The sequence below is a fragment of the Mesorhizobium sp. M0037 genome (genome assembly GCF_040323635.1).
In the GTDB taxonomy this organism is placed as follows: Bacteria; Pseudomonadota; Alphaproteobacteria; order Rhizobiales; family Rhizobiaceae; genus Mesorhizobium.
Genome location: NZ_JAMYVB010000003.1, coordinates 167,191 through 223,329, shown reverse-complemented (window position 1 = coordinate 223,329; position 56,139 = coordinate 167,191). Strand labels below are relative to the sequence as shown.

Genomic DNA, 56,139 nt, shown 5'->3' with positions numbered 1-56,139 from the left:
CCGGCGCGCGTCTTGTGTTTCTGGTCTGCGGGACTCATTCCACCATGCCTGTCACATCCGGCGTCTGCCATGCAAGATGCTGGCCGCCGTCAAGCGCGATCATCTGGCCGGTCACCGAGCGCGCATCCCAGAGATAGCGAATGGTGGCGCCGAATTCGGCCAATTGCGGGCCGCGCTTCAGAATCAGGCCATCGACCTGCTTCTGGAAATCATCACCTTCCTGGCGCGCATTCTTCAGCGTTGGACCGGGACCGATGGCGTTGACGCGGATGCGCGGACCGAGCGCCTGTGCCAGCATTTCGGTCTGCGTCCACAAGGCCGACTTCGACAGCGCATAAGAGAAATAGCGCGGCGTCGGCCGCCAGACGCGCTGGTCGATGATGTTGACGATCAGCCCCTCCTGCCCTGGCGGCAAGGCGCGGGCGAAGTTTTGCGCCAACAGCGCCGGCGTCTTCACATGGATGGCGAAGTGAAGGTCCCATGCCGCCCAGTCGAAGTCCTCGACGCTATCGTCGACGAACAGCGACGCATTGTTGACAAGTAGCGTGACCGGGCCGAGCGCTGCCGCGGCGCGGCCGACGAGATCGCCAACCGCATCCATGTCGGTCAGATCGGCGGCTACCACGCCGGCGCGGGCGCCTCCGTCCCTGATGCTCGCAGCCAGCGCGTCGGCCTCGGCGGTCGAGCGGTTGGCGTGGATGGCGACGGCAAAACCGTGCGCGGCCAGATCCTCGACGATCGCCTTGCCGATCCGCTTCCCCCCGCCCGTCACCAGCGCCGTTCCGGCGGCTTCGATCATCTGTCAATCCTCAATCTGCGCCTCAATTCGGCTAGCGGCACATTGTGACGCGTCCAGGGGTTAAATGCCGTTTCCACCTGGGGCAGGAATGTGGCGAAACGGCTTTTTCGCCGCCGGCACCGCCCCGGATTCGGGTCGGCAGGACCGCAATATAGGACGCTGAACCCGTTGCACCAAGCCGAGTGCAGTGCAGCATCGCCTGCGTACTGACATTTCGCTGTTGCGAAGATGCAACGTCAAGCTTCGGCCTCATTCGTGCCGGGGAATGACCCATTTTCAGGTTCGCTGCCGCCGCATTTTGACACGACATTCGGAACCGTTGAGTGCCAGATCCGTTTCACCCCCCGGACGGGTTGATGGCGCTCAGGACAAACCAGCCTACGTGTCTTGTGGCTTAAGGAGTAAACAACAATGCAAACCAATCTCAAATTCGCGCCGCTCGCGGTTGCGCTCGGGCTCTTCGCCCTCAGCGGTACCGCTTTTGCTGCCGATGTCGTCTCGGAAGAGCCCCCGGCGCCGGCCCCGATTGCCGAGCTCCCCGTCGCTTCCTGGGCCGGCCCGTATGCCGGTCTCAGCGCCGGCTACGGCTTCAGCGGTCATGCCAAAGTCCAGGACGGCGGCCCCGACATCAAGACCAAGGGCTTTGTCGGCGGCGTTTTCGGCGGCTACCAGTGGCAGCAGGAAAACTTCGTGTACGGTGCTGAAGCCGATCTCGGCTACAATGGCGTCAAGGGTGACAGCGGCGGCGTCAATTCCAAGGGCGGCTTCGAAGGCTCGCTGCGCGCCCGTCTGGGTTACGCCGTGACCCCGGAAATCCTGCTCTACGGCACCGGCGGCGGCGCCCTGAAGAACCAGAAGGTCTCGGTCCCCGGCGACAGCGACAGCAACACCATGCTCGGCTGGACGGCCGGCGTCGGCACCGACATCAAGATCACCGACAATGTGTTCGGCCGTGTCGAGTACCGCTACACCGACTTCGGTTCCAAGAGCTTCGACAGTGTCGGCACCAAGGTCAAAGAGAGCGACAACCGCGTCACCTTCGGCGTCGGTATGAAGTTCTAACTGTCGTTCAAGCCACGACACGAGAAAGCCGGGCCTCGCGCCCGGCTTTTTTTGTTTCGCCCGTCAAGCCGGCACAGCCACCTTCAGCCCCGGAAACTTCTCATCGAAACGCGCTGCCCAGCGGGTCAGGCGACCGCGGCCCTTTTCCCATTTGCCGGCGAAGCGCAGAGAGAGGTAGCCGAGGCAGGCACGCAACGCCAGCTGGCCAAGCGTGATCTTCTTCGGCAGCTTCGGCGGATTGGCGTTGAGGAAATCGAGTGCGGCGGTGATCTTGGTCCACTGGCGATCGAGCCAGGGTTGATAGACCATCTCCTCCGGACGCGTGCGCCGCTCATAGACCATCGACAGCGCGCAGTCGCATATGCCGTCGGCCAGCGCCTCCAGCACTTCGGCCTCGAGGCGCTTGTCGGCATTGCGCGGCAACAACAGGCTCTTCGAAGCGCGGTTGAGATGCTGAGTGATCGCGCGGCTGTCATGGATCGAGCGGCCGTCGTCGAGCACCAGCACCGGAATCTTGCCGAGAGGATTGGCTGACATCAGTTCAGCAGGCTTGTCCTCGGTCTTGACCGGCACGAGCTCGACGGCAATGCCGGCATGGAGTGCTGCCATGCGCACCTTGGAACTGTAGGGGGATGAGGACGCGTAGAGCAGCTTCGGCATGATCGGTTCCCTGTTTTCGGACGGCCAGTGCATGTCGCTCAAAAATGCGATTCCGGTCTTGAGAACGACGCGCGTAAAACAAAGGTCTAGAGCGTGTCGCCTGAACCCCATCGAATGCGACCGCCTTAGTGTTGGCCGATCTTCCCTGAGGGAGCAACTGCCAGAAGGGCAAAACCAGGCGGCCAATCCGCCGACAATGAAATCGCCATGCATGTCTCACAGAAGTGGCGTCAATTTCGAGAGAACGACATGCATCAAACAAGACCTAAATCACAACAAAAAAGCTCCCGGGAATCTGCCAGTCGGCAAAGTTCCCGGGAGCTTTGAGATGGACCGCTGTTACTTCTTCTTGGCGGCTGGCTTTTTGGCCGGTGCAGCCTTCTTCACAGCGGCCGTCGACTTGGCGGCGGCGGCCTTCATCGGAGCCTTGGCGGCGGGTTTTGCCGCTGCCTTGGCTGCCGGCTTCTTGGCGGCGGGCTTGGCTGCTGCCTTCGCAGCAGGCTTCGCCACAGCCTTGGCGGCCGGCTTCTTGGCGGCGGGTTTCGCTGCTGCCTTGGCGGCGGGTTTTGCTACTGCCTTAGCTGCCGGCTTTGCCGCTGCCTTGGCAGCCGGCTTTGCCGCTGCCTTCGGTGCTGCCTTCTTTACTGCTGCAGGTTTCGCGGCTGCTTTCGGTGCCGCTTTCTTTGCCGGCGCTTTCGCCGCCGGCGCCTTCGTCGTGGTCTTTGCCATGCGATGCCCCTTGCGTTTGTGCCGATGGCCGTGAGTGACCCGGCGAGCTAATGCATATCTGACTCGTGCGTATCTAGCCAGCGAAGCATTACATAGAATTTTGCAGATTAAGTTTCGGTTACGCTGAGAGCATGGTCGCAATGATCGGCACAGAAATCGGCAAAGAATCTTCCCGCTTCGCAGCGAACTATTGCGAGAGAAATCTCTGATATCGCGACTCACACGATCTTCTCGTCAAGCTCACATTCTCTTGCAACGCCGTCGATCTCACGCGGTCATCGGCGGCCTATCGGATGGCAACAATCATCGCACCGCAGAGGCTGATCTTGCTTCATCCCCACGGTTGCAGGAACAGCACTAAACTAAACGCGAGCTTTTTACTCGTATATCGAAAGTGGTTGGATGGAAGCCAGGAAAGACAGCACTTGAAGGGACAGCCTGTTGTGTCGGACGTTTCCCAGACGAGAAGGGAGATCGCCAGCTTCGGCGCAAGAGATGCCTAACGGAAATGGGAAACGAAGATCGGGGAATCCTCCTTCCCAGGAAGCCGCGATCCCTTGGAAGCCAAGGGGTGCAGGCCCCTAAGCGCCAACCCGCTCGCGCACCTGTGGCCGGCGCGAAGGCTCGGCGTGGTGGAGGTGGGCGGCAAACGTATCCCACGGCGGCGCAATGCCGATCTGCATCAGGATCCGCCCGATCTCGCCGCGGTGATAGCCGCCATGCGTGACGACATGTGTCAGCATTTCCTGGCGTGACATCATCGCCCTGTCGCCGTCGGTGAAGGTGAAAGGCACAGGCTCTGACATGAGCTTTGGCGAGACGGCTTCGATATGGTCGAGATACCAACGATCCATCGCAGCGACACCAGCGCTCAATTCGGACGCATAGCCATGACGCGTGCCGGAAAGATGCGCGGCGAATATCTTCGATACGACAAGGTTGTGGTTGATGAGACGGGTCGCCGTGTGGCGCTGATCGACATGCTCCTGCTGGTCGAGGCCCGCAAGCTTCTGCAGCAATTCACCATTCGCCCAGGCTTGATAAACGAAGAGGCTGCGGAGCAAATCCAGCGCGTCCATGGTTTGTATCCTTTGCAAGAAATGTGAGTATATTATCTATATTCTTGGCTGCTGGAGCAGACATGTCTACTCGCATTGCAAAGCCGCGCTCACGCATGCGCAAGCAGCCGCGCCAGGCGCGTTCGAGAGCGACGGTCGAGGCGATCATCGAAGCCGGTGCTCATGTTCTAAGCGCGCTCGGCTGGGCCGGCTTCACCACCAACAAGGTGGCCGATGCGGCCGGCGTCAGCATCGGCTCGCTCTATCAATATTTTCCCGACAAGCTGTCGCTGGTCGAAGCAATTCGCCGGCGACATTTCGATCAGGTGCTGTCGGTGATCGCCGAATCAACAGAAGGCGACAAGCCGATCAAACGATTCGCGCAGGAGCTGGTGCGCGGCATGATCGATGCGCACAGCATCCATCCGACGCTGCATCAGGTGCTGCTCGACGAGGCGCCGGGCGATCGCGGCTCACGCGCCGCCCATGCCTCGTTCCAATCGCGCTATCTCGATCACTACACGACGGCGGTGGCGCAATATCGCAGGCGCAGAAAGGACAATGAGGCCGTGGCCCGTGTGCTGTCCTCGGCGGTCGAGGGCGTCATCCACAATGCCGCGCGGCGAGACACGCTCGACGCGCCGGAGCTGCAGAAGCAGTTGGTCGAACTGATCTGCGCTTACGTGTCTGGTGGGAAGGCGGTGTGAGGCAGCGGCAGCAGTTCGGAGATTGGCGAAACCGGAGCGACATCAGATCTCCCCCTTGCGGGAGATGGCAGGTTCAACGGCGGTTCTTATCCGACCTTAGCGCAGGACGCGGCAGCGGCCGTTGTAGACCATCCAGCGGTCGAAGCCCGAGACGCAGAATTCGACATTGTCGCCGATCGAGGCAAAACCCTGGCCTTCCTCGATCAAGTACCAGATGGTGCGGGCGCGGCCATCGGAAAGGCTGACGGTGGCGCCGCAATAGCGGCGGCCGATCGGCCATTCTTCGCTGGCCGGGAGATAGCGATGCTGGTGGATGCGCTGGAAATCTGTGATCGAAACATCCGGCAGATGCGGCACGTGATGCACCTGGTAGGAGAAGCGGCTGGAGATCTTGCTTAGCACCCAAGCCTCGCCGCAAACGCCGCTGTCCTCGTCGGAATAGACGGAAAGGTCGGCGGCCTGTGCTGGCTGGCCGAGGGGTGCGGCCAGCGGCGTGCAAAGCGAAATCAGGGCAGCAAGAGCGGATTTGGCAAAGCGAGTCATGGCAGCCTCTCAAAGGTCGACTGCGCCCACTTTGCGGATTCGGCGGCGCGCGGTCAAGCGGTCGCGCTGCCGATGGTTTCCCGCTCCGCAACCGGTTTTTCCGGTGCGAAGCTGCGAAACCACGTCCTGACCTTTGAAAAAGCTCGCCTTGCCCATTAGGAAAAGCGGCCTGCCCATGGCCGGCGGGCCGCCGAAACCCGGTTCAGCCTTGCTTGGCGGCGCCCTGCGGTATGGCGGCCGGGTCCATCCACATCGCTTCCCAGACGTGGCCGTCAGGATCGGCCAGGCTGCGATTGTACATGAAGCCATAATCCTGCTGGGCGTTGATGTCGGCGGCGCCGCCATTTTTAGCCGCCGCCTCGTTCATCGCATCGACCGCCGCGCGGCTGTCGCAGGACACGGCAAGCATGACCTCGCTCGAGGTGGCCGGTGGGATGGGGCGATCGGTGAACTGACGCCATTTGGCATGGGTGAGCAGCATGACGTTCATCGTTTCGCTCAGCACAATGCAGGCTGCGGTGTCGTCGGTGAAGTGCGGGTTGTTGTCGAAACCGAGAGCTTTGTAGAAGGCCATCGACGCAGCGAGGTCGGCGACGGGCAAGTTGACGAAGATCATACGGGGCATAGGGTCTCCTTGACAGTACACAGTTGAAACCGGACCGGCGTTGCGCCGGACCATCCTCCGATGCCTTCTCTCAAGGCACCGGTTTTGCTTTGCCGCGCAGCCTCTCGGTCTGCGCCTTGTGCATCGCTTCGACCTCTTCGATGAAGCCGAGCAAAACCTGCATCTCGGCCACCGAGTATTTCTCCAGCAATGCGTCGCCCGCCTCGGGGATCGGATGGTAGCAGCGCCGGACGAGTTCCTCGGTCTTCTTGCCCGCCGCGACCATGACCTTGCGCCTGTCATTGGGGTCCGGCTGGCGGCTGACGAAGCCGCGCTTTTCCAGCCGGTCAATCAACGTCGTAACCGCCGCCGGCGTGAGATTTGTCTCCCTCGCTACGACGTTTGCCGGCCGCGGGCCGTGACTGATCGCGCCGAGACAGCGGCGCTCGGCAGCGCTCAGCACATAGATTTCGGCAACGGTCCCATCGAACGTTTCAACGGCATCCTGCCAGCGCGACATCGCGAAGCCTATCGCGTTGACCAGTTCCTTTTTTTTCGATCTTGGCTTCGATTCGAAATCTAATAATTAGACATCTATCTATCTGATTCTGGGATTAGCGTCAACGCCAAGCCGATTAGATGTGCATCTCCATGGTTTCGGTTCGTTGAACACAGCTGAGCATTCGCGGATGGCGCCATCGTCAAAACTTCTAGCGACTTTGTGTCTTTGCCGCGGGCGTCGCCCGCTGCGAAGCGTCGCTACTCCCCGGCCAGCCATTCCAGCGACCAGTGCGCCGGCTTTTCGACCGCCAGCAATCTGTGCAGGACCGGCAGCACGATGCGCAGTTCGCGCTCCAGCGTGAAGGGCGGGTTGACCACCACCATGCCGCTGCCGTCGAGGCTTGGTTCACGCGATGCCGGCCGGATCTCGAACTCGATGTCGAGCAGTTTTGGAACGCCGGATTGCTTGAGCGCCTTGCGGAAGGCGATGATCGCTTTGCGGTCCTTGATCGGATACCACAGCGCGTAGATGCCACCCGGCCAGCGCCTGTGCGCTTTCTGCATTCCGTCGACCAGGCGGTCGAATTCGCCGGCTTCTTCGAACGGCGGATCGATCAGCACCAGGCCGCGCTTTTCCTTTGGCGGCAGATGCGCGCCAAGCGCCAGCCAGCCGTCGAGTTCGATCACCCTTGTCTGGAAATCGCCGGCAAACAGCGTCTTCAGCCTGGCAGCATCTGCGTCGTGCAATTCGATCGCCGACAACCGGTCCTGCTTTCGCATGAGGTACCTGGCGATCAATGGCGAGCCCGGATATTTCTTCACCCCGCCATCGGGATTGAGCGAACGCACCGCTTCAAGATAGGGGGCAAGCAGCGCAGCCGCCGATTTTTCGATCGGGGCGTGGATGAGGCGGCCGATGCCGCCTTGCCATTCGCCGGTCTTTTGCGCTTCCGCCGACGAAAGATCGTAGCGGCCAATGCCGGCATGAGTGTCGACGACACGGAACGCCTTGTCCTTCTGCTTCAGATAGTCGAGCAGAAGGCTGAGCACGACATGCTTGACGACGTCGGCGAAATTGCCGGCGTGATAGGCGTGACGGTAGTTCATGACGCGCTCATGTCGAGGAGCCTCTGCCCCAACGCGGCGGTGGCGGCTTCGAGTTCGGGTTCTCCGGCCGGCGACCGCCGAAAGCCAGAGCAAGCAGGAAGCCGATCAGGCCGACTGCCATCAGCCCATAGCCGACCGGCCGTGCGCGTTGATCGATCTCACCGGCGCCGGAGCGCAGTATCAGATCCACCGCGCGTATCGGGATATCGTCGGCGTCGCCCGGGCCGGCGGTGAAGAAATAGGCGCCGGGACTGACGGTTTCTATCACGCCGGCCTCGTCGCGAAAGATCTTGTCGGGCAGTTGCGGGCTGACCTGGCGCGGATTGTCGGCGTGGTTGAATTGCAGCGTCGAGGCAAGCACCGTGCGGCCGGCTGTGGCGGCGGTCAGCGTCAGCACAGTGCGCTGCTGCGAGACAATGCGCTCGGCCTTTGCCGTCAGGTCGACCAACACTCTGACCGGCGCGTCGCCAGCTTTCAGCGTCACCGTTACAGGCCTAAACCGTCCCTGGTCGTAGACGCGCCAGGCGCCGATCTCGTGGCCGGAAAAATTGCTCACCGCCCAGGGATAGACGAAGCCAATGGCGGCGCCGGCAAGCAGTATCAGGACAAACAGAAAGCGCATTGAGGAGATCCGGGTGTTCGACAGATTGCCAATAACGCCCCGAAGGCCAAAAAGCGATGGCTGACGCAGCGGAGCCACCTTTGTGGAGTCCGTTGGCGGCACGCAAGCCATGTGGCACTTATGGCGAATGAAGCCTTCCGCAGAAGCATCGACTCGTCTTTTCCAACCGATGCCGGTGGCTCATGCCCAATAGCACCGTGCTGATCACCGGTGCCCGCGCGCCGGTGGCGCTGCACCTGGCGCGGCTGTTGCATGGCGCCGGGCGCCGGGTGATCCTGGCCGACAGCCCGGCCCGGCCGATCGCCGCAGCGAGCACGGCCTGCGCCGCCTACCATCGCCTGCCGCCGCCGCGCTTTGCCGCCGGCGCCTATGCCAAGGCGGTGGAAGCGCTTGTCCGTGCGGAGGGCATCGAACTCGTTATCCCGACCTGCGAGGAAGTCTTTTATCTCGGTCGTTTCTGGCAGCACCGCGCCATGCCGGCCCGCCTCTTCGCACCCGAGATGGCGATGCTCGCCCGCGTTCACGACAAGCATGCCTTCATCCGGCTGGCGCAGAGCCTTGGGCTCGACGTGCCGGAAACGATACTGCTGCAAAGCGAGGCCGATCTCGACGGCGTTCGTGGCCAATCGCGCGAATTGGTGTTCAAACCTGTGTGGTCACGTTTTGCCCGTGACGTACTGCTGCGGCCATCGCCGGACGAACTCGACGCCGTCCGCCCCTCGCCCGCCGCTCCTTGGGTGGCGCAGCGCTACATCGCAGGTGAAGAGATCAGCGCCTATGCGGTGGCGGTCGAGGGTGAACTCAAAGCGCTGGCGCTCTACAGTTCGCTCTATCGCGCCGGCATGGGCGCCGGCATCTGTTTCGAGCCAGTCGGGGATGCGGCTGCCCGGCGCTTCGTCGAAACCTTCGTCGCCGGCGCCGGCTGGACCGGCCAGATCTCCTTCGACCTGATGCGCGAGAATAACGGCACGGTGCTGCCACTGGAGTGCAATCCGCGCGCCGTGAGCGGCCTGCACTTCTTTCGCGATCCGCGGCGCTTCGCCGACGCGGTCCTGGAGGATGGCGCCGAGGTGAAGCCCGACGTGACGGCGCCGCAGACGGTGAGGCTTGCGATGTGGATCTACGGGATGCCGGCGGCACTGCGCTCCGGTGGTCTCGGCAGCTTTCGCCAGGCGATGCACGATGCCGATGAGCTGCTCGACTGGCCGGGCGACCCCGCGCCGAAGCGGGCGCAGTGGCGCACGCTGGCCGAGATCGCCGGCACAGCACTGCGCCAGCGCATCAGCCTTCAGGCTGCGTCGACGCGCGATATCGAGTGGAATGGGCCGGAGCAGGACTGAATAGAGCGCTTTCCTACAGCTCGATCTGGTACACCCTCGGCTCTGCCGCCGCCGGTGGCATCTTGCCGTCGATGATCGCCGCTATGTCGCGGCGCAGGAAATCCAGCGGGCCGATCGCCGGCTGAACCTGCGGCGATATACGGGCGTTGTCGCTGGCCGATTTCAGCACACGGCGATCCTGCTGCAGGGCAAAGGCAAAGAGCGGCCGGAAAGCAAGCGCCTTGAGTTCGCCGAACAGGCCCTGTCGCGGGCCGATCAGCCAGCCGACGCCTTCGACGGTCCGTTCGTCCGCCTGACGCAAATGGAAAGTGGTCGCCAGCGCCAAGCCGCCCTTGCCCCAATATTCGAGTTCGACGATGCCGGGATGGCGGTAGCGGCCGATGGTCCTGGCGCGCTCGCCTTCCAGCAGCCGGCTGACCAGCCCCTGTTGGCGGTCCTCGCCGGTGTAGCAGCTTTCGACCCAGCCCTTGCCGCCGGTCACCTCGACGCGCACGAGATGGCGCTTTGCGGTCAGGCCGCGCAGCACACCCTTGTGGGTGAAGTGGGTGTGAGTGGCGTCGAGAATGTTCTCGGCGGCGTCGAGCACCGTCGATCGCGCCGAGCTTCGCACCCGCTTCACGACGACATCCTTGCCTTGCATGCAATGGAGATAGGGCTCGCCCTCAGGCGTGCCTGCCGAGACGAAGACGACGCCGTCGCGCTCGATCGCGCTGTAGCGGCGGACACGGTAATGCGGGACGTCGCCGACATGGCCGGGAATGGCGGTGCAGCGCCCTTCCCCATTGTAGCGCCAGCCATGATAGGGACATTCGATCTCGCCGCTGATGACCTTGCCGGTCGAGAGTTCGACCAGGCGGTGAGCGCAGCGGTCGAAGAGGGCTGCAATCCCCTGCGCCGAGCGGAACAGCACCAGCGGCGCGCCGTCGAACAGGATGCGCTTCGGCTTGGCTTTGATGTCGGCAGACCGCATCACCGCCTGCCAATAGTCTTTGTCTTTTTGCTGCCGGGCTTCGCTCAAAGTTCAAATCTCCTGAGCAGGGGAACGCCGATCTTCGCGAGCACAAATTCCATGATACGCACTGCAGCGCGCTGGCGGCGCCGAAGATGGCCGGCATAGACGGCGTTGTACTCCACCGTTGCCACGGCGCCACGCAAGCGTTTGAAGGCGGCGGCACCGGCGCTCATGTTGAAGAACAGGCCGTGCGCCATCGCATGGTCCTGCGCAATCGCCATCATCATGCGGTAGAGCCCTTCGCTCACTGGAAGACTTGTGTCGTAGCCAACGATTGGCTGCGTCAATGTCCTGCCGTTCTGAGACAAAGCGGCGACGGCGACCAGTTCACCGCCGGGACGACGCAGGCCTGCCAGTTGCAGGATGCCGCGACGGTGCGTCTCGCCGATATAGCGGGCGGTGTAGTGCGGGTTGAGTGGCGTATATTTGTCGAGATAGAGCATCCGGTAGAGCGCTTCGGCGCGCGCATAGTCGGCCTCGGTGAAGTCGCCATTGCCGACCCGCTCGAACGGCGTCGTGCGCAGCCGCTTGCGGTCGCGCTTCATGTCGTTGGTCATGGCCGAACCGCGCCCGGCGAAGATGTAGATTTGCCGCGCCGCCAGCATTCGAAAACCCTCCGCCTTCAGCGCTGCGATTGTCGAGGGATCGGCGATCTCGTTCAGGGAGCGGATGAGAACAGCGCGATCGGGAAAACGCGCCGTGAGATCGTCGCGGATCGCAGCGACCGCGTTGCGATCGAGCAGCGGCACCGGATTGGTCGAATAGAGCCAGTTGTTGACCTGAACCTGATGGTCGAGGCCGCTCATCCTGACCAGCGGCGCGCACAGGCCAATCAACATGCGGATCGCTCTTTGCAGCATGGGCGACGAGACGAAATTGCGGGTCTCGTCGATGGCGTAGTCGATATAGGCGCTGGACGGGCAGCAGACATAGCAGTTCGGCGCTTCGCTTCTGTCGTTCAGCGTCAGTGGAAAGAAGCGGCCAGCGATCTCGAGGGCCTCGACGGCGACCGTCAGATTTCGCACGAGGTCGCGCACCGGCACCTCGTTGAATAGCTGAACGAAGGCTTCGACCTCACGCGGGTTGTTTTCAACCTGGTCCAGTTGAGCGACTGGCAATGCGGCAGGCCGATTCACGTCCTCCTCCCCAGTCGGCATTCTACACGGCGCAGTTTACGGCTGGTCTCCAGCGGCAGGCTCTTGCGCAGGAGGCTGACTCTCACCGTCGCCTGGCGCGCGGCCAGTAGCGTTCGCACGGCTGCATGCGCGGCAGTGGCGGCTTCGTCGGCGAGCTCGGGCGCAAGGCTAAGTTCGATGACGTCGGCAGCGGTCTGGACCAGGCGGAAATCGTCGATGCGCCGGTCGGCCTTGAGCACCGCATTGCGTAGTATGTCGGGCGTGACGAGGAGCTGCCCGTGCGGCGAGGCGAGCCGGAAAGCGTCGTCCATGCGGCCGACGATCTCGTCCAGCGTGCGCAGCGGCGAGCCGCAGCGGCATGGCTTTTCGGACAGCCGCAGCAGATCGTTCATCCGGTAGCGCGCCATGATCTGGGTCCGGCGGCGAAAGGCGGTGATCAGCGGCATGACCAGGCCGTCGCCGGCCGGTTCGAACTCGAAGAACACCGAATCCTCGGCCAGATGCAGCCCGCCCTGGCGGCAGGTGACGGCGAACAGCCCTTCCGTCGCCATGTAGATCTGGTCGAGCTGACGACCAAAGAATGCCTCGATGACCGGCCGATCAACCGGGTCGAGCGTTTCGGCGGCGCTGAAAACACGCTGCGGCTTCAGTCGAAAGCCCTCGGCCGCGAAGTGCCGCAGTATCTTCGGTGGCGCGATGATCACCGTCGGCGCGAAACCTTCGAGGGCGGCGCGCCAGCTCTCCGGCCCGCGCATCAGGTCGAAGAAGCCGAGGTCGATGCGCCGCGATTTGCGCGCGCTGTCGTAGAGCCCGGTGTTTTGCGGCAGGATCACCGCCGCGCGCTGCCGGCGCCAGACGAGATCGGGCACGGTCTTGGCCAGGATCGTGCCCAGCCAGCGGTATTTTTCCGCTTCGGAAATGACGAACAGACCGCGATTGCCCGACGTGCCGGTGCTGGCGCCGACAGTCAACTCGCCGATCCGGCCATCGACTGCCTGCGCCTTCCAGGCCTCGGCCGCCGAGACGCCATGAATGTTGAAGCGGTCGAAATTGCCCATCACCGTCGCCTTGTCGGTCACCGGCAGGTCGCCGAGAAGACGTGGCGCCTTGCCGTAGAACGGCGCACGCGGCAGGTCGCGGCCGAGAAAGCGGCGCAAGGCATGACCTTGCCAGCGTTCGAAATTCTCGCGGCTCTTGCGCGAGAGCCATTGCGTCAGCGCAAACGAGCGGATCGCTTCGGCCGGCCCGTTCATGCGCCCTCTCCGGCAAGATCATACGCCGTCAACGCCGGATCATGGCAAAGCACGACCTCGCCCCCGGTCGCCATAAACCGGCGCAGCGTTGCGCTGGTCGGCTCAAGCGCAGTGGCGTCCTCGGCCAGCAGAGTAGCCGGCAGACCGGGCGTCCGGTTTTCCACCAATGCTCTGATCAGCCATTCGGCATCGACGGCGTAGAGCAGCGGCCGCTCCAGATTGGGGAACAAAAGGCCGAACTGGCCATCGGCATGGCCGGGCAGATCGACTGCGACGACGCTGCCGTCGCCGAACAGATCGGCGCCGCCTGGCACGCCGCCGCGAGGTTCGATCCGCCGCTTCGACGACAGCCCGTCGAGCCGGACCTCGAAGTCAGACGGGAACAGTTCCTTGAAGACGCCATGGCGCAGATTCTGCCGGGAAGTCTTGGCCTTCGCCCGCGCCCAGGCGGTGTCATTGGCGATAAGCCGAGCGTTGGGAAACAGCGACAGGCCCGACATGTGGTCGGCATGGAAATGCGTGACAATGACGGTGCGCACGTCCTGCGGCGAGAGGCCGAAGCGCACCAGTACCGCGAGCGGCTGCTCGGCTTCGTTGAGCTGGGGCCGGAGGATCGCACTGTAAAGACGCAACGCCGTGCTGCGCTCGCTGCCTTGTGTCACATGCGGCGTGTAGCCGGTATCGATCAGTACGGGGCCGGCCTGCGGATGCATGATCAGGCCGTAGCGGACACGTAGCCTGACCTTCGCCCAGCTGCCGCCGCGCAGGATCAGGCGCTCGACTGCGCCGACAGAGGCGCTGTTGGCGAAGACGATCTTCACGCAGCCTCCCTGCTTTCCGTCGCCTTGCCGAATGTGCGATCGAGCCCTTCCTCGAACGACACTTTCGGCGCCCAGCCGAGGATGCGGCCTGCCTTGGAAAGATCGAGGCTCTGCGCATAGGCGAACAGGCCAAGACCGTAGCGCGTCACCGGCGGTTCCGGGCGGCCGGGCAATATATTCGCTACCGTCTCCGCTATCCCGGCCGCCAGCATGGCGGGCCAGAGCGGCATTCTGCGCCAGCGCGGCTGCACGCCGGCGCGGGCGCAGGCCGCCTCGGCAATGCGGCGCACCGGCACCACTTCGCCGCCGGAGATGTTGAATATCTGTCCCTCGGCAGCGCTGCCAGCGGAGAGCGCGGCAAGCACCGCATCGACGACATCCTCAATATAAGTGAGATCGATGCGCGCCTTGCCGTCGCGAAACAGCGGCAGCGGGCGCTGCCGCGCCACCTGCAGCAGACGCGGCAGCAGCGTGCGGTCGCCGGGACCGTAGAGGCCGCGCGGCCGCAGCACCACCGGGCTGATCTCAGGCGCCGCCAGCACGATCTCCTCGGCCTGCCGCTTGGTGCGGGCATAGTGGTTGACCGGAGGGGGCAAGGCCGCATTCTCGGAAACTCCGAGCTGGTCGCGATAGGCGAAACAGACCGTCGGGCTGGAGATATGGACGAAGCGGCGCACGCCTTGCCCGCGCGCGAAATCGCTGAGGTTGCGGGTAGCTGTGACATTTGCCGTCTGGAAATCCGCCAACCTGCCGAAGGGCGCGGAAAGTGCCGCGCAGTGGATGATCGCATCGACGCCGTCGAGAGCGCGCGCGGCAGCTGCATCGAATGGTTGAGACAAATCGAGCCGAACGACCCGATGACCAGCGGCTTCGAGCGCCGCGCAGCGTTTGGCGTCCCTGCCAAGACCCAGCGCCGGTGTACCCAGTGCCGCCAGCCGCGCCATGATATGCGCGCCGAGGAAGCCGCTGGCGCCGGTGACGAGGACGCGTCCCACGGTCATGCTTCCAGCGCCATGCCGCCGAACGACACGCCGGCCGAGGTGCCGAGGAACAGCACCTTGGCGCCCGGCACAATGCGTTGTTCGCGGCGCGCGACGTCGAGCGCAAACGGGATGGAAGCGGCGATCTGATTGCCGTAGCGCGCCGCGATGTCGACGAGCTTTTCCCTGGCGAAGCCGGTCTGACGCGCCATGTGGGCGAGCGCCAAAGGGCTCGCCTGATGCGGCACGACGAGGTCAACATCGTCGTGCCGCCAGCCGGCGCGATCGAGCAACTCCGCTACAAAGCCGTTGAAATGGCGTGACGTGACGCGAAACAGTTCCTTACCCTCCATGTGGAACAGGCTGTGGCGGGCAAATTCCTCAGGCTCACGATGAAAGTCGAACCGGGTGCCGCCGGAGCCGATGCTGCAGGCCTCATAGGCGGAAGGGTAGGTGCGCATCAGGTTGGCCGCGACTCGACCCTCGGCAGGGGCTGCCTGCTGCAGCACGGCGGCCGCCGCGCCATCGCCGAAGAGGGCAGCAATTTCCGGCTGGTCCTGCCACGGCAGGGCGCGCGAGGCGATTTCAGACGAGAACACCAGCGCCGTCCGGCATTGCCCGGCCTCGATCAGGCGCGACGCGGTCTCGAAGGCTGTGAGGAAGCCGAGGCAGGTGCTGTTGACGTCGAAGGCGGCCGCCGACCCATCGGCAAGGCCGAGGCGCTGCATGACCAGCGGAGCCGTCGATGGCAACGGCTGATAAGGCACGCCGCAACCGCCGATGACAAGATCGACACTGCCTGCCTCAAGTTCGGCATCGGCAAGCGCCAGACGGGCTGCGGCACAAGCAAGGTCGACCTGCGATTCGGCCTCGCAGACATAGCGTTCGATGATGCCGGTCGCGGCCTCGAAATGTCCATCGCCAAACCCCAGCCGCGCATCGAGGGCGCGCGACGTCACGCATCGAGCCGGCACGGCCCGCCCCGTTCCGATGATCCTGATCCGCATTCTCAGCCCGCCGCTTGAGTTGCGCTTTTCGCAATCCTTAGATCGGATCGTTCGGCGATAACAGCGTCGTTTTCAAGACGCGCCGGCAAAGCGCTTACGCCTTGCGTTCCCAGCGCCGGTCGGGCGTCTGCTGCCAGTAGGTGACCGCGTGGCCCGCTTCTTTCAACACCTTCCAATGCGTCCGCGCGCTTTCGACCTGGGCCGCGTCATGGCCGTCGAACAGGAACACGGCGCGTTCGTAGCCGGCGAGATCGGCGGGTGCGGCGCCATCGACGAGGAAGCGTATCTGCGCCTGGTTGGGGTTGGCGTCGCTCGTGGTGAGCAGGATTGGCTGTTCGGCCGGATGGGCTTCACGGTCGGTCGCGTGCGCGAGGAACGAATCGTCCCTGAATGTCCACAGATGCAGGTCGAGCGCATCGCGCCGCTCCTCGGTCCCGGTCTGCACCACGGCGCGCCAGCCGCGATCGACGCTGCGCTCCAGCAGGCCGGGAAGCGCATCCTCCAGCGTCGATTCGGTCAGGTGGTAGAACAGGACATCGGCCATTCCCTGCCTTATCCCTCGTAATTGTCGCGCACCAGCCGGTCGAGCAGCCTGACGCCGAAACCCGAGCCCCAGGACTGGTTGATCTCGCTCGGCGGAGAGCCCATCGCGGTGCCGGCGATGTCGAGATGCGCCCACGGCGTTTCCTTGACGAAGCGCTGCAGGAACTGCGCGGCGATGATGGCGCCGCCATAGCGGCCGCCGATGTTCTTCATGTCGGCGTTCTTGGAATCGATCAGCTTGTCGTATTCGGGCCCAAGCGGCATGCGCCACAGCCGCTCCTGACTCGCCTGGCCGGCCGCCGTCAACCTGTCCGAAAGTTCGTCATTGTTGGAGAACAGGCCGGCATAATGCTGGCCGAGCGCGACCATGATGGCGCCGGTCAGCGTCGCCAGATTGACCATGAATTTCGGCTGGAAGCGGTCGTTGCAATACCACAGCGCGTCGGCCAGAACGAGGCGTCCTTCGGCATCGGTGTTGAGCACCTCGATGGTCTGACCCGACATCGAGGTGACGATGTCGCCGGGGCGCTGGGCGTGGCCGTCGACGGCATTTTCCACCAGCCCGACGATGCCGACGACATTGGCCTTGGCCTTTCGCGCGGCCAGCGCCTGGATGAGCCCGATGACGGCCGCGGCACCGCCCATGTCGCCCTTCATGTCTTCCATGCCGGAGGCCGGCTTCATAGAATTGCCGCCGGTGTCGAAGGTGACGCCCTTGCCGACGAAGGCGACCGGTGCGTCCTTGGCCTTGCCGCCCTTCCATTGCATGACAGCCATCCGGGCGCCGCGCGGCGAACCCTGCGCGACACCGAGGAGCGAGCCCATGCCGAGCTTCTTCATTTCCTTCTCGGTGAGGATCTCGACCTCGACGCCGAGCGCTTCCAGTTCCTTGGCGCGGGCGGCGAATTCGATCGGGCCGAGCGTATTGGCCGGTTCGTTGACAAGGTCGCGCGCCAGAAGCACGCCGTCGATGACCGCAACCTCGTCGGCGAAGGCCTTTTTCGCCGCGGCAGGATCGGCGGTGTGGATGGTCACCTTGACCGGTTTCTTCGGCTCGGCATCGTCCTTGTCTTTCCTGGTCTTGTATTTGTCGAAGGAGTAGCTGCGAAGAATGATGCCGGCGGCAAGGTTCGCCGCTTGCCTGCCGCCAATCTTTGCGCCCGGCACATCGAGGATGACGGCCACCTCCGCTGCCTTGCGCAGGGACGCGGCGATGGTGCCGCCAAGCTTCAGCCAGGCAAAGTCATCGAGGCCGGCGACCTTGCCGGCGCCGACCGCCACCAGTCGGTCGAGCGATGTTCCCTGCGGCGCCAGCACTTCGACGACACCGGCGAATTTTCCGGAAAACTCCGCCACCGGAAACGCCCGCGCCAGCGTTCCTGAGGGGTCGCAGGCCTTTGCCGGTTCGCCAAGACCACCATCGTCGGCCGCCAGCACGATGATGCTGCCCTTTTTGGGTGCGGCAAATTTGGCGAAGGCGATCAATGGTCTCAAAGTCATCAGGTCCTGCTTTCGGGAAACGGCTCAGATTTTCAGGAAAAATGCATTCTCAGGGAAGATGCGCGACATTTGGTCGTTTTCCTTGATTTGGCAAGACTTTGCCGGAATCAGGGATCATATGCGCAGCGGAATCGATAACGATTCGTCGCGGCACGGCTCCGCTTTCCTGCCGCAACCTGTTGTTAACCATTGATGTTCTCCCTTTCTTATTCATTGCCGCCGACACTCCGGCCTGCGGAACGGGCGATGTGGGACGGAGAATCGGATCGAACCGCCTGAAAGAAATGGCCAAACGCACCCAGTTGTACAGCCGCAGCCGGACGACTACCTTGTCGGCGGGCATGATGCCGTTCGGCAAATCGAGAAAAGCCTTACATGAAGGTCGTTGAACGCTACATCATGCGTCGCGCACTGGCGGTGTTTCTCGCTGCGCTGATCTGGACGCTGGCCATTGTCTGGACGACGCAGGTGCTTGCCCGCATCGACCTGGTCACCGACAGTGGCCAATCGGCGCTCACTTTTTTCGAGGTCGCGGGCCTCATCATCCCCACCATCATCCCGATCGTGGTGCCATTCGCCCTGGTGGTGGCGGTGGCCCAGACGCTCAGCGTCATGAACTCCGATTCGGAATTGGCCGTCATCAACGCCGCCGGCGCCTCGCGCTGGACGATTGTGCGGCCGGTCCTGCTGATCGCGCTGGCGGCCAGCGTCTTTTCCTTCGCGGTCGACAATGGCGTCGAACCCTATGCCAGGCAGAAGAACCGCCAGCTGATAGCATCCTCGCGCGCCGATCTCTTGTCGCTGATCATCCAGGAAGGCACGTTCCGCAAGATCGACGACGGGCTGTTCCTGCAGATAGGCGAGCGGCTGCCGGACAACCGGCTCGGCGGCATCTTCGTGGCCGATTCGCGCGAGGAAGGCGCCAATCTGATCTATTATGCCAAGAGCGGCAGCGTCGTCGAAAAGGGTGACGAGAAGGTGCTGATGATGAATGACGGCGTCATTCATCGCAAGACGCTGACCGGCGACCTGTCGGTCATTCGCTTCACGTCCTACGCCTTCGACCTTTCCGCCTTCATGTCGGCGGCGAACGATATCATGCTCCTGCCCAAGGACCGAACGACGCAATACCTGCTCAACCCGGATCCGAACGACAAGATCTTCCAGCGCAGGCCCGGTGCCTACAAGGCCGAGCTCGACCAGCGCTTTTCCGAATGGTCCTATTCGCTGGTGTTCGCGCTGATCGCGCTGGCCGTGGCAGGCGATGCGCGCTCACACCGCGAGGCGCGCATCCACCCGCTGATCACAGCCATCGCCATTGCGCTGTTCGTGCGCTGGCTGGGCTTCTTTGCCGCCGGCAAGGCCGACAAGATCCCGCAATACGCCTATATGGTCTATGGCGTGCCGGTCATCGCCTCGGCGGTCGCCATCTGGTTCATCGTCACCTCGCGAAGCATGGAACTGCCCGGCAGCTGGGCCGACTGGATGACGAATTTCGCCGGCCGCGTCAGCGATGGCTGGACGGCGCTCAAGCTGCGCCTCAATCGGCGCTACACATCCGGCCAGGGAGCCTGACGATGGGCTGGACCCTGGGCCGCTACTTCTTCTTTCGCTACGTGTCGATCACGATCTGGTTCTTCATCGGCCTTCTGGCGCTGGTGTTCCTGATCGACTTCACCGAGCTGTCCGGCCGCATCACCGGCCTGCCGGGCTTCACCTACGGCACGGCGGTCGCCATCTCGGCGCTGAGGATGCCGATGATCATGCTGCAGACGGTGCCGTTCGTCGGCCTGTTCTCGGCGATGGCGACGCTGGTCTCGCTCAACCGAAAATACGAGCTGGTGATTGCGCGCTCGGCCGGAGTGTCGGCCTGGCAGTTTCTGTTGCCCTGCTGCATCGGTGCGCTGTTATTCGGCATATTGTCGGTCGGCGTGCTCAATCCGATCGCCGCGCATGGCTTCTCATGGTCGGAGCAGATGGAAAACCAGCTGCGATCCGGCAATTCGAACGCGGTGGCGGCCGATGCCACGCCGTGGATCCGCCAGAAAACCAACTCCGGCGATACCATCATCGGCGCCCGCGCCATCCTGAACCAGGGCCTGGAAATGGCCGACACCGTGTTCTTCGTCCTCGATCCGCAGGGCAATATCGTCGAGCGCAAGGACGCCGCCCGGGCCTTTCTGCGCGACGGCTACTGGGAATTGCAGGACGTCAAGGTGTTCAAGGACGGCAACATCCGTTCCGAAACGACCGACCAGTTGCCGACCAACCTCAAGCCGGAATTCGTGCAGGAACGGCTGGCGCGCCCCGAAACCATCCCGTTTTACGACCTTCCCGGCAAGATTGAGGTTGCCCGCTCCTTCGGCCTCAAGGCAAATGCCTTCGCCATGCAGTTCGATTCGCTGGTGGCGTTACCGTTCCTGCTTGTGGCCATGACGCTGATTGCGGCAACAGTTTCAATGCGATTTGCGAGGATGGGGCAGTCGGCAACGATGATTCTGGGTGGCGTCCTCGCCGGCTTTCTGCTTTATGTCGTTTCGGTATTGGTCAAGGCATTCGGCGTTGCGGGATTCGTGCCCACAGCCGTGGCTGCATGGGTTCCGGTTGTCGTGGCTATGTTCTTTGGGGTGACATTCCTGCTATACAAGGAAGACGGCTAGTGAGGGAGGCGGCTTTGCGCAGCCATAGGCAGGCCGGTTTGGCGCGCCTCTATTCGGCGAGCGCCTTGGCATGCCTGCTCGCCTGCGGCGTGCTGACGGGCCCTGCGCTGGCGCAGGACGTTACCGACGTGGCAAGGAAGGTTCCCTCCGGCTCCCAGATGCTGCTGGCGGCCGACACGCTCGTCTATAACAACGACAACCAGACGGTCACCGCCATCGGCGGCGTCCAGATCGACTATGGCGGCAACAAGCTCGTCGCCCAGCGCGTCGTCTATGATCGAAACACCAAGCGGCTGGTTGCCAGCGGCAATGTCGAGATCGTCAACAGCGACGGCACCAAGATCAACTCGCAGCATATCGACATTACCGACGATTTCGCTGACGGTTTCGTCAATGCGCTGCGCGTCGAAACGCCCGAAAAAGCCTATTTCGCCGCCGAAAGCGCCGAGCGCATGGGCGGCGTGCTGACAACGTTCCACAACGGCGTCTATACGGCCTGCGAGCCTTGCGAAGACAAGCCGGACAAGGCGCCGACCTGGCGGATCAAAGCCAGGAAGATCATCTGGAACGGCGAAAAGAAAACGGTTCGCTTCGAGAACGCGAATTTCGAATTCTTCGGTTTCCCGCTGGCTTATCTGCCGGCGTTCGAGATCGCCGACCCTACGGTCAAGCGCAAAAGCGGTTTCCTGATCCCCAGCATCGGCTACAACAACCGTCTCGGCGTCGGCGTCAAAGTCCCCTACTATTTTGCCCTGTCGCCGACCTACGACCTCACCGTTACCGGCAGCGGCTACACCAAGCAGGGTTTCCTCGGCGAGGCCGAGTGGCGCCAGCGCTTCAACAATGGCCAATACACGCTGAAGCTTGCCGGAATCAACCAGCAGGACCCTGGCGCTTTCCGTGATTTCGCGGCTTTCCCCGGCGGCTACAATGTCAATTCGGGGCCAGCAGGCGATCCGAACAAGTTCCGCGGCATGATGGGCACCAAGGGCCAGTTCGCCATCAATCCGCGCTGGGACTTCGGCTGGGATATCCTGCTGCAGACCGACAAGAATTTTTCGCGTACCTATACGATCGAAGGCTACAACGACGCCGTGCATCAATCGTCGGTCTACCTGACCGGCCTAAACGACCGCAATTATTTCGATGTGCGCGCCATGCGCTTCCAGGTTCAGGAGAACACACCGGACGGCAACGTCGCATCGCGCAGCGACAAGCAGCCCTGGGTGTTGCCGTCGCTCGATTATGCCTACATCCCCGACATGTCGGTGGCCGGCGGCCAGCTGTCGTTCAACGTCAATGCGCGCATCATCCGCCGCGACGATCTCGATCAGGCCTATTTTACCCCCTATGTGCCGGGCTCAGGCGTCCAGCGCGTGCGCGGCATCGAGGGCGAATCCGGTCGCCTCACCGCCGAGGCCGAATGGAAGCGTACCTTCACCACGGACGGCGGATTGCAGTTGACGCCCCTTCTGGCTCTGCAGGGCGACGTCGACTATCTCAACGCTTCTTCGGCTTCGCTGACTGCGGTAAACCAGATGGCAACGAATGTCGGTGCCGCCGACGACATGCGGTCTTCCTTCGCCCGGTACATGGCGACCGCCGGACTTGAAATGCGCTGGCCGGTGCTGTTCTCGATGACCGGCTCCAGCCATATCGTCGAGCCGATGGCGCAGGTCTTCATGCGCCCGAATGAGCAGTATGTCGGCGGGCTCGCCGTTCCCAACGAGGATGCACAGAGCTTCGTCTTCGACGCCACGACGCTGTTCGAGCGCGACAAGTTCTCCGGCTACGACCGCGTCGAAGGCGGCAGCCGCGCCAATGTCGGGTTCCGCTATTCCGGCGCCTACGACAATGGCTGGGGCACCAACGCGATCTTCGGCCAATCCTACCAGTTGGGCGGGCGCAACTCCTTCGATTCACCGGATCTGGTCAATGCGGGCGCCGATTCCGGCTTGGAGACTTCGACCTCCGACTATGTCGGCCTTGTCGGCTTCAGCAGCCCGAGCGGCTTCTCCGGTTCGCTCAGCGGCCGCTTCGACGAGCAGACCTTCGAAGTTCGCCGTGCCGAGGTGAAGGCCGCCTATTCCGGGCTGCCGGTTTCGCTGAGCGCCAAATACGCCTTCATCCAGGCGCAGCCGCTCTATGGTTTCACCACCGACCGCCACGAAGTCACGCTCGGCGCCTCGACACACCTGGCCGAAAACTGGCGCGTCTTCGGCACCGGCACCTACGACCTGCAACAAAGCGTGCTGGTCAAGGACGGCGTCGGCTTTGCCTACAATGATTCCTGCTTCACCTACCTGATGACGTACTCGGAATCACGCGACATCAACACCAAGGAAGTGTCGCAGAATGTCGGCTTCAACCTGTCGTTCCGCACGCTCGGCGATTTCGGCTCGTCCCAAAGCTCGATCGACTCCATCCAGTAGAGCCGGCTGACGACATCGTTTTGCCGCACAAAGCGGGCACGGATTTCGCCAATATCGGGCTGGAATCGGCCAAAACCGGGCTAGAATTGGGATGCTTTCGATGAGGAAATACCTGTTTTCGGCAGGATTCGCGCTCCTGTTGGCGGCGACCTCGGTCTCTGTCACCATGATGGTACCGCCGGCCTTCGCCAGTGAAATCAAGTATGTCGTCAACAACATGCCGATCACCACCGGCGACATCGCGCACCGGGCTGCCTTCCTGAAACTGCAGCGCAAGAAGGGTGACGCGGGTCAGGAAATGATCGACCAGACGCTGCGTATGGCGGAGGCCAGGCGTCTCGGCATCCGCATCTCCGACGCCCAGGTAGAGGCTGCCTATCAGCGCTTTGCCTCGAGCAACAAGATGCAGCTCAAGCAGCTCGACGGTGTCATGGCGCAGTCCGGCGTGACCAAGGAGCATTTCAAGGAATTCATCCGCTCCCAGATGGCGTGGAACCAGGCGCTGAGCGCACGCTACAGCGGCGGCGGCGGGCAGGTGAGCGAACAGGATCTGGTCAAGCGCATGCTCGAAAAAGGCGGCGCCAAGCCAAGCGCCACCGAGTACATGCTGCAGCAGGTGATCTTCGTGGTGCCGAAGGCCGAGCGCAGTGCCACACTCGCCAAACGCAAGCGCGAGGCCGAAGCCATGCGCGCCCGCTTCAATGGCTGCAACACCACGCGTGAATTCGCCAAGGGCCTGATCGACGTCACCGTTCGCGACCTCCCCCGATTGCTGGCGCCGCAACTGCCGCCGGACTGGGCCGAGCAGATCAAGGCCACCAAGCTGGGCGGCGCCACGGCCGTGCGCGAGACCGATCGCGGCATTGAATTCATCGGCATCTGCTCGTCGCGCGAGGTTTCCGACGACAAGGCGGCCCAGATGGTGTTCCAGAGCGAAGGCAGCGGCGACAAGAACGCCGACGAGCTCTCGGCCAAATATGTCGAAGAGCTGAAGGCGAAAGCCAAGATCGTTACGCGCTGAACCGGCCCAGCCGTGCGTGAGACAGAGCTTCCGCTGGCGCTGAGCGTCGGCGATCCATCCGGCGTCGGTCCGGAAATCGCCATTGCCGCGTGGCAGAGCGCCCGCGGTTCCGGTGCCGCGCCCTTCTATCTTCTCGCCGATCCGGCGCTGATTGCCGCGCGGGCGCGCCGGCTCGGCGCGGCGGTGGCAATCGCCGAGACGGTGCCGGCCCAAGCAGCTGGTGTCTTTCAACACGCCTTGCCCGTGGTGCCGCTGGCGGCCCACTTCACCGACGATCCCGGCCGGCCCGACCCGGCCAATGCCGCCGGCATCATCGAGGCCATCGATCGCGCCGTCGCCGACTGCCTTGCCGGTCACGCGGCCGCGGTCGTCACCTGTCCGATCGCGAAGAAGCCGCTTTACGATGCCGGCTTCGGCTTTCCCGGTCACACCGAATATCTGGCGCATCTGGCCTCGCTCCACACCGGCGGCACGGTGACGCCGGTGATGCTGCTCGCCGGCCCCGAATTGCGCACCGTTCCGGTCACCATCCACATAGCGCTGGCCGAGGTGCCGAAGACGCTGACGACGGAGCTGATCGTTGCCATCGCGCGCATCACCGCCGGCGATCTTGCACGCCGTTTCGGCATCGCCAGGCCGAGGCTCGCGCTGGCCGGCCTCAATCCGCATGCCGGCGAAAGCGGCGCCATGGGGACAGAGGACGAGCGCATCATTCGTCCTGCGGTCGACATGTTGCGGGCGCAAGGCATCGATGCCTTCGGACCGCTGCCGGCCGATACGATGTTTCATGCGCGCGCCCGCGCCGGCTACGACGTGGCGGTCTGCATGTATCATGACCAGGCGTTGATCCCGGCCAAGGCGCTGGCCTTCGACCAGGCCGTCAACGTCACGCTTGGCCTGCCGTTCATCCGCACCTCGCCCGATCACGGCACAGCCTTCGACATCGCCGGCAAGGGCATCGCACGTCCCGACAGCCTGATCGCGGCGCTAAAGCTGGCCCGCCGGCTGGCCGATACCGGCGCAAAGCCCGCAGTTGCATGAGCCAAAAATCATGAGCCCAAATCATGAGCCCAAAATTCATGAGCATTGACGGGCTGCCGCCGCTGCGCAAGGTGATCGAGCGCCATGGACTGCAGGCAAAGAAGGCGCTTGGCCAGAATTTCCTGCTCGACCTCAATTTGACCGGCAAGATCGCGCGCGTCGCCGGGGACCTTAGCGACAGTACGGTAATCGAGGTCGGCCCCGGCCCCGGCGGGCTGACCAGGGCGCTGCTCGCTGCCGGTGCCCGCCGCGTCGTCGCCATCGAGCGCGACGAACGCTGCCTTGCGGCCTTGGCCGAGGTCTCCAACCACTATCCGGGCCGGCTCGAGGTGATCAGCGGCGATGCGCTGAAGACGGATTTTGCCGCTCTTGCCAAGACCGCGTCACAAGGCGGCCCGGTGAGGATTGCCGCCAACCTGCCCTACAATATCGGCACCGAGCTGTTGATCCGTTGGCTGACCGTGACGGACTGGCCACCCTTCTATCAATCGATGACGCTGATGTTCCAGCGCGAGGTGGCCGAGCGCATTGTCGCCGGTGCCGGCAGCGATGCTTATGGCCGGCTCGGCGTGCTGGCGGGCTGGCGGACCGAGGCGAGGATCGCCTTCGACGTGCCGCCGCAAGCGTTCACGCCGCCACCCAAGGTAACGTCCTCGGTGGTGCATCTGGTGCCGCGCGCCAGCCCTTTGTCAACCGACGTGAAAAAACTCGGTCGCGTCACCGAAGCCGCTTTCGGGCAGCGCCGGAAAATGCTGCGGCAGAGCGTGAAGAGCCTGGGTGGCGAGGCACTGCTGACGCGCGCCGGCATCGATCCGACCCGGCGTGCGGAGACGCTCAGCGTCGAGGAATTCGTGCGGCTGACAAACGCGGTTTGACCGGCGGCGCTGGTCGGCCGTGGACCCAAATCGCATCCTGTGTGACAGCGACGACAAGCAGCATATAGCGGCATGCAGTTGCCGGTGAGTCGCCGAGCGTGATATTGTCGTCATATGAAAAAGAGTACCTCAAGCCTCCGGCCGACCCAAAATGGCCAGTTTGTCCTGACCAGCGGCAGGGGCGAAAAAATCAGCGCGGTTGAAGGCTTGAAGCTATCGCAACGTATGGGCTTCATTCTGAAGGAAAGCCGTGAGCGCGGCCTGAGCGGGGATGAGCGCAGGGCGCTTATCAAGGACCAAGTAACCCGCAAGAAGTAGGATCGGCAGGTGGTCTATGCCGCTGAACATGATCCGCTGTGCTACCCAGGCACGACCGTTCTCCGCAACAGGCTGAATATCAAAGACCAGGCCCAACTCGATGAATTCGAGTTGGCACTTTTCCTGACCAGGGCCGACGAACATATCCCCGCAGGCCGTCTGGATTTCGAGCACTACAAGGCTGTCCATCATCACCTGTTCCAGGACGTTTATGAATGGGCGGGAGAGGTTCGCGCCATCCGCATCGGCAAGGGGGGCAACTGGTTCTGCTATCCTGAGTATATCAACCAGGAAATGCATAGAATTTTCGGCGAACTCGCCGACGGTGATTATCTCTGCGAACTCGACCTCGACGCCTTCGCCGTTCGGGCCGCGCATGTTTTGGCCGAAATCAATGCCGTCCACCCGTTTCGCGAAGGCAACGGCCGCACGCAGCTTACCTTTCTGGCAATGCTGATGGAGAATGCGGGATTCCCATTCAATGCCGATATGCTCGGTCGCGAAAACGTCCTGAATGCGATGATTGAGAGCTTTGCCGGCGAGGAAACCCCATTGGCAGAACTCATAAAAGATATCGCCAGCCAGTAACAGATGCCCACAGCGTCCATATTGCCAGATCGTTTGCCAAAGACGCCTTCATGGGGACAGCCGGCCATCGGGGAACGACAGCTGCCTATTCCGTCTTCTCGTCCAGCAACCCCGAGACGAAATCGAACAGCCCGGGCCGGCGGTCGCGCCGCAGCCTTTCCGCCGTCACGATGCCACGCACTTCGGCGAAGGCGCGGTCGAGATCGTCGTTGACGATGACAAAGTCATATTCCTTCCAGTGCTCGATCTCGTTGCGGGCGTTCTTCAGCCTGGTCTCGATCACGTGCTCCTGGTCCTCGGCGCGGCGCTTGAGGCGCGACTTCAGTTCCTTCATCGACGGCGGCAGGATGAAGATCGAGACGATGTCGGCGCGCATCTTCTCCTTGAGCTGCTGGGCGCCTTGCCAGTCGATGTCGAAGAGCATGTCACGGCCCTGCGCCAGCGCCAGTTCGGCCGGCTCGCGCGGCGTCGCGTAGCAATTGCCGTGCACCTCGGCCCATTCGAGCAACGCGTCGGAATCGCGCAGCCGCTCGAACTCGCGCGTGGTGCGGAAGTGATAGTGGACGCCCTCGATCTCCGAGCCGCGGCGTGGCCTGGTGGTGACCGAGACCGATAATTCCAGGCTGCCGTCGCTTTCCAGCAGGTTGCGCGCGATCGTCGACTTGCCGGCGCCCGACGGCGACGACAGGACCAGCATCAGCCCGCGGCGGCGAATGCGGGATCCGAGATCCCTGGCAACCATCGGCTCCTTGCCACCCATTCGGGTTTACTCCAGATTCTGGACCTGTTCGCGAAACTGGTCGACCACCGCCTTCAGTTCCAGCCCGATGGCGGTGACAGTGGCGGCGTTCGACTTGGAACACAGCGTATTCGATTCGCGGTTGAATTCCTGCGCCAGAAAATCGAGCTTGCGGCCGATGGCGCCGCCATTTGCCAGCAGCGCTCTGCCCGACGCCACATGCGTCTTCAGCCGGTCGATCTCTTCACGGATATCGGCCTTGGTGGCCAGGAACGCCGCTTCCATGTGCAGCCGGCCGGCATCGAGATTGGCCGACGCATCCATCAGCAGCCGCACGTGTTCGGCGATCCGCTCGCGGATCGCCGCGGGTTCGCGCGACGGGTCGGCCTCGGCTTGAAGCGTCAGCGCCTCAATGGCGTCGATATGGCCAGAAAGCAGCGAACGCAGCGCTTCGCCCTCGTTCTGGCGTGCCTGCTCGAGACCTGTAAGCGCCGTTTCCAGCGCGGACAGGATTGACGCGTCGAGTGCTGCCCGCACCTCCTCGGTTTCGCTGGTTTCAGGGATATCGAGCACGCCGCGCAGGGAAAGCAGACCGTCGGCAGTTGCCGGACCAACACCGAACTGGTCCTGCAGCCGCTTGGCCAAGCCCGCCAGATCCCTGAGGAAGGCTTCGTTGACCACCGGCTGCGCCTGCTGGCCGGCGGCGCGGCCGACGGTCAGCGTCGCTTGGAAATTGCCACGCGAAAAGCGCTTCTGCAGCGTCTGCCGCACAGTCGGTTCGAGCCGCTCGAAACCTTGCGGCAACCGCAACCTGACCTCGACGCTCTTGCCGTTGACCGACTTGACCTCCCAGGCGATCGAGGCGCCGTCATGTTCGGCAACAGTGCGTGCAAATCCGGTCATGCTCTGCAAATTCATGATGCGGCTCGTGTCTCCCTGATGGTCCGATTCTATAAATTGCGCATGCGTTCGATATCACGGGCGGCGCGAATGTCAGAATCGCAATACCGGCAAGATGTTGATTTCCGCTGTCGTTTCGATCTCGCAGGGCTGAAATCGAGAAGCAGAGGCACCCGAGCAAGACCGAAAACGCTTCGAACCCCGCTACTCGTTCAAAGCAGCAGCGCGTCCGCCTCTGTCCGCGTTGCTTAAGGTCGATCCGTCTGAAAGCGCCGACCTGCTACTGGGCGGCACCCGTATCGCCGCCGGCATCACCGCTGTCACCGGCGGCATCGCCACTTGCGTCACCGTTGTCGTCGCCATCCGCCGGCGCATCGGTCTGGCCCGGAGTCTTGGCGCCCTTGGCGGCGTCTTCAGCCTGCTTCTTCTGCAGTGCCCGGTAGCGGGCAACGTTCTCATTGTGCTCGGCAAGCGTGGTGGCAAAGACGTGGCCGCCGGTGCCGTCGGCGACGAAATAGAGATCATCGGTCTTCGACGGGTTGGCGACGGCTTCGAGCGCGGCGCGGCCGGGATTGGCGATCGGCGTCGGCGGCAGGCCGTTGATCAGATAGGTGTTGTAAGGCGTCTGTTTCTGGATGTCAGATTGATAAATCGGCCGGTCGGCGGGTTTGCCCTTGCCGCCGAACAGGCCGTAAATGATGGTCGGATCGGATTGCAGCCGCATGCCCTTGGCCAGACGGTTGAGGAAGACGGCGGCAACGCGCGAGCGCTCGTCGCCCCGGCCGGTTTCCTTTTCGACGATCGAGGCCAAGGTGACGAAGTCGTCGACATTGGCCAGAGGCAGGTCGGGCGCGCGCCGCTGCCAGACCTCGTCGACCAGCTTCTTCTGGTCGGCGAGCAGCTTGTCGACCATCTGTTGGCGCGTGGCGCCGCGGGTAAAGCGCAGCGTGTCGGTGGCGAGGCTGCCCTCAGCCGGCTTGGCGGCCGGCATGTCGCCGGTCAGCGCATCCTGCTCGGCGATGCGCTGCAGCGCCTGCTCGACCGTCAGGCCCTCGGGAATGGTCAGCGAATACATCACCGACTTGCCGCTCTTCAGAAGCTCCATGATGTCGCGCATGGAGGCGCGCGGCTTTATCTCGTATTCGCCTGCCTTCAGCGCTGAATCATTGCCATAGACCCGCACGGCGATGCGGAAGATGCGGGCATCGCTGATCAGCCCACGCCGTTCGAGCTGGTCGGCAATATCCTGGACGCCGGTGCTCGGCTTGACCAGGAAGGTGTCGCCGGCCACCGACGGGCCCGGTTCGTTGAATGCCTGCTTGCCGAAATAGAGCGAAACGCCGGCGGCGAGGATCATCAACATCACCGCGGAGATGACGAAGTTCATGAACACGACGACTTGGCTGCGCGAGGCGCGCGAGCGCTTTGGTGGTGGTGTGCCGGCTTCCGGGCGCAAAGCTTCGGCCGCGGTCTTCGGCACGATCGGGCCGGTCTGCTGGTTTTGTCCGAATTGTCCGCTGCCGCCCGGATTGGTGTTCATTAGCGCCCTACCATCTGATCTCTTAGAGCGACCATGCGCCCGATTGGACGCACAGCGTGCCCTAACATTTCAAGCCTACGCATCGTGCTTTTAAAAAAAGCGCCTTCGGTTTCAGGCCGATGCGACGAATCCCCAGCGGCAGAGTAGGCTTGAATATGGCAAAATTGACGACAGACCGCTGGCGCGCCGGTCGATACCGCAATCAGCCTGTATAACGCTGGAATACCAGCGAAGCGTTGGTGCCGCCGAAGCCGAAGGAGTTGGACAGCGCCACGTCGACCTGGCGATGCCGTGGCGTGTTCGGAACAAGATCGATCGCGGTTTCGCGTTCCGGGTTGTCAAGATTGATGGTGGCTGGCGCGATGTTGTCTCTGATAGCGAGGATCGAAAAGATCGCCTCGGCGGCGCCCGCGGCACCCAGGAGATGGCCGATCGACGACTTGGTCGATGACATCGAGATTTTCGAGGCGGCGTTGCCGACCAGCCGCTCGACGGCGCCGAGTTCGATCGTGTCGGCCATGGTCGAGGTGCCGTGCGCGTTGATGTAGTCGACGTCGGCGGGCGTCAGCTTGGCCCGGTTCAGCGCCGCCGTCATGCAGCGGAAGGCGCCGTCGCCGTCTTCGGCCGGTGCAGTGATGTGATAGGCATCGCCGGTCAGGCCGTAGCCGGTGACCTCGGCATAGATCTTGGCGCCGCGCGCCTTGGCGTGTTCGAGTTCTTCCAGCACGACGACCCCGGCGCCCTCGCCCATGACGAAGCCGTCACGGTCGCGGTCATAGGGACGCGAGGCCTTCTCAGGCGTGTCGTTGCGGTCGGTGGACAGTGCCCGGCAAGCAGCGAAGCCGGCAAGCGATAGTCTGGTCACCGGCGATTCCGCGCCGCCGGCCAGCATCACGTCGGCATCGCCGAAGATGATCAGGCGGGCGGCATCGCCAATGGCGTGCGCGCCGGTCGAGCAGGCGGTGACGACGGCGTGGTTGGGGCCTTTCAGCCCATGCCGGATCGATACCTGGCCAGATACCAGGTTGATAATGTTGCCGGGAATGAAGAATGGACTGATACGGCGCGGTCCGCGCTCTTTCAGGATGATAGCGTTCTCGGCGATGCCCTCGAGGCCGCCAATGCCGGAGCCGATCATGACGCCGGTGGCGCAGCGCTCGGCTTCGGTGCTGGGCTCCCAGCCGGAATCCTTCAGCGCTTCGTCGGCGGCCGCAATCCCGTAAAGGATGAAGTCGCCGATCTTGCGCAGTTCCTTGGGCTCGAGCACGGCTTCGGGATTGAGCGTGCCGTTGGTGCCGTCACCGCGCGGAATGACGTGGGCTATCTTGCAGGCAAGATCTTCCACTTCGAACTCGGTGACGCGCTTGGCGGCGCTGCGGCCGGTCAGAAGTTCCTTCCAGCTGTGCTCGAAGCCCATGCCGAACGGCGAAACCAGGCCAAGGCCCGTGACGACGACACGCCTCATCGCAGGTCCTCCCCGGTGATGACTGCGGATAGTGTCAGGCCGAAGCCTTGTCGATGTACTTCACGGCATCGCCGACGGTCAGGATGGTCTCGGCCGCATCGTCCGGAATCTCGACGCCGAACTCTTCTTCGAAGGCCATGACGAGTTCGACCGTGTCGAGGCTGTCCGCGCCCAGATCATCGATGAAGCTCGCCTGCTCCGTCACCTTGTCGGCATCGACGCCAAGATGTTCGATGACGATCTTCTTGACGCGCTCTGCGGTGTCACTCATTTGGGGCATCCTCGTCTTTTGTTTGTCTGTCTTCGTTAGCGGGCAGAATGCCGCTAATCAAGCTGAAAGATGGTCCTGCCGGAAACGCAACGATGCCGGACCGGTTTTTGCCCGAACCGCCGGGTTGCGGGCCGCATTACACGAAAAATGGCTGAGGTCCAAGGCGAAATGGTCTCTTTTCACAAGCCGGCCATGTCTTCTTATCACCAGGCAATATCCCGTCAGATCATGGCCATGCCGCCGTTGACATGGATGGTCTGGCCGGTGACGTAGGCTGCCTCGTTGGAGGCGAGATAGGCGACGGCCGACGCCACTTCAACACTCGTGCCCATACGGCGCGTCGGGATCGCGGCCATTATCGCGTCTTTCTGCTTGTCGTTGAGCTTGTCGGTCATGGCCGATTCGATAAAGCCCGGGGCGACGCAGTTGACGGTGATGTTGCGGGTGGCGATCTCCTGCGCCAGCGACTTGGAAAAGCCGATCATGCCGGCCTTGGAGGCGCAATAATTGGTCTGGCCAGGATTGCCGGTGACGCCGACCACCGAGGTGATGTTGATGATGCGGCCATGGCGGCGGCGCATCATCGGATGGGTCAGCTCGCGGGTCAGCCGGAACACGGCGGTGAGGTTCACCTCCAGCACGCTGTCCCAATCCGCGTCCGCCATGCGCACGAACAGGCCGTCCTTGGTGATGCCGGCATTGTTGACCAGTATGTCGACGCCTTCGAGTTCGGCTTCGGCCTTCTGACCAAGCGCCTTGACCTCGTCACGGTCGGCAAGATTGGCCGGGAACAGCTTTACCCGGTCGCCGAGTTCGCCGGCCAGGGTCTCCAGTTTCTCGATGCGGGTGCCGTGCAGGCCGACAATGGCGCCTTGCGCATGCAGCACCCGGGCAATCGCCTCGCCAATGCCGCCCGATGCGCCGGTGACGAGCGCCTTGCGGCCGGTCAGTTCGAACATTTTCGTCTCCTGATCTTAAGAGAACACCCTTCCCACGGGAGGGGTTGAATCGCCAGTGGATTATGCAAGAGCGGCCAGCGCCGCCTCGACATCGGCCGGCGTGCCGACGGCCGATGTGGCGATGTCGCGGCTGATCCGCCGCGCCAGGCCGGAAAGCACCTTGCCGGCGCCGATCTCAAACAGCGTGGCGACGCCATTGGCGCCGAACCACTCCACCGTTTCGCGCCAGCGCACGCGGCCGGTGATCTGCTCGACCAGGCGGCGCGCGATCTCGTCGGGGTCGCTGGTCGGGACTACAGTGACGTTGGAGACGACGGGCACCACCGGTGCATTCTTGGTCACCCCGGCCAGCGCCTCGCGCATGACATCGGCCGCCGGCGCCATCAGCGCCGAATGGAAGGGGGCCGAGACCTGCAGCATCAGCGCCCGCTTGGCGCCCTTTTCGGTGCACAGTTTCGCGGCGAGTTCCACCGCCGCCCTGGCGCCGGAGATCACCAGTTGGCCGCCGCCATTGTCGTTGGCGATCTGGCAGACTTTGCCGGATCCCGTTGCGGCCTCGGTGCAAGCGGCTTCAACGTCGGGCTGTTCCAGTCCGATGATCGCCGCCATGGCGCCCTCGCCGGCCGGCACCGCCGCCTGCATGGCGTTGCCGCGGATGCGCAGCAGCCGGGCGGCATCGGCGACCGAAACGAAACCGGCCGCGGCAAGGGCGGAATATTCGCCGAGCGAATGACCGGCAACGTAGGCAACCTTGTCCTTCAGCGAAAAGCCGCGCGCTTCCAGCGAGCGGATTCCCGCCAGCGAGACCGCCATCAGCGCCGGCTGGGCATTGGCAGTCAGGGTCAGCGCCTCTTCCGGGCCTTCCCAGATCAGTTTCGACAGCTTTTCGCCCAACGCATCATCGACTTCCTCGAACACCCTGCGTGCCTCGGGGAAGGCGTCGGCGAGGTCCTTGCCCATGCCGACAGCCTGGCTGCCCTGTCCCGGAAAGGTGAATGCGACGGCCATTTGGGCGCTCTCCAGCGGCTGATTTTTCCTGCCTGTGACGCAAGGCGGACCGTCAAGTCAAGCCCGGAGGCGGCATTTCCGCTCTCGCTTGAACCGGAGCTGACCTCGAGTCCCTGTTCCCAAAGGCTTTTCGCCGATCACACCTGATGAAAACCGCTCACGAATCGTTTGCTGGCTCTTCTTATTTTCGCCACAGGCGCTAGCTTTTGCATGACAGTTCTATGACAGAACGGTGGCGCGAGTGGAAATTCGCGTTGCTTGGGCCGGGGGAAGAGACGTGGCTAGGATCAGGAAGGGCGCGGCCGTATCCGCGCCACAGTTCTTGGAAGACGATCCGTCCACCGGCTACCTGCCGGGGCGCAGATGGCCGGTCATCCGCTACGGTCTGGTCACGCTGCTTGCCTCCGCCATCCTGGTGTTCGCCATCGAATGGATCGTGCGCGGCGACTTCTTCGGCACAGTCGACTTCTTCCTGCAGCCATTCAAGCCGGGCTGGACCACCATCATTGTCTTTGCATTGGTGCTGATGGGACTGGACGCCGTGCTTGGCCGCAGTCACCAGAGCCTGATGATCGTGGCGCCGCTGACGCTGGCGCTGGCCTTTGTCGGGCATCAGAAGTCGCATTATCTCGGCGATCCGCTCTACCCAACCGATTTTCTTTATTCGCGCCAGATCATGGCACTGATGCCGCTCCTGGTGCGCGAGCGGCCTTGGACGGCGCTCGCCATGGCGGTCGGCATCGTCGCCGGCCTGTCGCTGCTGATCTATGGCTGGCGGTTGTGGCGCCGCAAGGTTCCGATCCTCAGCCGCAAAGGGCGGCTGGCGCGGCTGACGCTGGCAGTGCCGCTGCTCGCCTTCTTCGTCTCGATCATGGACTACGCCACCTTCTCATGGACCCGCGACCGGCTGCAGATCATCCCGATCATGTGGGACCAGAAGGAGAACTACGCCTCCAACGGGTTTGCGCTGGCCTTCGCGCTCAACGTGCCGATGGCGCATGTCTCGGCGCCGGCGGGCTATTCCGACAAGGCGATCGACGCGATCGACAGGCCTGCTGTGGCGGCCTCGGTACCGGATGAGAAACCCGACATCATCGTGGTGATGAGCGAATCTTTCTGGGATCCGACCAAGCTGCCCGGCGTCACAATCACGCCTGACCCGATCCCCAATGTGCGGGCGCTGCGTTCCGGCTATATGTTTTCGCCGGAATTCGGCGGCATGACCGCCAACATCGAATTCGAGGCGCTGACCGGCTTTTCCAATGCCTTCCTGCCGGCAGGCTCGATCCCCTACCAGCAATATGTGCGCACGCCGACGCCGTCGCTGGCGACCTTCCTGAAAAGCGAGGGCTACCGGGCGCGCGCCATCCATCCGGGCACCAACTGGTTCTGGAACAGAGGCGCCGTCTATGCCGATTTCGGTTTCAACGATTTCCGCTCGGAAGAGACGCTGCCGCCACTGGAAAAGCGCGGGCCGCTGGCTTCCGATGCGTCGATGACCGACGAGATCATCGCAGAGGCCGACGCCAGCGAGCGGCCGGTGTTCTTCTTCGCCGTCAGCCTGCAGAACCACGGTCCCTACGAGCCGTACCGCTATTACAATCCGACCCACAAGGTCGCGGCGCCGATCAGCACATGGGCGCGGGAATCGCTGCTCAGCTATGCCGAAGGCTCCGCCGATGCCGACCGTGGCCTCGAACGATTGATCGAATGGGCGAAGAAGCGCGAGCGGCCGACGGTCATCGCCTTCTTCGGCGACCATCTGCCGCCGCTCGGCCCCGTCTATGTCGAAACCGGTTACCTGAAGGACAATGTCGCGCCGCGCAAGGAACCGACGCCGGAGGCGGCACTGGAGCATCATCAGACGCCGCTGGTCATCTGGTCTAACCGCACCGGTCCGGCGCAGGATATGGGCGCGGTGAGCCCGGCCTTCCTGCCCTACCATATCCTTACCACGGCCGGGATCACGCACCCCTACTATACCGGCTTCTTAGGCGCGCTGCGCGAACGCTATCGCGTCGTGGATCGCAATCTGCTTCTGACACCGTCAGGTGAGGCCACGGCGGACTGGGCGCGGCAGAAGGACATCGATCCGGCGATCAACGATTTCCGCCTGCTGCAATACGATATGATGTTCGGCAAGCGTAAGGCGGCTCCGGACTTCTTCCCCGAAACGATCAACGGTCGTACCCCGCATACGAGTTGATGCCTGGTCTTTTCCAACCCTGCGACGCCAGGACGCTGTCCGGAGCATGCGTTACCCTTGCCTTCCAGCCAAATTGCTAATATAGACGCCCGCAATCTGCCGGTCCTTGCTGGGGGCTGAACGGAGGGCCGGAGGTTTTACCCAAAACCTTCGTGTGAAGCCAGAAGCGCTTCCGCCTCCCGTGTCTCCGCTCTCGACCGTCTCGAAATGCTCCTTTCTTCCTCGCCCCCTCGGGACCAGCGGGTCAGAGAAGTTGCAGAGGCTTTTGCCGCGAGGATCCGGGAGAGAAACGAAGAAAGGCACTGAACCACTATGGCTCTATACGAACATGTGTTCCTTGCCCGGCAGGACCTCTCGCAGCAGCAGGTCGATGCGCTTGTCGAACAGTACAAGGGCGTCATCTCCGCAAATGGCGGGTCCGTCGGCCGGGTCGAGAACTGGGGACTGAAGTCCCTCACCTACCGGGTCAACAAGAACCGGAAGGCTTACTACACGCTTATGGACCTCAACTGCCCGCCGGCAGCGCTCAACGAGATGGAGCGCCAGATGGGCCTGTCCGAGGACGTGCTGCGTTTCCTGACCGTCAAGGTCGAGGCGCATGAGGAAGGCCCGTCGGCCATGATGCAGAAGCGCGAAGAGCGCTCGGAACGCGGCGGCTTCGGCGACCGCGACCGTGGTGATCGTGGTCCGCGCTCGTTCGGCGACCGTGATCGCGGCGACCGTGGCGATCGTCCGCCGCGCTCATTTGGCGACGCCGGTGGTGATCGTGGTCCGCGCCGTCCGCGCGAAGGCGTTGAAGGAGGTGCAGAATAATGGTCGACATCAATCAGATCCCGACCCGGCGCCCGTTCCATCGCCGCCGCAAGACCTGCCCGTTCTCCGGCGCCAACGCGCCCAAGATCGACTACAAGGACGTGCGTCTTCTGCAGCGCTACATTTCCGAGCGCGGCAAGATCGTGCCGTCGCGCATCACCGCCGTCAGCCAGAAGAAGCAGCGCGAACTCGCCAAGGCGATCAAGCGCGCCCGCTTCCTCGGCCTGCTGCCCTACGTGGTTCGCTAAGACTTTCGAGCGGGCGGTTCGCCGCCTGCTTCCTTCTCCCACGGCGACGGGCGCCGCAGGGGTAATTTGATGATGCATGTCGTTGTCCCAAAACCGGGACCACTCTTGGCGACATGCATTGAAATCCCGAGTTGAGGTGAAAAGCCTCTAACTGCCGCGACAGGCAGGACAGCGACACCGGCGCCAAGGCGCTCAGAGCTTCCTGACCTGTTCCATTCAATTCGGCGCCGATCCCGCGGTCGGTGCCCAGACGAAGGAACAAAACCATGCAAGTGATTCTTCTCGAACGCGTTTCCCGCCTCGGCCAGATGGGCGATACCGTCAAGGTCAAGGACGGCTTTGCCCGCAACTTCCTCTTGCCGCAGGGCAAGGCGCTGCGCGCCAACGAAGCCAACAAGAAGAAGTTCGAAGGGCAGCGCGCGCAGCTCGAAGCGCGCAACCTCGAGCGCAAGTCGGAAGCCAGCCAGGTTGCCGAAAAGCTCGACGGCAAGAGCTTCATCGCCGTGCGTTCGGCCGGCGAGACAGGCCAGCTCTACGGTTCGGTGTCGACCCGCGACATCGCCGACCTGCTGACCGCCGAAGGGTTCTCGGTCAACCGCAACCAGATCCAGCTCAACCAGCCGATCAAGACCATCGGCGTCACCAATGTGGCGATTGCGCTGCATCCGGAAGTCGAGGTCACCATCAGCCTCAACATCGCCCGCACGGCCGACGAAGCCCAGCGCCAGGCCAAGGGCGAGACGCTGACCACCGCCGAAGCCATCTATGGCGATGACATCAACGACAACGCACGGCCGGAGAACTTCTTCGACCCGAACACCGAGTTCGAAGGCGGCGAAGAAGACAACGCCTGATCCCGCACTGGGCCTGATCGGGAAGCGAGGGAGCAGCGCTCCAATCACTTCCTCGTCATCCAGCCTTTCTGGACCAATGCCCGGGCCTCTCGCCCGGGCATTTTTGTGCCAAATGGAACTTTTCGAACCCCTATATATTGTTGCAGAATTGGTCCGCCAGTCTGACCGTGAGGGGACATTTGGTGATGAATATTCTGTTGAAACGCGTTCTCGACCGCCTGGTGCGTACGGGCAATCTGAAAGTCACCGGCCCGAAGGGCTCGACAGTGGTTTTCGGCGACGGCAGCGGCGAGCCGGTGCATATGCACATCAAGACCGCGCATGCCGAGCGCGCCATTACCTTCGATCCGATGCTGGCGGTGCCGGAAGCCTATATGGACGGCGAACTCGACATCATCGAGGGCGGCGTACTGGGTATGATGCGCATCGCCTTCCAGAACATGGGCAGCGGCGGTATCGACGCCACCTGGTCGAAGGCTATCGAGGGCCTGCGCCACGCCTTTCGCCGCCTGCAGCAGATCAACACCGCATCGCGGGCGCGCCGCAACGTGCAGCGCCACTATGATTTGTCGGGTGACATCTACCGGCTCTTCCTCGACGAGGACATGCAGTATTCCTGCGCCTATTTCGAACAGCCGGACATGACGCTCGACGAGGCGCAGATGGCCAAGAAACGCCATATCGCCGCCAAGCTCAGGCTGAAGGCCGGGCAGACCGTGCTCGATATCGGCTCCGGCTGGGGTGGACTCGGCCTCTATCTCGCCAAGGCTTTCGATGTCGACGTGCAAGGCGTGACGCTGTCGACCGAGCAGCACGGCGTCGCCACCGACCGGGCGCATGCGCAAGGCTTGCAGGACCGCGTGCATTTCGACCTCAAGGACTACCGCGAGCTCAACGAACGCTTCGACCGCATCGTCTCGGTCGGGATGTTCGAGCATGTCGGCGTCAACCACTTCCGCACCTTCTTCGACAAGTCGGCGACGCTGTTGAAGCCCGACGGCGTCATGCTCTTGCACACGATCGGCCGCTCCGGCGTGCCGTGGGCGACCAGCGCCTTCATCCGCAAGTACATTTTTCCGGGCGGCTACATTCCCTCGCTGTCGGAGGTGATGCCGGCGATCGAGAAGTCGGGGCTTGTGGTCACCGACATCGAGATTCTGCGGCTGCACTATGCCGATACGCTGAAGCATTGGGGCCAGCGCTTTGCCGCCAACCGCGACAAGGCCAAGGCCATCTATGACGAGCGCTTCTGCAGGATGTGGGAGTTCTATCTGGCGGCTTCGGAAGCCGCCTTCCGCTGGCAGGATCTGGTGATCTTCCAGATCCAGATCGCCAAGAAGAACGACACGCTGCCAATGACGCGCGACTACATGGCAAAATGTGAAAAGGCGCTCGAAATGCGCGAAATGGGGCATCGTCAGGAGGCGGCGGCCGCCGAGCCTGCTGTCGCCAGGTCTGTGCCTGCCAGGTCCGTTGCTGTCAGGTCCGTTGCGGCCAAGCCAGCGCGCCGTCGCAAGGTGGCGGATCGCGAATAACGCCTCGATTGCGATTGCCGCTTGCCATTGACGGCTCTGACACTGAAAAAGGTCTCGTTCTCGCGAGACCTTTTTTAATGACCTGCCTGCCCACCATCGCCACCACCCTTGTCGAGTTCGCCCGCGCCTCGGTGCTCGCGGCACGCGGAGCCTGAGCGTGGAACTCCCCGCCTCGCTGCGACAAGGCGTCGAGCGCCTGCTCGAAACGATACCGCTGGCGGTGCTGCGCCAGGCGGCGAAGACGCTGTCTGACCGCTACCGCGCCGAATTGCGCGACGGCCGCCTGCACATGGCCGAAGAGATGGCGGTAAAAGCCTATCTGGCGACGCGGCTGCCGGCGACCTACGCGGCGGTACGGGCCGGTCTCGACGAACTCGCCTATGCGCGGCCCGATTTCCAGCCAACGAGCCTGCTCGATGTCGGCGCCGGTCCTGGCACGGTGCTTTGGGCCACTACAGACCTGTGGCCCGACCTCGAAGAGGCGGTTCTGGTTGAAGCAAGCGCCGCGGTGCGCAAGGTTGGCCAGTCGCTCGCCCTTGATACCATCGCCACCAGGATGGACTGGCGCGCCGGCGACGTGACCATCGACCTTGCCGATCTCAAGCCTGCCGATCTGGTCACCTGCGCCTATGTGCTGGACGAAATCGCGCCGGCATCGCTGCCGAAGCTTGTCGGCCGGCTCTGGCAGTTGACCGGCGACACACTGCTGATCGTCGAGCCCGGCACACCGGCCGGCTGGCAGCGCATCCTGGCAGTGCGCAGGCAATTGCTGGAGGCCGGGGCGCATGTGCTGGCGCCTTGTCCGCATGAGGCGCCCTGCCCGCTTGAGCCCCCCGACTGGTGTCATTTTTCGCGCCGCGTCGCCCGCTCGCGCCTGCATCGCCTGGCCAAGGACGCCGACGTGCCGTGGGAGGACGAGAAATTCATCTACGTCGCGGCTTCGCGGCAACCCGCGCCTGCACGTCAGCCGCGCGTGATTGCGCCGCCGAAATCGGGCTCCGGCAAGGTGCTGCTCAAACTGTGCCAGCCGGATGGCGGCGCCGGCGAGACACTTTTCACCAAGCGCGAGGGCGAGTTGTTCAAGGCAGCGCGGCGGCTGGACTGGGGCGATACATTGGACGGAAGAAGCGGATAATCACCGAGATTGTTCTTGCTCTGTTCCAACGACTCGGATAAAAGTCAGCGCCTTTCTGAGTCAACCGGAATCGGGGCGCGGAAACACTCTTCTGTGGACGGTTTGCCGCCCCTGTGAACAAACGGGGCATCAAGGTTGATTGGTCGTGCGGTGATGCAGAAAGGTCAGCACCGATTTATCTCGTTCTGATATCGAGAAGCCGGGATCAAAATCGGGGACATCATGGCAGAGGCAGCGCGAAAATTCGGCGTGGCGGAGCAGCAACCGCTTTATCGTGAAGCGCCGAACAACATCGAGGCCGAGCAGGCGCTGCTCGGCGCCATCCTCGTCAACAACGATGCCTTCTACCGCGTCTCCGACTTCCTCAAGGCCGGCCATTTCTACGAGCCGCTGCACCGGAAAATCTTCGAGGTCGCGGCCGAGCTCATCCGCATGGGCAAGGTGGCGACGCCGATCACGCTGAAAACCTTCCTGCCGGCCGACGAGAAGGTCGGCGACATGACGGTGGCGCAATATGTGGTTCGTCTGGCGGTCGAAGCCGTCACCGTCGTCAATGCCACCGATTATGGCCGCGCCATCTACGATCTGGCCACGCGCCGGGCACTGATTACCGTCGGCGAGGACATGGTCAACATCGCCTATGACGCGCCGGTCGACATGGCGCCGTCCGAACAGATCGAGGATGCCGAGCGGCGGCTGTTCGAACTGGCCGAAACCGGCCGTTACGACGGCGGCTTCGAGAGCTTCACCGACGCGGTCAAGACCGCCGTCGACATGGCCAACGCCGCCTATATGCGCGACGGCCATTTGTCGGGCCTCGCCACCGGCATGCGCGATCTCGACCGCCGCATGGGTGGCCTGCAGGCGTCGGATCTGATCATCATTGCCGGCCGTCCGGGCATGGGCAAGACGTCGCTCGCCACCAACATCGCCTTCAACATCGCCGAGATGTATGAGCCGGCGCAACAGGCCGACGGCTCGTTCAAGGCAGCCAATGGCGGCGTCGTCGGCTTCTTCTCACTGGAAATGTCGTCCGAGCAGCTCGCCACCCGCATCATTTCCGAACAGACGGAAATTTCGTCGTCAAAAATCCGCCGCGGCGAGATTTCAGAGATGGATTTCGAAAAGCTGGTCGCCTGCTCGCAGACCATGCAGAAGATCCCGCTGTTCATCGACCAGACCGGCGGTATCTCGATCGCGCAGCTGTCGGCGCGGGCGCGGCGGCTGAAGCGTCAGCGCGGCCTCGACCTCATCGTCATCGACTATATCCAGCTGATGCAGGGGTCGAGCGCGAAATCGTCGCAGAACCGGGTGCAGGAAATCACCGAGATCACCACCGGCCTGAAGGCGCTGGCCAAGGAGCTCTCCGTTCCGATCATCGCGCTGTCGCAGCTGTCGCGTCAGGTCGAAAGCCGCGAAGACAAGCGCCCGCAGCTGTCCGATCTTCGCGAATCCGGCTCGATCGAGCAGGACGCCGACGTGGTGATGTTCGTCTATCGCGAGGAATATTATCTGAAGAACCGCGAGCCGAAGCCCGGCACCGACGAGTACATCAAGTGGGAACACGAGATGAACGAGATGCGCGGCAAGGCCGAAGTCATCGTCGCCAAGCAGCGCCACGGCCCGACAGGTTCGGTGAGCCTCGCCTTCCAGGGCGAGTTCACACGGTTTTCCGACCTCGCCGAAGAGCATCATATTGCGGAGAGGTTCGAGTAGCTTTTTGGCCTACCGCAGCGCTCCGTCACACCCCCCTCTGGCCTGCCGGCCATCTCCCCCGCAAGGGGGGAGATCAGCAGCTTTGCGAATGGCGCTCATCTTGCGACGTTGGGGATTGGCGAAAGCAGCGACGATAGCCAATCTCCCCCCTTGCGGGGGAGATGTCCGGCAGGACAGAGGGGGGTGTGCAGGATCACCCTCCTTCGGTCATTTGCAGGCAGCATCACTCCATGGCTAAATCGCGCGTCCAGTTCATCTGCCAGAATTGCGGCTCGGTGCATCAGCGCTGGGCCGGTAAATGCGATGCTTGCGGCGAGTGGAACACACTCGTCGAGGAAGGCACGTCCGGCGGCATCGGCTCGGGACCGGCCAACACGCGCAATGCGCGCAAGGGCCGCGCCGTGGTGCTGACCAGCCTGTCCGGTGACATCGAGGATGCGCCGCGGATCATCTCCGGCATTGGCGAACTCGACCGCGCCACCGGCGGCGGTTTCGTGCGCGGCTCGGCGCTGCTGGTCGGCGGCGATCCCGGCATCGGCAAGTCGACGCTGCTCACCCAGGCCGCAGCAGCATTGGCGTCAAAAGGCCACCGCATCGTCTATGTCTCGGGCGAAGAGGCTGTCGCGCAGATCCGGCTGCGGGCGCAGCGGCTTGGCGTCGCCGACACGCCGGTCGAACTTGCCGCCGAGACCAATGTCGAGGATATCCTGGCAACAATAGCCGACGGCAGAAGGCCGGACCTCGTCATCCTCGATTCCATCCAGACGCTGTGGACCGACATGGCCGACTCGGCGCCCGGCACCGTCACCCAGGTGCGCGCCTCGGCGCAAGCGATGATCCGCTACGCCAAATCCACCGGTGCTGCCATCGTGCTGGTCGGCCATGTCACCAAGGAAGGCCAGATCGCCGGTCCGCGCGTCGTCGAGCACATGGTCGACGCCGTTCTCTATTTCGAAGGCGAAGGCGGCCATCACTATCGCATCCTTCGCACGGTGAAGAACCGTTTTGGGCCGACCGACGAGATCGGCGTCTTCGAGATGTCGGACAAGGGCTTGCGCGAGGTCGCCAATCCGTCGGAGCTGTTCCTCGGCGAACGCCACGCAAAATCGCCGGGTGCCGCGGTATTTGCCGGCATGGAAGGGACACGTCCGGTGCTGGTCGAGATCCAGGCACTGGTGGCGCCGTCCACATTGGGCACGCCGCGCCGTGCCGTCGTCGGCTGGGACGGCGCACGGCTGTCGATGATCCTTGCCGTGCTCGAAGCCCATTGCGGCGTGCGCTTCGGCACCCACGATGTCTACCTCAACGTAGCCGGCGGCTACCGGATTTCCGAGCCGGCGGCCGATCTGGCGGTTGCCGCTGCACTGGTTTCGTCGCTCACCGGTCTTGCCCTTCCCGCCGATTGCGTCTATTTCGGCGAAATCAGCCTGTCGGGCGCAGTGAGGCCGGTTGCGCATGCGCAGCAGCGCCTTAAAGAGGCCGAAAAGCTGGGTTTTGGAAGTGCGGTTCTGCCCTTGGGCAGCGAGGAGGTTGTCGGGGGGATCGGGGCCGGCGCTTTCCACCCGACCGAACTTGCCGATCTCGTCGCACGCATAGCCGGCTCACGGCGCAGCCGTGTCGACGTGGAAGATTGACGCGGCTCGCCCGAGCCGTGAAAAGACAATCTGAGTGGGGCGAATGACATGCCGATTACGCTGCTGGACGGAATTCTCGTCGGCTTCACCCTGGTCTCGGCGATGCTCGCCATGGTTCGCGGCCTGTCACGCGAAATCCTGTCCGTCGTGTCCTGGGCGGCTGCCGCCGCGGCGGCATTCTTCTTCTACAAGCCGGTGCTGCCTTACGTTCAGCCCTATGTCGAAAGCGACAAGATCGCCATGGCGGCATCCGCCGGCATCGTCTTCCTCATCGCGCTGATCGTCGTTTCCGTCATCACCATGAAGCTTGCCGACTGGATCATCGATTCCAGGATCGGCGCGCTCGACCGTACGCTGGGCTTCCTCTATGGCGCCGCGCGCGGCGTCCTCGTCGTCGCCGTGGCGCTGCTGTTCTTCAACTGGCTGGCCGGCGCCAAGGCCCCTGCCTGGATCGCCAACGCCAAGTCGAAGCCGCTGCTCGAGACCATCGGCGCCAAGCTGGAAAGCCTGCTGCCCGAAGATCCGGAAAACGCCATCCTGAAGAAGCTCAATCCGAATCAGCCGGCAGCCGAGACGCCTCCGGCGGCCGATGCACCGGCGGCGGATGCTCCGGCAACCGGTGACGATACGCCGGCGCCCGACGACGAGACCGACGCTCCGGCCGATAACGCACCCGCGCCCGCTGCTCCGGCCGCGCCGGCAAACTGATACGGACGGATGGTGCCGGACAGGCGCCATCCCGGCAGTTCCGGCCTGACTACGTTGCTTTCGCGGCGCTATCGCACTATATGGCCATTTTAGCGGAGCTTGAGCCCCATGGCAGTTTCGAAGGCAGACGCGGACGACGTGCTTTCCGCCGAAGCAGACGATCATTTTCACGACGAATGCGGCGTGTTCGGCATTTTCGGCCGGCAGGACGCTGCGGCCATCGTCACGCTAGGCCTGCATGCGCTGCAGCATCGCGGCCAGGAAGCGGCCGGCATCGTCTCCTATGACGGCACGCAGTTCCATGTCGAACGCCATGTCGGCCTGATCGGCGACACCTTCACCAAGCAGCACGTCATCGACAGCCTGCAAGGCAACCGTGCCATCGGCCACACGCGCTATGCCACGACCGGCGGCGCCGGCATGCGCAACATCCAGCCTTTCTTCGCCGAACTCGCCGATGGCGGCTTTGCCGTCGCCCATAACGGCAATCTCACCAACGCCATGACCGTGCAGCGCGCGCTGCAGAAACAGGGCGCGATCTTCTCGTCGACCTCGGACACCGAGACGCTGCTGCATCTCGTTGCCACCAGCAAGGAACGCGATTTGAATTCGCGCTTCATCGACGCCGTGCGTCAGGTCGAAGGCGCTTTCTCGCTGGTCGCGATGACCTCCAAGAAGATGATCGGCTGCCGCGATCCGCTCGGCATCCGCCCGCTGGTGCTCGGCGACCTCGACGGCGCCTGGATCCTGGCCTCCGAAACCTGCGCGCTCGACATTATCGGCGCCCGCTTCGTGCGCGACCTGAAGCCCGGCGAAATGGTCGTGGTGACCTCGAAGGGCATCGAGAGCCTGTTCCCCTTCGAGCCGCAGAAGACCCGCTTCTGCATCTTCGAATATGTCTATTTCGCCCGCCCGGACTCCTCGGTCGAAGGCCGCAATGTCTACGAAGTGCGCAAGCGTATCGGCGCCGAATTGGCGCAGGAAAGCCCGGTCGAGGCCGATATCGTCGTGCCGGTGCCGGATTCCGGCACGCCGGCGGCAATCGGCTTTTCCCAGGCGGCAGGCATCCCCTTCGAACTCGGTATCATCCGCAACCACTATGTCGGCCGAACCTTCATCCAGCCCGGCGATTCGATCCGCCATATGGGCGTCAAGCTCAAGCACAACGCCAACCGCCGGATGATCGAGGGCAAGCGCGTGGTGTTGGTCGACGATTCGATCGTGCGCGGCACCACCAGCCAGAAGATCGTGCAGATGGTGCGCGACGCCGGCGCCAAGGAAGTGCACATGCGAATCGCCTCGCCGCCGACCAGCGCGTCGTGCTTCTACGGCGTCGACACGCCGGAGAAGTCGAAGCTTTTGGCATCGCGCATGTCGATCGAGGAAATGGCCGAGTTCATCCGTGTCGATTCGCTCGGCTTCCTCACCATTGACGGGCTCTACCGCGCCGTCGGCGAAGCCAGCCGCGACAATGAGCAGCCGCAATTCTGCGACGCCTGTTTCACCGGCCAGTACCCGACCCGCCTGCTCGACTTCGAAGGCCACGACAATGTGCGCACGCTGTCGCTGCTGGCGAACAACGGGGCGTAAAGCCCAACTGCTATCCTTGAAAGCGCTCGCATGACCCTCGACCTCTCCGGCCGCGTCGCGGTGGTTACCGGCGCCTCGCGCGGCATCGGCTACTTCATCGCCAGGGAACTTGCCGCCGCCGGCGCGCATGTCATTGCGGTTGCCCGGACCGTCGGCGGGCTGGAAGAACTCGACGACCAGATCAAGGCCGCGCGCGCGAAAACCGGCAAGGGCGAAGCGACGTTGGTGCCTCTCGACCTCTCAGACATGGCCGGCATCGACCGGTTGGGCGGCGCCATTCACGAGCGCTGGGGCAAGCTCGACATTCTGGTGGCCAATGCCGGTGTGCTCGGCGTCATCTCGCCGATCGGCCATGTCGAGGCCAAAACCTTCGAGAAGGTAATGACCATCAATGTCACCTCGACCTGGCGGCTGATCCGCTCGGTCGACCCGCTGCTCAGGCTGTCCGACGCCGGCCGCGCCATTCTCATGTCGTCCGGGGCCGCGCATTCGGCGCGCGCCTTCTGGGCGCCCTATGCGGCGTCGAAGGCGGCTGTGGAAGCCATGACGCGTTCCTGGGCGCATGAGACGCAGAGCCTGGCGCTCCGCATCAATGCCGTCGACCCCGGTGCCACCCGCACCGCCATGCGTGCACAGGCCGCGCCCGGCGAGGATCCGGAAACGCTGCCGCACCCCTCAGAGGTTGCAAAACGCATCGTGCCGCTGGCGAGCCCCGAGCTGAAAGAGACGGGGCTGATCTTCCAGGTCAAGAACAACCGCTTCGTCGCCTACCGGCAGCCGGAATAAACCGGGTTGTAGCGGGATTAAACAGGCCCCCAGTTACGTTTCTTCGAATGTAGGACATTCGAAACCGGAGGACCGACATGCGTAGACTTCTTCTCGTTGCCGCCGCCGCGATTGCCGCCACAGCCGGCGTGGCGCTGGCGCAAGACGCAAAGATGAGTTTCTTCGTCACCAGCGTCGGTTCCGGCAAAGGCGCCGATCTCGGCGGTCTCAAGGGTGCCGACGCGCATTGCGCCTCGCTGGCGGAAGCGGCTGGGGTTACCGGCAAGGAATGGCACGCCTATCTCTCGAGCGCCAATGTCGATGCGCGCGACCGTATCGGCAAGGGTCCCTGGGTCAACGCCAAGGGCGAGAAGATTGCCGATGACGTCGCCTCGCTGCACAGCGACGCCAACGCCATCAACAAGCAGACGGCGCTGACCGAGAAGGGCCAAGTGGTCAATGGCCGCGGCGACAAGCCGAACCGGCACGACATATTGACCGGCTCGAAGCCTGACGGCACCAAGATCGCCGACCAGACCTGCGGCGACTGGACCTTGAGCGGGGCGGAGGGCGCGGCGATGATGGGCCATCACGACCGCACCGGCCTTGATGAGTCGGCGGCGGCGAAATCCTGGAACTCCTCGCATGCCTCGCGCGGCGGCTGCAGCCAGGAGGCGCTGAAAGGCACCGGCGGCGACGGCCTGTTCTACTGCTTTGCCGCGAACTGAGAGACGTCTGGGAGCGGTTCGTTCACGGGTCTGTGATGGTCCGGCAGGTCCCTCCCCCATCGCCCTGCTTTCGCCATCAGCCGGGAGTTGCTAGGGTCGACCCGACTCCGACACCCAGCAAAGCGAGGAATTCCCATGGCTGCTCCCAGCGTAGCATTGGTCTGGTACCTGGTGATCGCCGGCCCGCAAGGCGGCATGGTGGTGCTGCCCAGCACCTTCGACACCCGCGAACAGTGCACAAACGCGATTACCGAATATCAGAAGCAGCCGACGCCGGCCGGCTGGGCGGTCAACTGCGTGCCGAGCGCCTCCCCGTTTACCGATGAGGGCGACGCGGAAGAGCCTGCGGCGCAGTAGCGCAATCTCCCCCCTCGAGGGGGAGATGGCCGGCAGGCCAGAGGGGGTCGCCTCGCGTAGAGTGCCAACCTCCTTCCGCACAAAGGGCGTCGCGTCCAGTCGGCCCGACCCCCTCTGTCGCCTTCGGCGACATCTCCCCCTCAAGGGGGGAGATCAGGCGCGCGCCTTCACCGTCAGCTCCGGCTTGCTGTTGATGGTCTGGAAGACCACGCAATAGCGTTCCGTCAGCTTGATCAGCGCGTCGATGCGATCCTGCGGCTCATCCGTGTCGAGGTTGAAATTCAGCCGGATGGCGCGAAAGCCCACGGGGGCGTCCTTGGCCACGCCCAGCGTGCCGCGAAAATCGAGATCGCCTTCGGCCTCGACGGTCGCCGCGCCGAGTTTGAACTCTAGTGCGGTGGCCACCGCCTTCAGCGTCACCCCGGCGCACGCCACCAGCGCCTCCAAAAGCATATCGCCCGAACACAATTCGAGCCCGGAACCGCCGGGCGCCGGATGCAGGCCGGCGACCGCCAGCGCCCTCCCCGTCTCGACCTTGCAGGCAATCGACTGGTCGTCGATGGAGCCTTTGGCGCGAAGCGTGATCAGCGCTCGAGAGGAATCGTCGCGATAAGCCTCCTTGATCGGTGCCTGCATGGCCTTGAGTGCGGTGGCGTCCATGTTGCATTCCTTTTCGAGTCCGTCGCGCTTTGATAGCACTGATATGCCGGCGAGACAGCGCCCCCCTCTGCCTGCCGGCCACCTCCCCACAGGGTGGAGATCTGCAGCTCCGCCGATGGCGCTTTCTACGCCGGCGATTAGCGAAGGCGGTCGCGACATCCAATCTCCACCCCTGTGGGGGGAGATGTCCGGCAGGACAGAGGGGGCTGAAGGAATGCTACCTCACGAAGAGTTACTTTGACTTCGACCGCCCCGGCCATACCTAAGCAGAGTCATTCCCGCGGAGACATCATGCCGTTCAAGCTGAAACTGATCTCGCTTACCCTGTTGGTGCTTGCAGCCTTCGCGCAGCCAGTCCTCGCCGAAACGCCCGAGCGCCCCGCACCGGCAGGCGGCGTGCTGTCGCTGCTGCCGGCACCGCAGACGACCAGCCATTCAATCACCATTGCCGGGCGCAAGCTGGACTATCAGGCTAAGGCCGGCACGCTGTCGCTGCTATCCGGCAAGGGCGAGGTCACTGCGGAAATCTTCTATGTCGCCTATACGCTGCCGCCACTGGCGGGCGCGGAGAAGGCTCGCCCCATCACCTTCGTCTTCAATGGCGGCCCGGGCGCGGCATCCGCCTATCTGCATCTCGGCGCACTCGGCCCGCGTGTCGTCGCGACCGGCGCCGATGGCCAATTCCTGCCGCCGCCGCAAAAGCTGATCGACAATCCCGACAGCTGGCTCGACATGACCGACCTCGTCTTCGTCGATCCGGTCGGCACCGGCTACAGCCGCGAGGCCCCCGGCCAGGACACGAAAGATTTTTGGGGCGTCAGCCCGGACGCCAGTTCGATCGGCGCTTTCATCCGGCTCTATCTCGCCCAGAACGGCCGCACCGGATCGCCGCTCTTCCTTGCCGGCGAAAGCTATGGCGGGTTCCGCGCGGCACTTCTCGCCAGGACCCTGCAGGAAGATGTCGGCCTGAGCCCCAACGGCATCGTGCTGATCTCGCCTGCACTGGAGTTCACGCTGGTGCTGCCCGACGAATTCCAGCCGCTGCATTGGGCGCTGGAACTGCCCTCGCTGGCGGCGGTGCGCCTGCGCAGCGAAGGCCTCAGCGGCGAAGCACTGCGCGAAAAGCTCGCCGAGGTCGAAAAGTATGCGCTGGGCGACTACCTCACGGCTCTGACCGGCGGGCTGGAACAGGGCGGGCGGCTGGCCAGCCAGCGCGTGGCCGATATCACCGGCCTGCCGCTCGACCTCGTGCAACGCAATTTCGCCCGCATCCCGACCGCCCTGTTCGCGCGCGAATTCCAGCGCGCCAGTGGCAAAGTGCTCAGCCCGTATGACGGCACCATCGCCACCAGCGACATCGCCCCGGAGAGCGCCCGCAGCGCCGGCCCGGATCCGGTGCTCGACCGCAGCGTGCCGGCGCTGACCTCGGCCTTTGTCGGTTATGCGCGCGACGAGCTGAATTTTCGCACCGATGTCAGCTACAGGTTGCTCAATGGCGATGTGACCCACGCCTGGGACTATGGCGGCTCGCGGCAAGGCTATGCCGGGGTGATGGACGATCTGCAGCGGGCGCGCTCGCTCAACCCGGGGCTCGGCGTGGTGATCGTCAACGGCGACACCGATCTGGTCACTCCCTATCTGGCCTCACGCTATCTGGTGAGCCAAATCCCGACGCTCGGCGGGGCAAAACCCATCCGTCTCGACGTCATCGAGGGCGGCCACATGATGTATCTCAGGCCGGGCGGCCGGCGCGCCCTGAAGGAGGCCGCTTCGGAGCTCTACCAGGCAACACAGTGACGGCGTGCCCACGCTGTCGGCCAGGCTGCGCCAACGCAAGCTTGCCAGTGGCGTAGCGCCCCGCAGGCTTTCGCCCGTATAGCCTGCAATGGGAGCCTGATTGGGGCAGGCTTCTTCTTCGTCCTCTTGACAGCGCCGGACACGCCGCATGGCCGATATTGCCATTCTGGAAACCCGCGAAAGGGTGCTTGCCGGCATCCTGTTCACCGGCTGCGCCTATTTCCTGTTTTCGACGCAGGACGCCGCGATCAAGCTTCTGGTCGTCGGCATCAGCGTCTGGCAGATCATGTTCTTCCGCTCGATCGCTGTGCTTATCGGCTGTGCTGCAATCGGCGGACCGCCCATCTTTGCCGACACAATGCGCTCGCCCATCGTGCGGCCGATGCTGGTGCGCAGCGCCTTCACGCTCGGCGCCTGGCTCTGCTACTACAACGCGGCCCGCTCCCTGCAGCTGGCCGAACTCACCACCATCTATTACGCCGCCCCGATCATCGTCACCGTGCTGTCGGTGGTGATGCTTGGCGAAAAGGTGCCTCTGTTGCGCTGGCTGGCGGTGTTCATCGGCTTCGTCGGCGTCTTCATCGCCTGTGATCCCACTCGTCTCGGCTTGTCCGTGCCGATGCTCTTGGTACTGGCTGCGGCAGTGCTGTGGGGCATTGCCGTGGTGCTGTTGCGCAAGACGGCGCTGGCCGAGCGCACGCTGATCCAGCTTGTGCTCAACAATTTCTACTTCCTGGTGTTTTCCACGGTGCCGGCGCTGTTGGTCTGGCAGATGCCGGACTGGCGCCAGTTGCTGCTTTTGATCAGCGTCGGCGCGCTCGGCGGCGTGGCGCAATTTATGCTGTTCGAAGGCATGAAGCGGGCGCCGGTGTCGATCGTGGCGCCGTTCGAATACACCTCATTGGTCTGGGCCTTCGGGCTCGGCTTTGCGATCTGGGGCGACGTGCCGCGTCGCGAGGTGTTTCTGGGGGCGGCGTTGATCGTCGGCGCCGGCCTGCTGATCATCGGCAACGAGCATTTCCGCAAGCGGCTATGAGTACCCCGTGCTGACAGCATGGTGGCAGGAGAAGACGGATGGCTGCTGAGATGACGGAAGCGCTCGACGGCCCAGGCACCACAGATACCGCTGCCGAGCGTACGCTCGGCATCATGCTGGTGGCGGCCTCGGCGGCTTTCTTCGCCCTCACCGGCGTGCTGACCAAATCGATCCACGCCGACCCGCTGACCATCACTTGCTGGCGCGGCTTTGTCGGCGCGATCCTGATCACCTTCTATGTGCTGTGGCGCCGGCGCCGCTCCGGCGGGCGGGAAAGCTTGCGGCTTGGCTGGCGCGGCTGGCTGCTGGCCCTCGAGGGCGCCGCGGCCAGCATCGCCTTCATCTCGGCGTTCAAATTCACCTATGTCGCCAATGTCGCGGTCATCTACGCCACCGCGTCTTTCATCACCGCGCTGCTCGCCTTCGTGCTGGTGCGCGAGCCGTTCCGGGCGCAGACGCTTGCCGCCGCCGCCGTTTCGCTGTGCGGCGTAGCGATCGTGGTCGGCTCCGGCTTCGGCAGCGGTCATCTGTTTGGCGATGGGCTCGCGCTGCTGATGACCGCCGGCAGCGCGCTCTACATGATCATGGTGCGCGCCTTCCGCGACACGCCGGTGGTGTGGGCGGGCGCAGTCTCAGCGCTTCTGCTGTTCGTGCTCGGCTGGTTCGTCACCGACCCCTTGGCGATTTCTGCTCGCGACGCCGTGCTGCTCGTCGCCTTCGGAGGATCGTTCGCAGCGGCGTCGATCCTGTGGACCGAAGGCTCGCGGCTGATCCCTGCGCCTGAGTCCGGCCTTCTCGGTGCCGCCGAAGTGCCGTTTGCGATCCTGTTCGCCTTCCTGTTCCTCGGCGAGATCGCGCCGGCCGCCAGCCTGATCGGCGGCGGCATAGTACTGTGCGCGGTTTTCGCCCATGCGGGGCGCGACTGGCTGACCGCGAGAAAAAGTGGCGGCAACCCAATAATTATTTTCCAAGTCATGGAACCATCATGCGGATCAGGCAGTTTTAGGTGCGACGGGTCACCCCCCAAGTCCCCCCAAACCCCTCGACCCGTCCTCCTCAAAGCCGACCGTAAAGGTCGGCTTTTTCTTTGGACATCAGCCGGCAAAGCCGGGCTAGGCGAGGTTGTCGCTGAGCAGGATGGCAAGATCGCGCGCCGGCCGCTCAGCGCCCTGGCCGAGTTTTATCGCGAATTGCGCTGTCGGCACCGGCGGCAGGGCGAATTCGCGCGGTGCTTCGGCAATGCCTGAATGGGCAAAGCGGGCGGTGCGCAAGGTCAGCGCGATGCCGGCATTGACCGCCGTACGCAAGCCGGCAAGGCTGGCGCTGCCGGCGGCGATGCGGTAGCGGCGGCCGGCAGCATCGAGGGCCGCAAGTGCCGCTTCGCGAAAGCCGCAATAGGGATCGAGCAGCGCCAGCGGCAGTTCCTCTTCCCGCACGGCAAGGCCCTTTTGCGAACACAGCCACAGCATCGGTTCACTGAACAGCCCTACTTCGTCATTGGCCGGCGTCTTGCGCATGACAACGGCCAGATCGAGCTGCCCGGCCTGCAGCGCCTCGCCAAGCTCGGCCGAACGGCCGACGCGCAGTTCGACCCTGACGCGCGGATGGCTGGTCGCGAAGGCGCGCAGCAACTCCGGCAGGCCGCTATCAGCGAAATCCTGTGTCGTGCCGATGGCGACGCGACCAGCGGCACGCGCGCCCTTGAGCGCCAACCAGGCCTCGCTGTGCACGGCAAGAATGCGGCGGGCATGACAACAAGATCCTCGCCGGCCGGCGTCAGCCCGCGCCCGCGCCCCTGCGCCACCAGCAGCGGTTCGCCGACGATCTCCTCCAGGCGCTGCATCTGCGCGGTCACCGCCGAGGGCGAGCGGCCGACAACAGACGCAGCCTGAGCCAGCGAGCCGCCATCGACAAAGGCAAGGAAGGTTTTGAGCAGATCGGGATCCAGCGTTTGCATACTTCGATAATACAGAACCTTCTGTTCGAAACAATTCGATTTTTTTTGATTCAAAGATGATGGCATTGTCTCTCCAACGGCAAACAGACGCCGCTCAAACGAAGGAGAGAAAATATGCCCATCATCAACATCAGCGTCACCGGCAAGCCCGACGCCAAGCTGTCCGCCACAATCGCCAAGGAAATCACCGGCCTGACCGCAGCCCATCTGCGCAAGGACCCGACGATCACCGCCGTCGCCGTCACCTATGTCGACCCGCAGCATTGGTTCGCCGGCGGCAAATCGCTGGCGGAGCATGGCGCCAACACCTTCTGGCTCGACATCAAGGTGGTCGACGGCACCAACACCAAGCTGGAACTGGAAGCCTATCTGAAGGCGATCTTCGACACCTTTGGTAAGCTGCTCGGTGGCGTGCATGAGGAGAGCTATGCCTTCGTGCATGAAGTCCCGGCCGCGGCGTACGGTTATGGCGGCAAGTCGCAGGAGTTCCGGTTCATCAGCGGGCGGATCAAGGCGGCTTGAGCGCGCGGCAGCCTGGCCTTCTGGGAGAAGGTGGCCTCGCGAAGCGGGGTCGGATGAGGGGTGTTGGTAGGATGGCAATCTTCAAGAACTAAGCGCTTGATAGGTCTTGATTTTTCAACGTCTCACTCCGCTGGAACACCCCTCAACCGTCTCGACGCTGCGCGCCGATCCACCTTCTCCCCAAGGGGAGAAGGGGAGCTTGTCCCTTCCGCATTGACCTCGCCCCCCATTGCGCTACGCTCTCCCCGAAGCGGACGAAGAGCCGCGATATCGGAACGTTGGGAGAGACGCGGTATGATCCTGACACTGGCGCTGCTTGCAGGCCTCGTGCTGGCCTGGCTGCTGATTGGCGCGATCGAGACGTTTCGTCTCGACCTGCGCTTTACCCAGGCGCTGCTCTATGTGCCGTTCAAGCTCGCCTACCGGATCGATGACCGGCGCATCCGCATTGCCCGCAACGCGCCGACGCCGGTGATCTATGTGGTCTCGCACCAGTCACGCTTCGAGCCGGCGCTGATGCTGTCGCTGCTGCCCGACGACACGCTGCACATTCTCGACGAGGCCTCGGCGCGCTCGCCCTGGATGGAGCCTTGGCGCGAGCTTGGCCGCACCATCGCCTTCAACGCCGAGCATCTCTTCGTCAGCCGGCGGCTGGTCAGGGTGCTGAAGGGTAAAGGCCGGCTTGCCGTCTATCTGCCCGATGACGTCGAGCCCGATGTGAAGACGTTTCGCCTGTTCCGCGCCGTCACCCGCATCGCCATGCAGGCCGACGCCCGCATCGTGCCGATCTTCGTCACCGGCTCGCGCGACCTGCCGGTTTCCTTGACGCCAAAGAACCGGGCGCCGCGCCACTGGTTCCCAAAACTCTCGATCAGCGTGCTGGAGCCAATGACGATTGCCGAACTGGTGGCGCGCAACCCCGACCAGGCTTCCAACACCAATGCGTTGTTCGACCGCATCGCCGAGGCGCGGCTTTATGGCAGCAACCTCGATCGCGGCCTGTTCCTGGCCATGCGCGATGCCGCGGATCGCACCGGCGCCTCGCACCCGATCATCGAGGATGTGATCAGCGGCTCGCTCAGCTATCGAAAAATGTTCATCGGCGCGCGCGTGCTCGGCCGCCGTTTCGAGGCGGTGGCGGCGCCCGGCGAAGCGGTCGGGGTTTTGCTGCCCAACGCCAATGGCGTGGTGCTTTCCTTCGTCGGCCTGCTCTCGGCCGGCCGGGTGGCGGCGATGATCAACTACACGGCAGGGCCGGCCAGCGTAACCGCCGCGGTGCGCACGGCAGTCATCCGAACGGTGGTTTCCTCGCGCGCGTTCGTCGAGAAGGCGGCGCTTGCCGACATCATCGCCGCGGTCGAGGCCGGCGGCGCCAAGATGCTGTGGCTGGAGGATGTGCGCGCAAGCGTCACCACACTGGAAAGGCTCGCAGCAGCGGTGCTCTGGCGGTTCCCGCTGCAGCGGCAGGATGCGGCCAAGCCCGCCGCAATCCTGTTCACCTCAGGCTCGGAAGGCACGCCCAAGGCCGTGGTGCTGTCGCACCGCAATCTCCACGCCAACGCCATGCAGGCCGAGGCGCGCATTACCATTTCGCCGTCCGACATCCTGCTCAACGTGCTGCCGGTTTTTCACTCTTTCGGCCTGACCGGCGGCACCATCCTGCCGCTGGTGACCGGGGTGAAACTGTTCCTCTACCCGTCACCGCTGCACTACAAGATCATCCCGGAGATCGCTCGCAAGGTGAAGCCGACCATCATGTTCGGCACCGACACGTTCCTTGCCAACTATGCCCGCACCGCGAAGGATGGCGATTTCTCCAGCCTGCGCTTCGTCGTCGCCGGCGCGGAAGCGGTGAAGCCGGAGACGCGGCGCGTTTATCGCGAGCGCTTCGATGCCTCGATCATCGAGGGGTTCGGGCTGACCGAGGCCGCCCCAGTCGTTGCCGTCAACACCGCCATCCATGGCCGCGACGGTACGGTCGGACGGCTGTTGCCGGCGATGCGCATGAAGCTCGAACCGGTCGAGGGTATCGAGGGTGCCGGCCGCCTGTGGCTCGACGGGCCGAATTTGATGATGG

The 56,139-nt window shown here is 63.6% G+C and carries 55 protein-coding genes and 2 pseudogenes (2 of these 57 cut by a window edge); 30 read left to right on the top strand and 27 right to left on the bottom strand.

Annotated elements, in window-relative coordinates; translation table 11 throughout:
* Both uvrC and NKJ78_RS08035 read right to left on the bottom strand, forming a co-directional pair.
* On the bottom strand, positions 1-38 hold the beginning of the coding sequence (gene uvrC, locus NKJ78_RS08040) for an excinuclease ABC subunit UvrC (protein WP_023738626.1). The gene continues 2,038 nt to the left of window position 1, outside the view; only the first 38 of its 2,076 coding nucleotides appear in the window; its start codon is at positions 36-38; its stop codon lies off the left edge, out of view.
* A complete protein-coding gene (locus NKJ78_RS08035; protein ID WP_352562411.1) occupies positions 35-799 on the bottom strand; it encodes an SDR family oxidoreductase in 765 nt (254 codons plus the stop codon). The genes uvrC and NKJ78_RS08035 overlap by 4 nt, the downstream gene beginning before the upstream one ends.
* Positions 800-1,210: 411 nt before the next feature.
* On the opposite strand from NKJ78_RS08035, the gene NKJ78_RS08030 reads away from it, so the two are divergent.
* A complete protein-coding gene (locus NKJ78_RS08030; protein ID WP_023673452.1) occupies positions 1,211-1,861 on the top strand; it encodes an outer membrane protein in 651 nt (216 codons plus the stop codon).
* Positions 1,862-1,924: 63 nt separating this feature from the next.
* On the opposite strand, the gene NKJ78_RS08025 is transcribed toward NKJ78_RS08030, so the two are convergent.
* The gene (locus NKJ78_RS08025; protein ID WP_023689091.1) at positions 1,925-2,521 is read right to left on the bottom strand and encodes a glutathione S-transferase family protein; all 597 of its coding nucleotides are present in this window, start codon (positions 2,519-2,521) and stop codon (positions 1,925-1,927) included.
* Here NKJ78_RS08025 and NKJ78_RS08020 point away from each other — a divergent pair.
* Entirely contained in the window at positions 2,520-3,284 is a 765-nt protein-coding gene (locus tag NKJ78_RS08020) for a hypothetical protein (protein WP_198018625.1), read from the top strand. The two genes, NKJ78_RS08025 and NKJ78_RS08020, sit on opposite strands and share 2 nt — an antisense overlap.
* 547 nt (positions 3,285-3,831) lie before the next feature.
* On the opposite strand, the gene NKJ78_RS08015 is transcribed toward NKJ78_RS08020, so the two are convergent.
* Positions 3,832-4,329: a DinB family protein gene (locus tag NKJ78_RS08015; protein ID WP_023738624.1), complete on the bottom strand. Its 498-nt coding sequence runs from the start codon at positions 4,327-4,329 to the stop codon at positions 3,832-3,834.
* Between the two features lie 62 nt (positions 4,330-4,391).
* Between NKJ78_RS08015 and NKJ78_RS08010 the strand changes: the two genes are divergently transcribed.
* Positions 4,392-5,015 carry a TetR family transcriptional regulator gene (locus tag NKJ78_RS08010; protein WP_031253531.1) on the top strand — a complete coding sequence of 208 codons (624 nt, stop codon included), beginning with the start codon at positions 4,392-4,394 and terminating at the stop codon, positions 5,013-5,015.
* Positions 5,016-5,111: 96 nt separating this feature from the next.
* Here NKJ78_RS08010 and NKJ78_RS08005 read toward each other — a convergent pair whose 3' ends face one another.
* From NKJ78_RS08005 to NKJ78_RS07985, 5 genes are all read right to left on the bottom strand, one after another.
* A complete protein-coding gene (locus tag NKJ78_RS08005) occupies positions 5,112-5,558 on the bottom strand; it encodes a hypothetical protein (protein WP_023673457.1) in 447 nt (148 codons plus the stop codon).
* A 202-nt stretch (positions 5,559-5,760) separates the two neighbouring features.
* A complete protein-coding gene (locus NKJ78_RS08000) occupies positions 5,761-6,183 on the bottom strand; it encodes a VOC family protein (protein WP_023738621.1) in 423 nt (140 codons plus the stop codon).
* Positions 6,184-6,253: 70 nt separating this feature from the next.
* Positions 6,254-6,682, bottom strand: a complete 429-nt coding sequence (locus tag NKJ78_RS07995) for a MarR family winged helix-turn-helix transcriptional regulator (protein WP_023738620.1) — start codon at positions 6,680-6,682, stop codon at positions 6,254-6,256.
* 239 nt (positions 6,683-6,921) lie between these two features.
* Entirely contained in the window at positions 6,922-7,770 is an 849-nt protein-coding gene (locus NKJ78_RS07990; protein WP_023705344.1) for a 23S rRNA (adenine(2030)-N(6))-methyltransferase RlmJ, read from the bottom strand.
* 7 nt (positions 7,771-7,777) lie between these two features.
* Positions 7,778-8,392 (bottom strand): hypothetical protein, encoded by a 615-nt coding sequence (locus NKJ78_RS07985; RefSeq protein ID WP_352562410.1) that lies wholly within the window; start codon positions 8,390-8,392, stop codon positions 7,778-7,780.
* 182 nt (positions 8,393-8,574) lie between these two features.
* On the opposite strand from NKJ78_RS07985, the gene NKJ78_RS07980 reads away from it, so the two are divergent.
* Complete coding sequence (locus NKJ78_RS07980; protein WP_031253533.1) at positions 8,575-9,732, top strand: ATP-grasp domain-containing protein; 1,158 nt, start codon at positions 8,575-8,577, stop codon at positions 9,730-9,732.
* Positions 9,733-9,745: 13 nt separating this feature from the next.
* Here NKJ78_RS07980 and NKJ78_RS07975 read toward each other — a convergent pair whose 3' ends face one another.
* From NKJ78_RS07975 to NKJ78_RS07935, 9 genes are all read right to left on the bottom strand, one after another.
* Positions 9,746-10,750, bottom strand: a complete 1,005-nt coding sequence (locus NKJ78_RS07975; RefSeq protein ID WP_352459631.1) for a Rieske 2Fe-2S domain-containing protein — start codon at positions 10,748-10,750, stop codon at positions 9,746-9,748.
* The gene (locus NKJ78_RS07970; protein WP_245260398.1) at positions 10,747-11,880 is read right to left on the bottom strand and encodes a GNAT family N-acetyltransferase; all 1,134 of its coding nucleotides are present in this window, start codon (positions 11,878-11,880) and stop codon (positions 10,747-10,749) included. Before NKJ78_RS07970 ends, NKJ78_RS07975 begins: the two co-directional genes overlap by 4 nt.
* Complete coding sequence (locus tag NKJ78_RS07965) at positions 11,877-13,133, bottom strand: F390 synthetase-related protein (protein ID WP_352459632.1); 1,257 nt, start codon at positions 13,131-13,133, stop codon at positions 11,877-11,879. Before NKJ78_RS07965 ends, NKJ78_RS07970 begins: the two co-directional genes overlap by 4 nt.
* Positions 13,130-13,954: an MBL fold metallo-hydrolase gene (locus NKJ78_RS07960; RefSeq protein WP_023738614.1), complete on the bottom strand. Its 825-nt coding sequence runs from the start codon at positions 13,952-13,954 to the stop codon at positions 13,130-13,132. The genes NKJ78_RS07965 and NKJ78_RS07960 overlap by 4 nt, the downstream gene beginning before the upstream one ends.
* Positions 13,951-14,955: an NAD-dependent epimerase/dehydratase family protein gene (locus NKJ78_RS07955; RefSeq protein ID WP_031253535.1), complete on the bottom strand. Its 1,005-nt coding sequence runs from the start codon at positions 14,953-14,955 to the stop codon at positions 13,951-13,953. Before NKJ78_RS07955 ends, NKJ78_RS07960 begins: the two co-directional genes overlap by 4 nt.
* Positions 14,952-15,893 carry a 3-oxoacyl-[acyl-carrier-protein] synthase III C-terminal domain-containing protein gene (locus tag NKJ78_RS07950; RefSeq protein ID WP_245260397.1) on the bottom strand — a complete coding sequence of 314 codons (942 nt, stop codon included), beginning with the start codon at positions 15,891-15,893 and terminating at the stop codon, positions 14,952-14,954. The genes NKJ78_RS07955 and NKJ78_RS07950 overlap by 4 nt, the downstream gene beginning before the upstream one ends.
* A gap of 142 nt (positions 15,894-16,035) precedes the next feature.
* Complete coding sequence (locus NKJ78_RS07945) at positions 16,036-16,485, bottom strand: DNA polymerase III subunit chi (RefSeq protein ID WP_023738611.1); 450 nt, start codon at positions 16,483-16,485, stop codon at positions 16,036-16,038.
* Positions 16,486-16,493: 8 nt separating this feature from the next.
* Complete coding sequence (locus tag NKJ78_RS07940; protein WP_023695590.1) at positions 16,494-17,984, bottom strand: leucyl aminopeptidase; 1,491 nt, start codon at positions 17,982-17,984, stop codon at positions 16,494-16,496.
* Between the two features lie 49 nt (positions 17,985-18,033).
* Positions 18,034-18,327 carry a hypothetical protein gene (locus NKJ78_RS07935; protein ID WP_155923815.1) on the bottom strand — a complete coding sequence of 98 codons (294 nt, stop codon included), beginning with the start codon at positions 18,325-18,327 and terminating at the stop codon, positions 18,034-18,036.
* Between the two features lie 32 nt (positions 18,328-18,359).
* On the opposite strand from NKJ78_RS07935, the gene lptF reads away from it, so the two are divergent.
* The 8 genes from lptF (at position 18,360) to NKJ78_RS07895 (ending at position 26,919) form a co-directional block, all read left to right on the top strand.
* Positions 18,360-19,559: an LPS export ABC transporter permease LptF gene (gene lptF, locus NKJ78_RS07930; RefSeq protein WP_023672737.1), complete on the top strand. Its 1,200-nt coding sequence runs from the start codon at positions 18,360-18,362 to the stop codon at positions 19,557-19,559.
* A gap of 2 nt (positions 19,560-19,561) precedes the next feature.
* On the top strand, positions 19,562-20,644 hold the full coding sequence (gene lptG / locus NKJ78_RS07925) for an LPS export ABC transporter permease LptG (RefSeq protein ID WP_023695591.1): 1,083 nt from the start codon (positions 19,562-19,564) through the stop codon (positions 20,642-20,644).
* On the top strand, positions 20,644-23,076 hold the full coding sequence (locus NKJ78_RS07920; RefSeq protein WP_023738610.1) for an LPS-assembly protein LptD: 2,433 nt from the start codon (positions 20,644-20,646) through the stop codon (positions 23,074-23,076). The genes lptG and NKJ78_RS07920 overlap by 1 nt, the downstream gene beginning before the upstream one ends.
* A 91-nt stretch (positions 23,077-23,167) precedes the next feature.
* Positions 23,168-24,097 (top strand): peptidylprolyl isomerase, encoded by a 930-nt coding sequence (locus tag NKJ78_RS07915; RefSeq protein WP_023738609.1) that lies wholly within the window; start codon positions 23,168-23,170, stop codon positions 24,095-24,097.
* 12 nt (positions 24,098-24,109) lie between these two features.
* Positions 24,110-25,138, top strand: a complete 1,029-nt coding sequence (pdxA, locus tag NKJ78_RS07910; RefSeq protein WP_031253537.1) for a 4-hydroxythreonine-4-phosphate dehydrogenase PdxA — start codon at positions 24,110-24,112, stop codon at positions 25,136-25,138.
* Between the two features lie 38 nt (positions 25,139-25,176).
* The gene (rsmA, locus tag NKJ78_RS07905; RefSeq protein WP_023738607.1) at positions 25,177-26,013 is read left to right on the top strand and encodes a 16S rRNA (adenine(1518)-N(6)/adenine(1519)-N(6))-dimethyltransferase RsmA; all 837 of its coding nucleotides are present in this window, start codon (positions 25,177-25,179) and stop codon (positions 26,011-26,013) included.
* Between the two features lie 114 nt (positions 26,014-26,127).
* On the top strand, positions 26,128-26,331 hold the full coding sequence (locus tag NKJ78_RS07900; RefSeq protein WP_023693963.1) for a hypothetical protein: 204 nt from the start codon (positions 26,128-26,130) through the stop codon (positions 26,329-26,331).
* A gap of 9 nt (positions 26,332-26,340) precedes the next feature.
* A complete protein-coding gene (locus NKJ78_RS07895; protein ID WP_023738606.1) occupies positions 26,341-26,919 on the top strand; it encodes a Fic/DOC family protein in 579 nt (192 codons plus the stop codon).
* An 85-nt stretch (positions 26,920-27,004) separates the two neighbouring features.
* Here the strand turns inward: NKJ78_RS07895 and gmk are convergent, their stop codons facing one another.
* The 7 genes from gmk to fabD all read right to left on the bottom strand — a co-directional run bounded on the left by gmk (position 27,005) and on the right by fabD (position 33,801).
* On the bottom strand, positions 27,005-27,679 hold the full coding sequence (gene gmk, locus NKJ78_RS07890; RefSeq protein ID WP_023672729.1) for a guanylate kinase: 675 nt from the start codon (positions 27,677-27,679) through the stop codon (positions 27,005-27,007).
* A 6-nt stretch (positions 27,680-27,685) separates the two neighbouring features.
* Positions 27,686-28,576: a YicC/YloC family endoribonuclease gene (locus NKJ78_RS07885; protein ID WP_023738605.1), complete on the bottom strand. Its 891-nt coding sequence runs from the start codon at positions 28,574-28,576 to the stop codon at positions 27,686-27,688.
* A 262-nt stretch (positions 28,577-28,838) separates the two neighbouring features.
* Positions 28,839-30,098, bottom strand: coding sequence for an endolytic transglycosylase MltG (gene mltG, locus NKJ78_RS07880; RefSeq protein ID WP_023672727.1), 1,260 nt, complete (start codon positions 30,096-30,098; stop codon positions 28,839-28,841).
* Positions 30,099-30,300: 202 nt separating this feature from the next.
* Positions 30,301-31,563: a beta-ketoacyl-ACP synthase II gene (gene fabF, locus NKJ78_RS07875; RefSeq protein ID WP_023685687.1), complete on the bottom strand. Its 1,263-nt coding sequence runs from the start codon at positions 31,561-31,563 to the stop codon at positions 30,301-30,303.
* A 34-nt stretch (positions 31,564-31,597) separates the two neighbouring features.
* Positions 31,598-31,834 (bottom strand): acyl carrier protein, encoded by a 237-nt coding sequence (locus NKJ78_RS07870; protein WP_006203723.1) that lies wholly within the window; start codon positions 31,832-31,834, stop codon positions 31,598-31,600.
* A gap of 221 nt (positions 31,835-32,055) precedes the next feature.
* Positions 32,056-32,793 carry a 3-oxoacyl-[acyl-carrier-protein] reductase gene (gene fabG / locus NKJ78_RS07865; RefSeq protein WP_023685686.1) on the bottom strand — a complete coding sequence of 246 codons (738 nt, stop codon included), beginning with the start codon at positions 32,791-32,793 and terminating at the stop codon, positions 32,056-32,058.
* Between the two features lie 60 nt (positions 32,794-32,853).
* The gene (fabD, locus tag NKJ78_RS07860) at positions 32,854-33,801 is read right to left on the bottom strand and encodes an ACP S-malonyltransferase (RefSeq protein WP_023705360.1); all 948 of its coding nucleotides are present in this window, start codon (positions 33,799-33,801) and stop codon (positions 32,854-32,856) included.
* A gap of 277 nt (positions 33,802-34,078) precedes the next feature.
* Here fabD and NKJ78_RS07855 point away from each other — a divergent pair, with 277 nt between their 5' ends.
* The 13 genes from NKJ78_RS07855 to NKJ78_RS07795 all read left to right on the top strand — a co-directional run bounded on the left by NKJ78_RS07855 (position 34,079) and on the right by NKJ78_RS07795 (position 48,090).
* A complete protein-coding gene (locus NKJ78_RS07855; protein WP_352459633.1) occupies positions 34,079-36,007 on the top strand; it encodes an LTA synthase family protein in 1,929 nt (642 codons plus the stop codon).
* Between the two features lie 312 nt (positions 36,008-36,319).
* The gene (gene rpsF / locus NKJ78_RS07850; RefSeq protein WP_023672722.1) at positions 36,320-36,820 is read left to right on the top strand and encodes a 30S ribosomal protein S6; all 501 of its coding nucleotides are present in this window, start codon (positions 36,320-36,322) and stop codon (positions 36,818-36,820) included.
* Positions 36,820-37,068: a 30S ribosomal protein S18 gene (rpsR, locus tag NKJ78_RS07845; RefSeq protein ID WP_006203718.1), complete on the top strand. Its 249-nt coding sequence runs from the start codon at positions 36,820-36,822 to the stop codon at positions 37,066-37,068. Before rpsF ends, rpsR begins: the two co-directional genes overlap by 1 nt.
* A 266-nt stretch (positions 37,069-37,334) precedes the next feature.
* Positions 37,335-37,922 carry a 50S ribosomal protein L9 gene (rplI, locus tag NKJ78_RS07840; protein WP_023738603.1) on the top strand — a complete coding sequence of 196 codons (588 nt, stop codon included), beginning with the start codon at positions 37,335-37,337 and terminating at the stop codon, positions 37,920-37,922.
* Positions 37,923-38,107: 185 nt separating this feature from the next.
* Positions 38,108-39,457 carry a cyclopropane fatty acid synthase gene (locus NKJ78_RS07835; protein WP_023738602.1) on the top strand — a complete coding sequence of 450 codons (1,350 nt, stop codon included), beginning with the start codon at positions 38,108-38,110 and terminating at the stop codon, positions 39,455-39,457.
* Between the two features lie 157 nt (positions 39,458-39,614).
* A complete protein-coding gene (locus NKJ78_RS07830; RefSeq protein WP_023738601.1) occupies positions 39,615-40,592 on the top strand; it encodes a small ribosomal subunit Rsm22 family protein in 978 nt (325 codons plus the stop codon).
* A gap of 222 nt (positions 40,593-40,814) precedes the next feature.
* Positions 40,815-42,308: a replicative DNA helicase gene (locus NKJ78_RS07825; RefSeq protein WP_023731144.1), complete on the top strand. Its 1,494-nt coding sequence runs from the start codon at positions 40,815-40,817 to the stop codon at positions 42,306-42,308.
* 230 nt (positions 42,309-42,538) lie between these two features.
* Positions 42,539-43,942, top strand: a complete 1,404-nt coding sequence (gene radA, locus NKJ78_RS07820; protein ID WP_352459634.1) for a DNA repair protein RadA — start codon at positions 42,539-42,541, stop codon at positions 43,940-43,942.
* Between the two features lie 48 nt (positions 43,943-43,990).
* Positions 43,991-44,650, top strand: a complete 660-nt coding sequence (locus NKJ78_RS07815; protein ID WP_023738600.1) for a CvpA family protein — start codon at positions 43,991-43,993, stop codon at positions 44,648-44,650.
* A 108-nt stretch (positions 44,651-44,758) separates the two neighbouring features.
* Positions 44,759-46,240, top strand: a complete 1,482-nt coding sequence (gene purF, locus NKJ78_RS07810) for an amidophosphoribosyltransferase (RefSeq protein WP_023672714.1) — start codon at positions 44,759-44,761, stop codon at positions 46,238-46,240.
* A 30-nt stretch (positions 46,241-46,270) separates the two neighbouring features.
* Positions 46,271-47,026 (top strand): SDR family NAD(P)-dependent oxidoreductase, encoded by a 756-nt coding sequence (locus tag NKJ78_RS07805; protein ID WP_023738599.1) that lies wholly within the window; start codon positions 46,271-46,273, stop codon positions 47,024-47,026.
* 77 nt (positions 47,027-47,103) lie between these two features.
* Positions 47,104-47,733: a hypothetical protein gene (locus NKJ78_RS07800; protein ID WP_023708609.1), complete on the top strand. Its 630-nt coding sequence runs from the start codon at positions 47,104-47,106 to the stop codon at positions 47,731-47,733.
* Positions 47,734-47,868: 135 nt separating this feature from the next.
* The gene (locus NKJ78_RS07795) at positions 47,869-48,090 is read left to right on the top strand and encodes a hypothetical protein (protein ID WP_023689120.1); all 222 of its coding nucleotides are present in this window, start codon (positions 47,869-47,871) and stop codon (positions 48,088-48,090) included.
* 153 nt (positions 48,091-48,243) lie between these two features.
* Here the strand turns inward: NKJ78_RS07795 and NKJ78_RS07790 are convergent, their stop codons facing one another.
* Positions 48,244-48,750 carry an OsmC family protein gene (locus NKJ78_RS07790; protein ID WP_352562409.1) on the bottom strand — a complete coding sequence of 169 codons (507 nt, stop codon included), beginning with the start codon at positions 48,748-48,750 and terminating at the stop codon, positions 48,244-48,246.
* Positions 48,751-49,041: 291 nt separating this feature from the next.
* Between NKJ78_RS07790 and NKJ78_RS07785 the strand changes: the two genes are divergently transcribed.
* The 3 genes and pseudogenes from NKJ78_RS07785 to NKJ78_RS07775 all read left to right on the top strand — a co-directional run.
* Positions 49,042-50,547 (top strand): S10 family peptidase, encoded by a 1,506-nt coding sequence (locus NKJ78_RS07785; protein ID WP_352459636.1) that lies wholly within the window; start codon positions 49,042-49,044, stop codon positions 50,545-50,547.
* 148 nt (positions 50,548-50,695) lie between these two features.
* Positions 50,696-51,583 carry a DMT family transporter gene (locus NKJ78_RS07780; RefSeq protein WP_023689123.1) on the top strand — a complete coding sequence of 296 codons (888 nt, stop codon included), beginning with the start codon at positions 50,696-50,698 and terminating at the stop codon, positions 51,581-51,583.
* 50 nt (positions 51,584-51,633) lie between these two features.
* Positions 51,634-52,521: pseudogene (locus NKJ78_RS07775) on the top strand (DMT family transporter); the annotation flags it as partial.
* Positions 52,522-52,695: 174 nt separating this feature from the next.
* Here NKJ78_RS07775 and NKJ78_RS07770 read toward each other — a convergent pair.
* A pseudogene (locus tag NKJ78_RS07770) lies at positions 52,696-53,540 on the bottom strand (LysR substrate-binding domain-containing protein).
* A 114-nt stretch (positions 53,541-53,654) separates the two neighbouring features.
* Here NKJ78_RS07770 and NKJ78_RS07765 point away from each other — a divergent pair.
* Positions 53,655-54,062, top strand: a complete 408-nt coding sequence (locus NKJ78_RS07765; protein ID WP_023738595.1) for a tautomerase family protein — start codon at positions 53,655-53,657, stop codon at positions 54,060-54,062.
* Between the two features lie 294 nt (positions 54,063-54,356).
* Positions 54,357-56,139 carry the 5' portion of an AMP-binding protein gene (locus NKJ78_RS07760; protein WP_352459637.1) on the top strand. The gene runs 440 nt beyond the window's last position, so the window shows 1,783 of its 2,223 coding nt (coding positions 1-1,783); its start codon is at positions 54,357-54,359; the stop codon falls past the right edge of the window.

Bases quoted from the DNA above. Each gene is read 5' to 3' on its own strand.
- purF (WP_023672714.1), top strand. From the start codon at position 44,759: ATGGCAGTTTCGAAGGCAGACGCGGACGACGTGCTTTCCGCCGAAGCA.
- NKJ78_RS08025 (WP_023689091.1), bottom strand. From the start codon at position 2,521: ATGCCGAAGCTGCTCTACGCGTCCTCATCCCCCTACAGTTCCAAGGTG.
- rplI (WP_023738603.1), top strand. From the start codon at position 37,335: ATGCAAGTGATTCTTCTCGAACGCGTTTCCCGCCTCGGCCAGATGGGC.
- NKJ78_RS08010 (WP_031253531.1), top strand. From the start codon at position 4,392: ATGTCTACTCGCATTGCAAAGCCGCGCTCACGCATGCGCAAGCAGCCG.
- fabD (WP_023705360.1), bottom strand. From the start codon at position 33,801: ATGGCCGTCGCATTCACCTTTCCGGGACAGGGCAGCCAGGCTGTCGGC.
- NKJ78_RS07800 (WP_023708609.1), top strand. From the start codon at position 47,104: ATGCGTAGACTTCTTCTCGTTGCCGCCGCCGCGATTGCCGCCACAGCC.
- NKJ78_RS07795 (WP_023689120.1), top strand. From the start codon at position 47,869: ATGGCTGCTCCCAGCGTAGCATTGGTCTGGTACCTGGTGATCGCCGGC.
- rpsR (WP_006203718.1), top strand. From the start codon at position 36,820: ATGGTCGACATCAATCAGATCCCGACCCGGCGCCCGTTCCATCGCCGC.
- NKJ78_RS08030 (WP_023673452.1), top strand. From the start codon at position 1,211: ATGCAAACCAATCTCAAATTCGCGCCGCTCGCGGTTGCGCTCGGGCTC.
- NKJ78_RS07805 (WP_023738599.1), top strand. From the start codon at position 46,271: ATGACCCTCGACCTCTCCGGCCGCGTCGCGGTGGTTACCGGCGCCTCG.
- NKJ78_RS07790 (WP_352562409.1), bottom strand. From the start codon at position 48,750: ATGGACGCCACCGCACTCAAGGCCATGCAGGCACCGATCAAGGAGGCT.
- fabF (WP_023685687.1), bottom strand. From the start codon at position 31,563: ATGAGGCGTGTCGTCGTCACGGGCCTTGGCCTGGTTTCGCCGTTCGGC.
- NKJ78_RS07940 (WP_023695590.1), bottom strand. From the start codon at position 17,984: ATGACTTTGAGACCATTGATCGCCTTCGCCAAATTTGCCGCACCCAAA.
- rsmA (WP_023738607.1), top strand. From the start codon at position 25,177: ATGAGCATTGACGGGCTGCCGCCGCTGCGCAAGGTGATCGAGCGCCAT.
- NKJ78_RS07935 (WP_155923815.1), bottom strand. From the start codon at position 18,327: ATGCCCGCCGACAAGGTAGTCGTCCGGCTGCGGCTGTACAACTGGGTG.
- NKJ78_RS07765 (WP_023738595.1), top strand. From the start codon at position 53,655: ATGCCCATCATCAACATCAGCGTCACCGGCAAGCCCGACGCCAAGCTG.
- NKJ78_RS07780 (WP_023689123.1), top strand. From the start codon at position 50,696: ATGGCCGATATTGCCATTCTGGAAACCCGCGAAAGGGTGCTTGCCGGC.
- NKJ78_RS07965 (WP_352459632.1), bottom strand. From the start codon at position 13,133: ATGAACGGGCCGGCCGAAGCGATCCGCTCGTTTGCGCTGACGCAATGG.
- lptG (WP_023695591.1), top strand. From the start codon at position 19,562: ATGGGCTGGACCCTGGGCCGCTACTTCTTCTTTCGCTACGTGTCGATC.
- NKJ78_RS07955 (WP_031253535.1), bottom strand. From the start codon at position 14,955: ATGACCGTGGGACGCGTCCTCGTCACCGGCGCCAGCGGCTTCCTCGGC.
- NKJ78_RS07825 (WP_023731144.1), top strand. From the start codon at position 40,815: ATGGCAGAGGCAGCGCGAAAATTCGGCGTGGCGGAGCAGCAACCGCTT.
- NKJ78_RS07785 (WP_352459636.1), top strand. From the start codon at position 49,042: ATGCCGTTCAAGCTGAAACTGATCTCGCTTACCCTGTTGGTGCTTGCA.
- NKJ78_RS07835 (WP_023738602.1), top strand. From the start codon at position 38,108: ATGAATATTCTGTTGAAACGCGTTCTCGACCGCCTGGTGCGTACGGGC.
- NKJ78_RS07980 (WP_031253533.1), top strand. From the start codon at position 8,575: ATGCCCAATAGCACCGTGCTGATCACCGGTGCCCGCGCGCCGGTGGCG.
- NKJ78_RS08015 (WP_023738624.1), bottom strand. From the start codon at position 4,329: ATGGACGCGCTGGATTTGCTCCGCAGCCTCTTCGTTTATCAAGCCTGG.
- fabG (WP_023685686.1), bottom strand. From the start codon at position 32,793: ATGTTCGAACTGACCGGCCGCAAGGCGCTCGTCACCGGCGCATCGGGC.
- NKJ78_RS07870 (WP_006203723.1), bottom strand. From the start codon at position 31,834: ATGAGTGACACCGCAGAGCGCGTCAAGAAGATCGTCATCGAACATCTT.
- gmk (WP_023672729.1), bottom strand. From the start codon at position 27,679: ATGGGTGGCAAGGAGCCGATGGTTGCCAGGGATCTCGGATCCCGCATT.
- mltG (WP_023672727.1), bottom strand. From the start codon at position 30,098: ATGAACACCAATCCGGGCGGCAGCGGACAATTCGGACAAAACCAGCAG.
- NKJ78_RS07985 (WP_352562410.1), bottom strand. From the start codon at position 8,392: ATGCGCTTTCTGTTTGTCCTGATACTGCTTGCCGGCGCCGCCATTGGC.
- NKJ78_RS08020 (WP_198018625.1), top strand. From the start codon at position 2,520: ATGATCGGTTCCCTGTTTTCGGACGGCCAGTGCATGTCGCTCAAAAAT.
- NKJ78_RS08005 (WP_023673457.1), bottom strand. From the start codon at position 5,558: ATGACTCGCTTTGCCAAATCCGCTCTTGCTGCCCTGATTTCGCTTTGC.
- radA (WP_352459634.1), top strand. From the start codon at position 42,539: ATGGCTAAATCGCGCGTCCAGTTCATCTGCCAGAATTGCGGCTCGGTG.
- NKJ78_RS07990 (WP_023705344.1), bottom strand. From the start codon at position 7,770: ATGAACTACCGTCACGCCTATCACGCCGGCAATTTCGCCGACGTCGTC.
- NKJ78_RS07900 (WP_023693963.1), top strand. From the start codon at position 26,128: ATGAAAAAGAGTACCTCAAGCCTCCGGCCGACCCAAAATGGCCAGTTT.
- NKJ78_RS08035 (WP_352562411.1), bottom strand. From the start codon at position 799: ATGATCGAAGCCGCCGGAACGGCGCTGGTGACGGGCGGGGGGAAGCGG.
- lptF (WP_023672737.1), top strand. From the start codon at position 18,360: ATGAAGGTCGTTGAACGCTACATCATGCGTCGCGCACTGGCGGTGTTT.
- NKJ78_RS07885 (WP_023738605.1), bottom strand. From the start codon at position 28,576: ATGAATTTGCAGAGCATGACCGGATTTGCACGCACTGTTGCCGAACAT.
- NKJ78_RS08000 (WP_023738621.1), bottom strand. From the start codon at position 6,183: ATGCCCCGTATGATCTTCGTCAACTTGCCCGTCGCCGACCTCGCTGCG.
- NKJ78_RS07815 (WP_023738600.1), top strand. From the start codon at position 43,991: ATGCCGATTACGCTGCTGGACGGAATTCTCGTCGGCTTCACCCTGGTC.
- NKJ78_RS07995 (WP_023738620.1), bottom strand. From the start codon at position 6,682: ATGTCGCGCTGGCAGGATGCCGTTGAAACGTTCGATGGGACCGTTGCC.
- NKJ78_RS07915 (WP_023738609.1), top strand. From the start codon at position 23,168: ATGCTTTCGATGAGGAAATACCTGTTTTCGGCAGGATTCGCGCTCCTG.
- rpsF (WP_023672722.1), top strand. From the start codon at position 36,320: ATGGCTCTATACGAACATGTGTTCCTTGCCCGGCAGGACCTCTCGCAG.
- NKJ78_RS07945 (WP_023738611.1), bottom strand. From the start codon at position 16,485: ATGGCCGATGTCCTGTTCTACCACCTGACCGAATCGACGCTGGAGGAT.